This is a genomic window from Paenibacillus sp. MMS18-CY102, from assembly GCF_009789195.1.
GTDB lineage: Bacteria > Bacillota > Bacilli > Paenibacillales > Paenibacillaceae > Paenibacillus_T.
Genome location: NZ_WSTC01000006.1, coordinates 115,343 through 173,013, shown reverse-complemented (window position 1 = coordinate 173,013; position 57,671 = coordinate 115,343). Strand labels below are relative to the sequence as shown.

Here is a 57,671-nt window from a genome sequence, read left to right as displayed (position 1 = left end):
GGTCACTTCTGCGGACAAAACGGCCCCTTCAAGAATCGACCAGCTAATGACGAGCATCCCCGTTGTCACAATCGCTGTCACGCTAAGCTTGCCACCGTGCTTCTTCACGTCCTTCACGAACGGCAAGAGCAGGCTCGCCGTCATCGTCGCGATTGCCCAATCCGCATCGAATGCTACGCTGGATTCAAAGGTTTTGACAAACCCTGATTCTAATACAGGCAGCAGGTTTTTAATATCGAACTCATGAATGGAGCCCGCTAAGATGAGGCCGTTCAGCAAATAAATAAACATCACGCCGAACAATGCCGTTCGCGCCATCACTTCCAGCCCGTAATAGCACCCAATAGAACCGACAAACAGCGCCAAGATGATAAATAAAGACACAGGGGCATTTGGCAAGAAATACTCCTGCAAATGGTAGACGAATGTAATCATAATCGGCGCGAACGCCCCGAGGAAAAATACAAAGACGAGCACTGCCACGATTTTGCCAAACCATCGCCCTAATAGTAGTTCACCCGTAGCGATAAAATCGCGGTGGGACGTTCGACGTATGACCAAATAAGTGAGGTAAATCATGACAGCGCCTTGCAACGTCGCGAGAAGTGTGGCAATCCACATGTCCTGCCCGACATTTCGCGCAATAACGCCTTGCGTCACACCGATTGCTTTGGCGAACACGACATTAATGATCAGGGCTACATACATGCCATTTGAAATTTGAATCTTCATTTCATTTGACCCCTCTTCCCGCCGCTTTCAGCACGGTGCTCGTAATATCTGCCTTAACCGTGACATTCACCTTCGCATCAGCGTAAACTTGCTCCCACTTGGCGGACAGCTTATGCCACTCCCTCGGGTACTCATTCCGGAACACGTCCCCAAGCTTCAGGAAGTCAGAGCGATACGTATGCTGGGATTTATCAACGACGTCTTCCAGCCCCTTCTTCAAATGCTTCTCCAGCTGCTTCGTTAGATCCGAACGAATTTCACTAATCGGGATGTCGCAGCCGCTCTCCACGATGTCTGCGTCAGTCTTCACCTGCACATCAAAAGCCAGCTCCCCGTTGCGATAGATCGCTTTCACTTTCGTCTTCGCATGCCGAAATTCTGCCGTTACGTTCGCGTCACGGTTCGGGCATGACAGCACTTGAATGCCTGATTCGAGATTTTGAATAAAGAATAACAAGCCTCTCGCATCCTTCGGAGTGAGCCACCCGACCATTCGGTCTCTCTGGAACACAGCAGCCCCTGCCAAATCCACTTGCTTAATGGAGCCATGCTCGCCAGGCTTCTTGTTCGAAATGCCCCTAGGCTTCAACGAAACCTTCGCCAGTACCGATTGGATCGAGCGGCTGAGAAACGTTTCCTCCAAGCTCATCATATTGCTGCCCGGCGCTAGGCCAATAATTTCATTATCCCGGAACAGCCGATCGACGGCCTCGCCGGGGACGACCTCCAGCCCCGTAATTGTCGAAATCACCTCTGCCGGGCTATCCGGCGTTACCGCAACCCATGTGTTCATCCGCAATTCATGGTTACGGGTGAAGAAGTCCACCATGTCTGTAATGCCCTTCTTCGCATAATCCTCGTGCATGACAATTACAAAATTGTGCGCCCAATAAACACGCCTGGAAGTAAACTGCCCTAGATTGCGAATCGCTTCAAATATCGACTTCCCTTCTGCACTAACAGAATAGATCGGTTCGCCGGTTCCCCCGGACGGAGCGCCTGTCTGCCCCCGCGCATCAGCAGGGCGAATGATCTGAACGGACACTCGAATCGTATCCGGCTTCTCGCCTAAGTCCAGCCCGACAGCCGTTACAATGGCTAGCTCATTAATTTGGCGCAGCCCATAACAAGACGTCAAGGTAAGTAAGCACAGCAGGGCAAGCGATACGCCTATTGCTCGTTTCATTAACTTCATTCCTTTGACGGGTCCGGTTTTTGTTGATCGCCCATCCGCTGGATATCCTGGGCAAAGCTTGGCCGATCACTCATCATCCACATCGGCAATCGCAGCAGCATATCGCGTTGGTCACTCTGAAGGAACGGGCTTGCCGGCGCCAGATAAGGTTCCCCGAACGAACGGATGGACAGCGCATGCAGCATAAGAACAAAAAATACGGTAGCAAAGCCCGGCAGCCCAAGCGTCCCTGAAGCGATTAGAATCGGGAACCGAACAATGCGAATCGCCAGCGACGAGGAGTAGCTTGGAATCGCGAAGGAAGAAAGCCCCGTAATCGCCACGACGATGACCATGAAGGGCGAGATTAATCCAGCCTGTACCGCTGCTTGCCCGATAATGAGCGAGCCTACGATGCTGACCGCTTGTCCGATCGGCTTCGGCATCCGCAGCCCCGCTTCGCGCATAAGCTCGAACGCTAATTCCATGATGAGCGCCTCCAGCAATACGGGGAACGGCACGACTTCCCGCCCCGAAGCTATCGTCAGCGCGAGCGATGTCGGAATCATTTCCTGATGGAACGAAATCAGCATGACATACACGGAGGGCAGAATCAGGCTGATGAAAAAGGCGATATAGCGAACAAACCGGAAAAACGTGCCGACCCAATACCGGTTGTAATAATCGTCGGGCGCTTGTATGAACTGCCAGAAGTACGTCGGTACAATCAACACGACAGGCGTATTATCGATAAATATCGCGACCCTGCCTTCGAGCAGCGCCGACGCGACTTTATCCGGCCGCTCGGTGCTCTGCACCGTGTTGAACGGGGACAGGGGCGAATCTTCGATCAATTCCTCAATATAGCCGCTCTCCAAAATCGCATCGATGCTAATGCGGCCAAGCCGCTCCTTCACTTCCTCGACTAGCCCTACCTTCACCAAATCCGCGATGTACGCAATGTTTATGTCCGTCTGCGACCGTGTACCGACTACCATGGCATCGAACCGAAGCTGCGGGTCCTTGATTCGCCTGCGCACATGCGCCGTATTCGTTCGAATGCTTTCGCCGAAGCCATCTCGCGGGCCGCGAACGTTATTTTCAGAGGAAGGCTCCTCCACGCTCCGGTCCTTCCAGCCTCTGGAGCTCACAATCAGCCCCTGCTCGATTCCTTCGATGACAATTACGGTATCACCGGATACGATAGCCACTATCGCATCCTTTACACTGCTGCATGTCTTCACCGCCGCGTTAACGAGCAGCTGCGTACGAACCGCGTCTGCCGTCGGCATGGATTTGGGGTCCGTGCTCAAATCAAAGCCGTATAACAGCAGCGATTTTAAACTCTCATCTATAATTGTTGTATCTGCCATTCCGTCGGTGTAATAACAAATGCCGGGATGGTCTGCCTGTCCGCAGAACATAAAGTCGCGCTTCAGAATATCCACGCTTCCGCCCAAAAGCTTGTCGATGACGGATGCATTGTCCGTTAATTTCGCAGTAAGCCGGCTTTGCAGCATTGCCTGCTGTTCCGCCGCTGTTACAGTTGCCATCCGCCATTCCTCCGTTGTCGTGGATAAGATAAATATTCCATGTTTACAATAAGCAGCAATTGCATGCATAAGGAGCGTTCAACGTGGACCTGTACCATTCTTGGATCTATATGAAAGTCGTCAATACCAGTTGGTTTATGTGGTCCTTCGTCGGAGTTGTTCTGGGCTTAAATATGCTGACGCCGCTGATCATCTGGTATATCATCAATCGGAAGCGGGTGATCAAGCTCGTGCAGCAGGCGAGAGCACGGAAGAAGCCGGCGGCGCGGTAATATAAGGGCTAGAGCTGCACATATGGCCATTGCATTATGATCGCATTTCCATAAGCGGAAACATTAAACAACAGGAAAGCATGCTGTAGTTTTTCCTAGATGAAATGCTTTATACGAGTCGAAAATAAAAAGATGGCTCCTGCATGTGCAGGAACCATCTTTTTATTTGGATGTTATTGCGGCGTTACCGATTGCTCTTGCTCTCTGCGGGCATTCAGGCGGCCTGGAATTTGCCAAGCCGTCACGATTGCCAGCACAACGAACACGATATCCATGCCTTGGAAAAATTCGCTGAAGTTTTCACGGAACAGCGTAATAAGCTCACTGTTGAACATTCCGCTCATGCCATCGTTAATGACGTAGCTGAACAAGAAGTATTTGCCCAACACAATGCCAATTAGGCTCGCGATTACCGCGATGGCGCGATGCGCTTGAGTTGCAAGTCCTCCTGACAGATACGACACCGCATAACCCGCCATGCCTCCGATTACCCAAGCAATCAAACCAAGCTCGTAGTCAGTCCATACGGCAATGGCTGCCCAAAGCCCGCCTCCGATAATTGCTGCTGCTAACGCGCCTATCACTGGCAGTACGAATCCATTCTTGCCCATTGAAAAAAATCCCCCTGTTATGTTTGTTTATCGTTTAAAGAAAATCGATATTGTCGATTTTCTCTAATACTCTGTCTAGCAACAATATAGAAGCAGTATCTCTGTCCTCTAGCTGATTAAGGAAAGCCTCAACTGCCTTATTCAATTGATTGAAGAATGCTTGGTATTCTTCTGGCTTGCTCTGAATCATCTCGCCATTCGATTTCGGTTGGCCAGCCCCGAGCTTCGTCAGTTGCTTGCGAATTAACGCCACCTTCTCATCATACGTCTCATCTACCTTCGCTTGCGGCCTATTATCCAATTGCAACACGAGATTGGCATACCGGTAAATAGAAAATTTATTAGCCTCTTTTGCGTATGCACCGAAATGCGCAAACATCGATCCGCCACCATTCATAATGGCATCAAGCTCAGTTCCCGAAGAGGCGATATCATCGAGTAAGCTATCGAGGGCCTTCACTTTACTTGTAAGTTCTCGATTATTTTGAAGCAATACGAAAGTCTCTCTAGTGAAGCAAGCTCCGATCTGCTCAGACATGCGGTCACGGCCCCTGTCTGATAAGTCGAGTCCGTTCGCTTCATAGGCTTTCTCATAGCGGTCATCTACTGTGTTTAGATCAACGCTCGTCAGCGTCTTGCTATCGCAAAGCGATGCGTTAATCTGCTCTTCAGTAGCAGCAGGTTCAACAACTTCTGAATCTTCACTCGTTACATCCAACATGACGACTTGATTTAATAAATAAACAGCCGCTTGATCCTTCGTCTTTAATAGGCTGATCAATGATTCCAGTTCTTGCCCAAGACGGTCTAATGCTTCCTGATACGCTTCTTGGGAAATCGAGTTATCATACAGCTGCTGCTCCGACCTGTCCCGCGTTAACTTCTCAGCATAGTCCCGAAGTTCCTTCGTGATCTTGTCATAGCCCGCAGCATCCTTCTTATTGTTCCCGCTTGATAGAAGTGTCAGATAGCGATAGACATAGAACGGATTGAATGTTGCGAAATACTTACTTTCATCGAAATACATATACCCCCCGCCGCTTTTCACAAACGCGATCGTGGAGGATGTGCCGACAATGTGATTCATAAGCTCATTCAACTGATCTGCCCGGCCACTTCGTTCTTTATCCTTTGGTGTTAGCTCCGCTCTCGCCTCTCGGAAACAATCCGCTATCTTCTCATTGACTTCAGACTCATTCTGTACGCCGTGCTTTTCAAAAGCGGCCGTATACCGCTCTACCACATCATCCAGTTCATCACTGTCTGTCATCACTTCGCATATTCTTGCAGCTACCTTTTCCATTTGCTTCGGATCTTGGCTATCTGCTGCATTATCGTACTCAGTTGGCTCTAATTGATCTTCTTTCCAGGCATCATCCTCATACACATAAACACCATGAAATCCGTACCATGTATCCTCTGAATAATCCCATACTCGGAAATCAACCTCAGCCTTGCCGTCTTCCGCTTCAAAATGTATAATTTCCGCGGATGGCCAATCCTCCGCGTCTGTTCCTTCAAAAGGAGCGGCTGCCATTCGTCCATTTAATTCTGCAAGCGTCGCAGCGCCAATTTGGATCTGGATCATTTTCTCTGCTTGCGCTTTGGACATTGCTTTAGCCAGTTCTTTCACTAGCAGCTCATGTGTATGATATGGATCACACATATAATACAGGTCGAATTGCCCCTCTTCTTTCTTGGCCAGACTTTGCTTGCCGTTACAAGTAAACGCCTCGCCAGAATCGAAGATTGTATATTCTGCCTCATTTGCCTTCAATCTCAGAGGCAATACTTCCGACCGCTTCATCACATGTGCTGAACCTTTTGCAGCTGCTGTGCTCGGGGTGTCACTATTTTGAGTAAAATCCTCGTTTCTCTCATTTGTACATGCAGTTACAGTCAACAACAAGCTCAAGATAAGCATGAGCGCTACGGTTTTGTTCAACATCCCCCAATTACCTCTCTCTAAAACAAGTTAAATCACTATATGATTATCCAACCTTTATTTTCCTTAATAACGAGTATACAAGATGAATGCACAAAAATGATACTAAAATTTCCCTAAACTTCGCACTTCTAACTCATCAAAAAATAAATAAAGAACCCACCTATTTGTGAGTTCTCTATTTATTATATGTTTCCCGCTTTTCGCTATCTATTGACAACCGTCAATTTCCGTCCTATATTCTGGTAAAAAGTAACCACGCCATTAAAGGAGCTACCCTATGGAAATATCACTTCGGCCAGCCTCGCCATCCGAGCTCCCAACCGTGCATGCGATCATGCGCCAAGCTTTTGAAGAATACCGTGGTAAGTTAACGCCTCCTTCTGGCGCGCTGTCGGAAACGATCGAGGATATTTCGAGCAAAATCGAAGCTAATGGCGGCGCCATTCTTGCACAGGATGGGAACGCTGCTGTAGGCTCGGCCCAATTCTTCATTCACGAAGACTATGTGTATATTGGGAGAGTATCTGTGCTTCCTACCCACCGAGGAAGTGGCATTGCAAAACAAATGGTCGCTTATATCGAGAACCACGCTAGGCAGCTAGGGGTCGTACAAACGAGGCTTGAGGTTCGTCTGTCGATCCCGGCTAACGTAGCTTATTATAAAAAGCTAGATTATAACGTGTTGTCCTTACACGCCTACCCGGATGAAACGGACTACTGGTACGTAATGGGCAAAGTTCTGACTAACTAGCATTCCTGCCCCTCCACCTCGAAAATCGAATCAATAATGATGGGCAGGTTGTCCCTCACCGACACTGCCCCCAGCACCGATCTGGCATGAATCCCTCGTTCGCCAAATGCTTCAATCATCAAATCCGAACACCCATTAAGCACTTTATGATGTTCCTCAAAAGCTGGCTCCGCGTTTACGAAGCCTTGAATCTTCACCACTCGCTTGACTTTATCCAGTGACCCTAATGCATCCCTCACAACAGCGAGCACCTCAATGCCCGCCTGCCTTGCATAGTGATACCCTTCTTCCACCGTAAAATCGCTGCCTAGCTTGCCTTTCGGACTCCCTGCCGGCCCTTTGCCAGATACGAATAATAGGCTGTTCACCTGCACATAGTTGGCATATCGGGCGGCTGGACCGCTAGCCTCCGGCAATGTGATGCCCATTGCATTCAGCCGCTCCATTATTTCGGACATGTTATTCCCTCCTTCTTCCAATGACTATTTTTTTATATTGACCTGTTATTTAGATGCAGTCAACGGCCTGTTTTCCAAATTATAAGCACAACAAAGGGCGACCCCAGCCATCGATAGATGGCCGTTGGGATCGCCCTTTGTTCGTTCGTTCTCTTACACCATCACTTTACAAATATCGTTCGTGAACGCCACCGGATCTTGGATCGGCAAGCCCTCGATCAGCAAGGCTTGGTTGTACAGCAGGTTCGTGTACAGGCTCAGCTTGTCCGCGTCACCCGCTTGCGCGGCCTTCAGTGTCTGGTATACCTCATGGTTCACGTTAATTTCCAGCACCTTGTCGGCTTGCACGTCTTGGCCGTTCGGCATCGCCTTCAAGATTTTTTCCATCTCGATTGTGAGCTCGCCTTCCGTCGACAAGCAGACCGGATGCGACTTCAGGCGCTTGGATGCGCGAACGCTCTTCACTTTGCCGCTGAGAATCGAAGACATTTGCTCAAACAGCTCTTTGCTTTCATTCTGTTCAGCCTCTGTCTCCTTATCTTTCTCATCCGGCTCGATGCCCAGATCGCCGCTCGATACGGACTTGAACGACTTCTCCTTGTAGCTAATGAGCGACTTGATTGCGAATTCGTCGATATCGTCAGTGAAGTACAAGATCTCGTACCCTTTGTCCAATACCATCTCGGTCTGTGGCAGCTTCTCGATGCGGTCGATCGATTCGCCTGATGCATAGTAGATATACTTCTGGTCTTCTGGCATGCGCGATACGTACTCGTCGAGCGTGACCAGCTTTTTCTCTTTGGAGGAGGAGAACAAGAGCAGATCCTGCAGCACATCCTTGTTCGCGCCGAATTCGCCGTATACGCCGAACTTCAGCTGGCGGCCGAATGACTCGTAGAACTTCTCGTAGTTGTCACGCTCGTCCTTGAGCAAGCTTTGCAGTTGGCCTTTGATCTTGTTCTTGATGTTCTTCGCAATCAGCGTCAGCTGGCGGTCATGCTGCAGCAGCTCGCGCGAGATGTTCAGCGACAAGTCCTCGGAATCGACCATGCCCTTCACGAAGCTGAAGTAGTCCGGCAGCAGGTCAGCACACTTGTCCATAATGAGGACGCCGTTGGAGTAGAGCTCCAGGCCTTTCTCGTACTCCTTCGTGTAATAGTCGAACGGCGTACGTTCTGGAATGAATAGGATCGCATTGTAGACGACTGCGCCGTCAGCGCTAATATGAACATGCTTAAGCGGCTTGTCGAAGCCATAACGCTTCTCGAAGTAGAAATTCTCGTAATCCTCCGGCGTCAGCTCGCTTTTGTTTTTGCGCCAGATCGGCACCATGCTGTTGACCGTCTGCTCTTCGAGCACTTCCTCGAACTCGTTCTCGCTGCCTTCCAATGGGCGCTGCGTTTTGAAGTCCATGCGGATCGGATAACGGATGAAGTCGGAGTACTTCTTGATGATTGCTTTCAGGCGGTAAGGCTCCAAAAACTCATCGTATTGGTCGTCCTCCGTGTTCGGCTTGATGTGCATCACGATCTCAGTACCGACTGCGTCCTTCTCACAAGGCGTAATCGTATACCCATCTGCGCCTTCGGATTCCCATTGGAACGCCTCCGTGCTGCCCAGCGCGCGGCTGCGTACAATAATGCGGTCAGCGACCATGAAGGCGGAGTAGAAGCCTACGCCGAATTGGCCGATAATGTTGTGTCCATCTTGGCGCTCGTTCTCGTTCTTGAACGCAAGCGAGCCGCTCTTGGCGATGACGCCCAGATTGTTCTCCAGCTCTTCCTGCGTCATGCCGATGCCTGTATCGGTAAGCGTCAAGGTACGCGCAGATTGGTCCGCCGTCACTTTGATAAAGTAATCGTCTTGGTTAAAAACAAGCTGATCGTCCGTCAGCGCTTTGTAGTATATTTTATCGATGGCATCGCTAGCGTTCGAAATCAGCTCGCGGAGAAAAATTTCCCGCTGCGTGTAGATCGAGTTGATCATCATTTCGAGCAATCGTTTTGATTCGGCTTTGAACTGCATTTTGGTCATGGTTAATCCCCTTTCGAATAAGTAAAAGGCTTTCTTGTTAGCACTCCATCAAGTTGAGTGCCAACTCCCTACTTGATTATATAACATATCCCATTTTTCAATGTCAATATCAGCAGCTTTATTCTCGCATCAACCGAATCATATGGATATGCTGATCAACACTCCAAAACTCTAATTTTATTGCATTCTGCTTATCTGCATAGACATAAATCTCCGCACCTTGCTCATGCCTTTTGCCGGTTGGTGCCCCGTAGGACTGTGTAAGTGAAGATTTGGTTGCATTGATCTTGATGCCTTTTGCTGTAGACAGTTCTTTCCCTGCACCCGCGCTTAGCTCAACCCACTGAATTTCATTTCGGTTATCTACGCCTACTTTCAACCCATTGTTGCAGCGATACATGACCACCCCATCGATGCTTTGGCGTTTCTCTATATCTGTATCTGTATCTGCAAAACGGTCATCAAGCGAGATTCCCCCTAGTTTCTCTGAAGAAAGAACAACGCTTCTGTCCGGATGGCTGCAACCCACAACAAGCATAACGATTAGCTGCAAAATCATTAGATACCGTTTCTTCAACTATCCCCCTCCTTCCAATCTCAAAATGGTTGATAGACAGGGTACACTTGTATACTCGCAATTCGCGGTCAATTCATATAGTAGAGCATCAACCAATCAAGCGTTAAGAGAATGGGAGAGAGATTACGAATGGGCAAAGGCACCATCTACATTACGATCGTTCACGGCAACATCATTCACAACACGATTAACCAGCGGGCAGAGGGCGGCGGCCAGATTCTTAAGAATGTCGGCGCGAACGCCAACCAAGGCGGCCAAAACGCGATTAACGGCAGCCGCAGCTTCAATAAACAAGCGAACTTCGCTAATGGCAACGGCCGCAGCGGCATCGCGGGCAAGAAAAATGATGAGCAAGGCGGGCAATCGGCGGTTAAGAAAAATATTTCAAAGAGCGTGTACAAAAAGAGCAAAAAGAATCATGGCTGGAACAAAGGCATGTTCTATTAATAGCAAAACAAATAAGACTCGAGCCTCTCGTGATGGGGCTTGAGTCTTTTCGGTTGAACTGGCGGTGGTTATTGCGCTGCGAATTCCGAATTGGCTTTGCTGAGCATTGCTTTCCAATCCGTAAAATCCGTTTCACGCGCGACATGCCGATCCAGCAGCTCGTCGTGGATGTTGTTCATTTCATCGAGGGTATCGACTTGGAAGTTACCCTTCTCCAGAAACTCCTCCATGCTCTTGCAAGTGGAGTACTTGCCCATGAATCGGTCGTTGAACAGGTCTTTCAATGATATTTGACCTTCTTGCACCGTTTTCTGACCTTGCAGTTCCTTAAGCAGGTCGTCAAACGACATTGGCTTATGCTTTCTCAGATGACCACTTCCTTTGCTTTTTATCCGAATGAGATCGTGTTACATTACGTCGAAGGCTTGGTTGCCGTCGCATTTACTTTTTTGGTGCCTTTGCTCGTGTATGGCTTCGGAGCGTTCTGGGCTCGCTTGGCACTTGCCTGCCAACGATTCCAGCCTTTCTTATCCGTCCCTCTGCCTGTTCCGCCCTTGCCCTTCGCCATCCTTCACTCACCACTCCATTAATAACGAACCACCAATAAGGTAAAAGTCGTTCTTTATCCAAGTATGATGAACTATACAGCAGTCTATTCAATATGTACAGCAAATGGGACGTTATCCCGCGTATATTTGTGAAATTTTTCGTTAATCGCGCAAACGCTTACCGTTTGTCGACCTGCAGCAGCTTAATTTTCTTAACGGAGTAAGTGTCCTTAATCTTCTCTTCCGTGATGACATTCAGCTTAATGAGGCTCGCGATGCGCGCAGAATCCGGCTTTGACAGCATTCTCCACACTTCTAGATCAGGAAGCGCCTCTAATAGCTTGCTGTCTTCGTATTCCTTGCGTTCTTGCAAGACGACCTTCACTCGATAGTTGCCTGCCTCCCAATCAGACAAGCCCTGCTCATCGCAATAGCCAATAATTGCCGTGCGCAGCTCCGCCAGCTCCTGCTCGATTTCCCGCTGCTTCTGTTTTAATTGGTAATACCGTTTGACAGACGCATCCATATTACGATCACGCTCCTTCCTCTCACTATATGAAAGAAACATCGTGATTAGGACATATGGCGCGAGATTGATTCGCTTTTACAATACATTCAAGTCTACATAATGTGAACTTAACATTGTCCAAGTATAACTAGTAAAACAGCTACAGAGCCTAACGGCTCGAAGGGAGAATTCACGTTCATGATTAAGAAAAAATGGATGGTCACTGCAACCGCAGCACTTACACTTACAGCAGGGATCGGCATTGCATCGGCAGCAGCACTGAGCGGCACGCCTGCTGAAGGCATCACGTACTCGAATAACGGAGATTCGATTACGCCATCGTCCTCCGCCGTAAATATTGACGGGCATCTGTACATGCCAGTTCGCGCACTGGGCGAAACGACTGGCAAATACGTCGATTGGGACGACTTCCGCCGCAGCGTTGCAATGACGGACAAGCCTCAATTGACAGGCAAATATTCATTGAAAGCGGCCGACCTCGCACAAGGCATCAAAATGGGCGTCGGCTCCTCGTTGACGCATCTTCCAGGCGATCCGGACAACGTGTTCTACTCGACGGCTGACCGCGGGCCGAACGGCCAAGTGGACGTAAACGGCAAGCTGGTGCGCACGTTCCCGCTCGCAGGCTACACGCCTAGCATCTATAAAATCAAAATCGCAGACGGCGAGATTCAAATTCTCGACCAATTCCCGCTGCATGTGAACGGCGTTGACCCGGTGTCGGGCAAAGCGAACATTACGGGCTTGCCTAACATTAAGGGACGCGACGAAGCGCCATTTGACACGAAAGGCGAGAAAGAGCTGTCCTACGATCCATACGGCCTTGATATCGAAGGCTTGGCTTATAACGCGAAGGACGACACGTTCTGGATTTCGGATGAGTATGGCCCATCGATCGTTCACGTCAAACGTGACGGAACGCTCATCGAGCGCATTGTGCCAAGCGGCTGGGCATCCCAAGCCCAGTCCACGCTCGTGCCTGCACGCGAGACACTCCCAGCCGTCTACAACAAGCTGCGCCAAAACCGCGGTGCAGAAGCAGTTGGCATTACGCCGGACGGCAAATACATGTTCATGGCGATGCAAAATGCGCTGCGCAACCCGAACAAGGACATGGACAACTCCCGCCAAGTGCGCATTATTAAGTTCGACCTGTCGACGCTGAAGCCGGTAGCCGAGTTCGTCTACCAGCTCGAAGACGCTACACAATTTAAGGATCTCGTACAAGGCGACATCGTCGTATCCGATATGGTGGTCGTCAACGAAAACACGCTGCTCATTGACGAACGCGACAAGTTCTCCGGCGACAATGCGCAGTTGAAGCGTATCTACGCAATCAACCTGTCGGACGCGACGAACATTCTCGGCAAATACGATGATGAGAAGACAGCTGGCAAGACGCTAGAGCAAATGACGATTGGCGATCTCAAAGCAAACAACATCCTGCCAGCTTCCAAACGTACCGTTCTGGACGCAGTAGAATTCAAATTCCCGTATGAGAAAATCGAAGGCGTATCGCTCATCAACGGCAACACACTGGCGATCGTGAACGATAACGACTTCGGCGTAGACAGCAAGCTGGCGACGAACGGCACGGAGCTGTGGACGTTTAAGCTGCCTTATACGCTTGGAAAGTAATAGGCAGGCAGCGCGCTGCGCAAACGAATATTCGTCCGGGGAATGCTGGCCCGTTTGGCTGTCGAGAAAGTCTCGACAGCCTTTTTTGTGTTAGGGGGCAGCAATACCTGCCCTATTCGGGCGGATTGCCCGCCGACAGGGCGTTTAGGGCAGGTTTTTCTGCGCAATCAGACGGGCGACTAATGTCGGTCCGTCTTTATTTTGACTTCGTAAAGGCGATGATCTCCTTCGCGTCTTGCGTTAGCGGTTTTAGCGAATAGTTCGGATACGTTTGTGTTACGCCCCAATACTCGCCATCGCTCGGCTCGTCGGCAAGAATCCAGTAATCAAAATCCTGCAAGATTCGGTGCATATACAGGATCGATTGAACGTCTTGATGATCGCTCGCATGCTTCGCCAAAATCGCAAGCGTCGTCATATCATCCTCTGCGCCCTCCAGTTTGGCCAGCTCGTCGCCTAACTTCAAGTAAACCATAGGGTCGAGCAACCCTTCCTTCGCCATTGCGTCCCAGCCTTCACCGTCAAGCTTCTCCCACTCGCCATATCCAAGATGCGCATTGAACTGCTTATGAAGCTTAGTAATATGGCGATGCGTCGATTCCTCGATGCCTAAGTTTGCCAAGTTCACGATCTGCCCAACCGTTTGCCCGTCCGATGGCAGTATGTTCCCCCCGCCCGATTCAGGTTTCAAAATCCCGCTAACATATGCGATCACGGCGATAACTGCAAGGACAATAACGATTGCGATCATGTCACTAGCAGTACCTTTACGTGTTTTCCGTGATAGTGAGTTGAAACTCGCCGACATCCTATTCCTCCCAAACTATGTATCTACTTATTTTACACGAAAGATTCTTCTGAAATGTTTCAACACTAGAAAATATTGGCGATAAAACACATGAAAATGAGCGTTTCCCCAAGCAGCTCTATAGAGACAGTTTCTTTCTAACGGACCTCACAGCCGCTATATCCCTCTAAAAGTGCCTGTTCCAATTGTAACGGACTCCACAGCCGTTATTTCACCATTTTGCTGCTTTGTGAGAGCGATAAGGGCTAAATAACGGCTGCTCGGTCCGTTAGCATACAAATGCGGCTGATTTTGATCAAATAAGGTCCGCTCGTTCCGTTAAAATTTCAACAACACAAAAACACCTCCAAGATTGTCCTCCCCTTGCACGCGGGATCCTCTTGAAGGTGTTTTCATTGCTCTTACAAAACGCTACGCGTATTGCAACGCCTCTAACAATCGCCGCAGCATAACCGTCATCTCCGCCCGCGTTGCCGTATCCTGCGGGCGGAAGCTGCCGTTAGGATCGCCCTTGACGATGCCGAGGTCCAGCACTTGCTGAACAGCATCGGCCGCCCATGCAGAGATGCTATCCGCATCCACCAGCTTGCCGCCTTGTGCGCCTTGAGCCGCCTGTGCGTTAACGCCCGAATAGGCAATAGCTCTCGTAATCATAAGCGCCAACTCTTCACGCGTCACTTTCGCGTTCGGACGGAACGTACCATCCTCATAACCTGTTACCAAGCCTGCTTGCGCAGCCAAGGCAACGGCTTGCTCATACCATTTGCCCGAAATATCCGAGAATGTTGCGTCTGCTTCCATGCCTGAAATGCCGAGCGCACGAACAAGCAATGCGGCCGTCTCTGCACGCGTCAACCCGCTGTTCGGATCGAATTGGCCTGTGCTGCGCCCCTCAATAATGAAGCGGGAAGCCAACCACTCCGCATCTTCCTTCGCCCAATGCTGAACCAGATCGTTGAAGAGCACCGGACGGTTCACGAATAGGTAAACGCCTGTCTCATTGCTATTGAATGTTGCGATAAGTTTGCCATCAGCCAATTGGAACTGGGCTGGCACATAGCTGAACGCCTGTATTTTGTCATCCCACCGCACAACGACAGCGCTGGAATCTAAATTCGTTTTATCCGTAACAATGGAGCGCGTTACTTTTCCTTGGAATGCTTGTTTGTCGATCTTCAGTCCCTTGCTATTAACCGTTGCAAACTGGAATGCAACAGGTCCAGCCAGTACATTCACTTGCTGCTGGGCCAGTGCTGCCTGCATCGATTGGGATGCCGCCGTGCCTACATGAACGGTATAGCGCACGATAGCTTTCGAATCAAAGGCCGTAGCTGGAATCGTGATCGAGCCTGCTGGCGTCGTTACGAGCAGCTTGAACGCCCCATTGATTTTGCGCAGCTTGTCCACGACCTCGGCGCTCACTTCAATTCCGATATCTGCTTGGCCAGCATCGATGTGAATCGTTCCCGCTGTCGCGTCCGCTTGTGAGATGTTAATTCGCTTGCTGTTTCCTTGGCTGTCCACGATATCCAGATACAACCCCGACGGCTGATCGGGCTGAACGATTAACGACAGGTCATGAAGGACGGTTAATTGAAACACTTTCGTTTCCGTCACTGCGCCCCTTGTGATCGTTGCAGTAAGGGTTACCCGTTGGTCACCGCTCGTGTTCGATGGCTGCTGAACGGCACCTGTTTGTGGATTCACATAACCAGCCTCAGAGGATGCCCAAGTAATAACCGAACCGTTCACTCCAACTGCCGGCAGCGATACTTTGCTTCTGACATTCGATTCATTCTCAGTTGCTGCATAACCAATAGTGAGCAAGCCCTTATCCAGCGCTACAGCTTCCTCATCCGTCATTGCGGCAGCTTTAATTGTAAGCACATAGGACACCGAAACAGCCATATGGTTCACCGTCGCAGAAGCCTCTAACGTCACCTGTTTGTCGCCAACCGTGAAGGATGGGCGATGAATGCTGCCCGTTGCGGGGTCAAGCAAGCTATTGTCCGCCGATGTCCAGTTGAGCGTATTGCCTCCTTCATCGACTGCCGGAAGCTGGATATTCTTCGTTACGGATGCCACGCTGTCCCCTGCCGCGAAGGCTGGAGCTGGCTTAGCGTACACCGTCAATACAGCCGGCGTCGTTGTAACGTTATAGTTCGCTAACCGATGGTTAGGATCGTCTAGCTCCGGCGTGATCGGATAGGTCCCAACCGGGCTGTTTTGAACCGTTGAAGTTACGTATTGCACCGTTATGCCATCCGTCGCCAATGTGCCTGTGAGCGTCCCGGTTAAAGACGGATTTGGCTCGTTCAGCCAACGGGCGAAATCATCAGCTGTCACAGCCAAAGGCGCTTTCGTTACGGTTAACGTCGCTGGCGTCTCTGTAACCGTATAGTTGCCCAGTTTGCCTGAAGGGTCGGCTAATTGCGGTGCAATTGGATAGTCGCCTATCAGGCTGCTCGCATCCGCTGTTGTCGTATAGGAGGCAGTAATTGCATCCCCATTACGCAATCCCGACAATAAACCAGTGAAGAGTGGGTTGGCTGCGCCATATTGGCGTGAAGCATTCGATGCAGCTACGTTCAGCGGAGCTTGCGTCACCATCAACGTCGCTGGTGTTGCCGTTACATCATAGTTGCCTAGCTTGCTTGTTGGATCGTTTAACTGCGGCGTTATAGCATAACCGCCAACCGAGCTGCTCGCGTCAGCAGCTGTCGTATAGGAAGCCGTAATATTATCGCCGTTCACTACGCCCGTTAGCGTTCCTGCAAATGCCGGATTGGCTGCGCCATATTGGCGCGAAGCGTCCGATGCAGCTACGCTCAACGACGCCTTCGTCACTGTCAACGTTCCCGGTGTTGCCGTAACTGCATAGTTGCTCAAGCTGCCGCTCACAGGATTCAGGGAAGGCGTTACCGCATAACCGCCAACCGCACTGCTGACGTCCGCAGCGGTCGCGAACGATGCTGTCATGCTGTCGCTATTTTTCAACCCTGTAATCGAAGCAGTGAACGAAGGATTAGCTGTTCCATAAACACGGGAATCATTCTGTACGGTTACGCTCAGCGGCGCAGGCGTAATCTCCAACGTGCTAGGAACATACGTGACATTATAATTGCTCAGTGAGCTGCCAAGGGATGCCGTAATCGGATACGTGCCAACGCCGGTGGCGCTGCCCGCTCCAATCGTGAATACGGTTGCTCCTGTGATCGCAGGCAAGTCGCCTGTCACAGCTCCGGTATAGGTTGCCGTCGCAAGTGGCATGTTATCGCCATAAACTTTCGTTTTAGGCTGAACCGTTACGGTCAAGTCCGCTTTATTCACGGTTAGCGTGGTGGATGCACTAGCCGCGTAATAAGGGTAGGCTCCTGCATATGAAACATTCACCGTATGCGTTCCCGCCGATAAAAGAGCAAGGTAATTAACGTTAACCACGCCAGATGCGTTCGTACCAAAAGTGCCAACTGCATTTCCATCAACGGAAAATGTAACATACTTGTTCGCCAGCGGCTCGCCGTCCACCATTAAGGTTGCTGTAAACGGAGCCGCCTGGCCATATGTGCTCACAATCGGCGGCACAATAAGCGACGGAATATAGCTCCGATACGAATCGGAGACATAGGTCTGGAATGCCAGATCGTAGCTTGAATTGAATGTGCCGTAATAATAGCTCTGCCCGCCACTATACACATTTGTACCAAACATATGCATCGTTACTTGCCCCGTACCAGGAGACGAGTGAATCATAATCGTATACTTATTGCCTGCGGTAACGTTAATGCCATCTCGGAAAGTAACCGTAAACTTGCCGCCTGGCGAACCTGGCAAGGCTAGCACTTCGTTATAGGAGAGCGTTCTGGATCCCAACAACGTGCCGTTTGGATTTTCTCCATCATGAATTTCGATAATCAATGTAGTACCGGCTGGCGGACTAACCTGAGTGACAAACAAATCCAACTCATACATCGTGCCCGTCATGCCCGCGGTAAAGCTCTGCCCAATATAATTACTGCCTCCTATTGTGGACGGATGTGTCGGGCCCGTTCCTTGATCCAGCGTATTCGCGGCGGATGCCTTGCTTCCGTTCCAGCCTAGCACAATGGCCGCTGCTGCAATCGCAATGAACATCATCAAGCGGAAATGCCTTCTTCTTGATTGTAATGCTGTTTTGAGCTGTAAAATCATTACTTTTCTCCTCCTATATCATGTTGCATCCTATTACAATTACAATCTATCCATCCAAATCCGAAACTCGTATATTTCCGACTATTAATTTTCCTACTATTTTCATAAAAAAACAAGAAAAAATATGATTCAAGAACTATCTTCGTTTTCCATTTCAAACGGATATCAGAGCCGCTATAACGCACTAAATCTAGCAAAAACTTGTAATTCATCAATCTATTTCGTAAAATCTGCTTAAGAAGGAATCTGTGTGTTACTGGCGCGAACATGGTGAACCATGAGGGAGCACACAGCATAACAGCCGTACGCCTGGGCAAAGTATTCGGACTTCAAGTCTGAATACTTTTTTCATTTTCTGAGAGGAGTTTTGGAGATGAAAGAAGTTAATTTGCGGTATGGGATGAATCCACATCAAACGAAGGCTAGGCTTTTTTCCAACGAACAACTGCCCTTCACGATTTTAAATGGGGAGGCAAGCTACATTAACTTCTTGGATGCACTCCATGCATTCCAGCTTGTTCGCGAACTTCGGCAACGCATTGGCCAACCGGCAGCAGCCTCCTTTAAGCATGTAAGCCCAGCCGGAGCAGCTGTGTATTCCCCGCTTTCTGACTCGCTTATCCAATCTTATTTTGTTGAAGGCTTGACGCTTTCTCCATTGGCTGTCGCTTACGCAAGAGCCAGAGGGGCGGATCGGATGTCATCGTTCGGTGACTGTGCGGCTTTTAGTGACAACGTAGATGTGACAGTTGCAAATTTACTTATGAAAGAAGTTTCCGACATCATTGTCGCGCCAGGCTATAACGAGGATGCCCTTGCCCTTTTAAAAAGGAAAAAGAACGGAAACTATCTTATCTTGGCGATCGATCCTGATTATGAGCCACATCCTATTGAACAAAGAACCGTGTTCGGCATCACCTTGGAACAAGAAAGAAACCAAGCCGAGATTTCAGAGGAAATTTTCAATCACCTTGTAACGCAGCAACGGCACATTCCCGATAACGCCAAGAGGGATCTGCTAGTTGCGATGATTACCCTCAAATACACACAGTCCAACTCCGTTTGTTTCGCGCTTGATGGGCAAACGATCGGCATTGGCGCAGGGCAGCAATCGCGGATTCATTGCACGCGGCTTGCAGCTGGAAAAGCGGATAACTGGCGGTTAAGGCAGCATCCAATCGTGCAACAAATGGATTTCCGCGCTGGGCTGTCCCGTGCTGAAATCAATAATGCCATTGACGGCTGGACGAATGAGGATTTTACGCCTGCGGAAGAAAAGCAATGGAGACAATATTTTGGCGTGGTGCCTGCACGGCTTACGAAAGCGGAGAAACAGCATTGGCTGGCAGGGTTGAGCGAAGTGTCTTACGCTTCCGACGCGTTTCTGCCTTTCCGCGACAATATTGACCGGGCGGCTCAAAGTGGCGTGAGGTACGTCGTGCAAACGGGAAGCTCCCTGCGCGATGAACAAGTGATAGAAGCTGCCAACGAATACGGAATGGCCATGGCTTATTCGAATATCCGATTATTTCATCATTAAATAAAAGAAACAGCGGCTCGCCCAATGGCTTGAAACTGCACCATAGGCTGCCGCTGTTTTTGTTATGCTATCGTGTCCCGTTCGCTTCATGGAATTCGGCTTCCACTTCTTTGCTTGCAGCTGGCACTTCCATTCCTTCTTTCCAGACTAACACGTCCTCGCCAGACGTTCGGTAATAGATCGCTTTGAGGCCCTTGCCATATTTCTCTTTATAAAGATACTTCTCGTGTTCGATGTCCTGATGCCAATTTTGAAACCGGTCAACTATTGCCTTTGATTTTACGACTGGCCGAAGAGGGGTTAAATAAAAATTGCCATCTGCGTCCATATCATACTTTATGAAATTGATGTCATACTCATCCTTCACCTTCATTAGGTAGACAATTGTTCCATCCGATAATTTGCTCACCTCCGAAATTTCAATTCTCCCCGCAGGCAATTTCATAATCTTCCACTGAAACAAGCCCACATAAACGCCAAACAGCAGCGCAGCGCCGAGCAACCCAAGAGCAAACGCTTTTAATTTGGACCTTCTCCAAAAGCCTGCGATCCCTTTGATCGCTGCGGCTTCGTTCTCATGTTTTACAACAATCTCTTGGGGCAGGTGAATCGCCGCCTTGATTTTGTTCAGCTCCACTCGGCAGTTCTCGCATTGTGCCAGATGGCCTTCAACCAATCCCGCGCTTTCAGCGCTGCATACTTCATCCGCGTACAAAGGCAACAAATCTTTAATGATTTCGCATGGGACTGCTTCCATACTCCTCATCCTCCTCTAACAAGTCTTGTACCTTTCGTTTGGATCGATGGAATGTAACTCTTGACCAGCTTTCTGTTTTCCCGAAAATTTGGCTGATCTGCGCAAACGCCAGTTCACCAAACACCCTTAACGTAAACACTTCTTTATAAGGCTCCTCCAAACGATGCAAAGCCTTATGAATACGAAAAGCCTCTTCTTTGCTAAGCATTAGTTGCTCGATATTCAGCTCACTTGCCGTCTCCGTTGTTTCGTGAACCACGAACCGCTTTTGCTTCTCCGCATAGGAAAAGTATGTATGTTTAGCGATTTGGCACAGCCAAACGTTAATTTTACAATGGCCCTTGAATTGACCAATGCTGCTTAAAGCCTTATAAAACGTTTCCTGTGTTAACTCTTCGGCTACTGCCGGGTCTCTGCAAAGCGACAACACAAACCGGTAAACATCCTTGAAATATTGATTGTATACTTGCTCAAAATGCGTCACATTCTCACCTCCTCCAGACATAAGACTTGCTTAAGGGCGATTCGTTACAACTTTTTATAAAAAAGAAGCTTCCGAATCCCCTTGATCGGCGATACGGAAGCTTTTGCTAAACGCGAATTACCAGCCGAGATTTTGGAAGCGGATCTCTTGGTCCCACAGCTCTTGAAGCTGGCGCACTTGGTCTTGCGGCATCGGGGCATCGCTCGCTGCAACGTTCTCGTTAAGCTGCGCGATATTGCGCGTTCCCGGAATTACGGTCGCGATTTCAGGATATGCGAGAATGAAGCGGAGCGCCGCCGTCGTCATCGACGTCTGCTCGTCCGAGATGAAACGGATCTTGTCCACGAGCGCTGCACGCTTCGCAATCGTTTCCGGTGACCACCGTTTGCGTACGCCCTCGAATGTGCTTTGCGCGTTATATTTGCCAGACAGCCAGCCGGAGTCGAGCGGAATTTTTACGATCAGTGCAATGTTCTTCTCTTTCGCCAGTTGGAATGCTTCGGCAGTTTCTTGCGCGAAGATGTTGAACAACACTTCAATAACATTAACTTCTGTATGCTGAATCAGCTCTAGCATTTCTTTGCTGGAGTCTACCGAAGCGCCATAAGCGAGCAACTTGCCTTCCTGCTTCAGCTGGCTGAATATCTCAAAGTGGCCGAGTTTTCCATCGAGATGGTCAAACGGCGGGTTATGAATGAGAACGGAATCCACGTAGTCCGTACGCAGCCGGCGCAAGCTTTGTTCAACCGAAATGCGAATGCTGCTTGGATCATAGTTGGTTGTGCCGTCTGCTCCATGGCCGAATTTGGTGTTAATGACGGTTTTGCTGCGTTTGCCGGCAAGCGCGATGCCAAGCAGCGTTTCGCTGCGGCCAAGCCCATAATTCGGAGCAGTGTCGAAGAAATTCACGCCTCTCTCCAGTGCTTGATGGACGAGAGCGATGGCATCCTCATCCCCCATAGCCGCCCAGTCCTGCCGGTTGCCGAGCTGCCACGCGCCAAACCCAATCTCCGAAACCTGCTTGCCCGTATTGCCATATTGCCTTTGCTTCAACTGGATCACTCCTCATGCCCCAAAATCGCTGTATGGCTTGCCATACTCCCCAAATTATACGCTGATCACCGGGACATTTCGAGTTGTTGGCTCCACTGGGCGGCCGATAGGGCAGGTTTCTCTACCCTATTGAGCCGCTGGCGCCGCTGGGCAACCAATATCGCGCTCTAACGGACCCATCGGGCGTTATTTGGCGAAAAAGCGGCGGTTTGAGATTGTAACGGACTGAGGAGACGTTATTTTGCAACAAATGCCGATATTTCAGCTGAAATGGCGGCAATAACGCCTCTTGAGTCCATTAGAATAGCAGATGTGTCAAATTCGGAGCAATAGAGGCTGTGGAGTCCGTTAGAATCCTGATGCTTGTTCGAAACGGGAGCGATCGGCGCCGCCGCATCCACTTACTCCGTTTCGCCACGCACACGCTCATCCAGCACGCGAAAAGCGTCCCGCAGCTCCTCTTTCGGCAGCTCGGCATAGCGGTCTCCGATGCTCACCTCGAAGCAGCAGCCTCCGCCGTCCTTCTCCCGAAGCACATGCGTGAAGCCCACACCTGTCTCTTCGCTCACAGCGATGAGTATCGGTTCCAGCACCTCCTTCGCCAGCTCGCAATGGACGTGGAACATATTGGATACAGGAACCCTAGGGACCGTTGTAATTGCCGAGCAGCCGTTGTACAACGCTGCCAGCTCCTTTGCCTCCCCATAATATTGCGCCATGCGAGGCAACCGCCGCTCCATGTAATACTCCGCGCTAAGGATATATGGATAAAGGCTGATCAGATCGCCGCCATGCCGCCGTTTCCACACTTTAGACTCTTCCACAAAATCATACTCGCCCGCCAGCACCGCACCTGCAATGCCGCCGAGCCCTTTGTAAAACGAAATGTACACGCTGTCGAACAAGCCGCAAACCGCCTCTGCTGTGACGCCATAATATGGAAGAACCTCGAACAATCGCGCCCCATCGAGATGGAGCTTGATCCCCTTCCCGCGGCAGTACGCCGATATTTCCACCAGCTCTTCGTAGGGCGGCAACTGCCCGCCGATCTCCCGTTGAGGCAGCTCTAGCAATACACAAGCTACGGGCTCCTCCATGCTGGTGACATCCGCCAACCGTACTGGCCTCGTCATGTCCGCCAACAAAACTGGCTCAAGATGATGCAGTTCCTTCAAGCCGTCCTTCTCATGAATCTCAAGGTGGCAGAGCGGATGGTACGCCACCTTCTTGCTGCCCGCCCCATCCGACCAGATACGAAGGGCGATCTGCTGCGCCATCGTGCCGCTGGGGAAAAATACCGCCGCCGGCTTGCCGAGCAGCTTCGCCATCCGCTCTTGGAACGGCTCGATTACCGCGCCTAAGCCATACACATCGCTATCCAATTCGCCATCGTAATGCGCCAGCGCTTCCTTCAGCACCTGCACATTCCGCTTTCCATGGCCGGTAACGGGATACTTTGCTTGGTTGAACACCTCTAATAAAGTGGTCAATAATTTCATATGGACCGTCCTCTCTCTACGCGCGCCTGTTAGACGCCGCTGTTTGATCGGTCTTTAGAATGCTCCTAAATATGGTAAAATACTCAACTTTCGCTCGTTACAAGCCAAACGTTTCTTTAATCAAAGCCGCTGTTTCCTCTGGCTTCAAGTGGGTGTTATTGATGCGCAAATAATTTTTTCGCGTAATTTCCCCTTCCAGAGAATTCAACCGATACTGCTCCGTCGAGCTTAATAAATCTTGTTCAGACCACTCCAAATTTCGTTTGGAAGGCTTCTGTTCGAGGCGATACGGGGTTTTATTTCGTTCTAGCCTTTCATCCAAATCAGCTTCGAGCTCTACCAGATAAATTTCGCTGCCTTGCGACTCGAAGATTGCGCAAATTTTATCGATATACTCACTATCGCTCTGAACATTAAATGCCCATACATAGGTGAATATTAGTCCATCTAGACTGCTCCGGGATACCGCCTCAAAAACTTGCATGCGAATCGAATCCGTAAGCCGCCACGTCTCCGGCCCAAAATCAAAAATCGGGCTCAGCATCTCTATCGTCATATGATTGTGAAAAAGCTTCAAGCCAGTCGTTTCCGCGAGATGGCGGCCGACCGTCATTTTGCCAACCGCTTGTGGGCCAAACAGGATTACGAATTTCATAGCAGAATCCCCCTACATTAATTTCCAGAATTATAACGTAGATGCTGGAATCTATCAATATAATTAGTCCTCGGGAATAGCCTGAATAATATCACCATAATTGTTCATAGAAAAAGCAAACCATTTTCTATCGCCATCCTTGTCGATATAGGACGCTTCATTCTTACCGTTTGATTTGTGGCCAAAATACGTTCCATATAGCTCCGTTACGTCATAAGAAGGCTTGCTGCCTGCCAAGGTTACATCCGCGCTATGGGTTCTTAACAATTTGAATTGCCAAACTGCTCTAGCAACTCCATCTTTCACCTCAACAAGCGTTGTAGCGATAGGGGTAGCGTAGGTGTAACGGGAAGCATCCCCACTAGCAAAAGTGTAGGAGTACTCCTCGTATTGGTCACTCTCAGCCTTACTAGCTGGAATGAAAGAATAAGCAATCGGCAATGAAATCGCAGCTAGGCGAGCCTCTTTAAGGTCTGCTGAGGCCAACTTACTAGCATCCACTCGGTAATCTGCATCCTTTACAAACAAAATGCCACGCGTTTTCTCATACTTAACCTTAAAGCCAAACGCCTCGCTTACGAATCGGGCAGGGACCATGATTCGCCCACCGTAATTGTTCGCTGGAACATCCAACTCAGTCGCTTGTCCATTAATATAAGCAGTCGATAAGGCTTCCGTCACCTTCACCACATCATGGGATGCATTCGTAATTTCTGCGGTATGGCTTGCAGCATCCCATACATAAGTTAATCCAAGCGAAGCTAACGTACGGAGCGGAACCATCACTCGGCCAGAATCAATAAACGGGCTGCTATCGGTCGAAATAAACGCCCCATTAATGTTTACTGTAATTGTTCGAGCTACATGCGCCGACACCGATGCTGCCCCTTGTAAGGCAAACGTAGCAATTGCTGCTACCGACACGAGCATTTTCACTAGCACCCCGCTGCCCGCAACGCATAAAGCCGTTCTGCCACCTCATCCAACCGTTCCCGGATCAAAATCTTGCCGGCATACGCCTGCGGAATTTGGCCATAACCATAATATATGCCAGCTAACCCGCCGACAATGGCGCCGATTGTGTCGGAGTCGCCGCCTAGATTGGCTGCGCGTTGCACGGCATCACTGAAATCTGTGCTGGTGAGCAAGATGTGGGCAACCCAGCGAAACGTATGGACGACGAAGCCGCTCGGCTCGCAGTTCGGCTCATTCCCCAGCAGGTCCTCGTAATCCGTGCCGATCAGCTCCTGTTCGATAGCCGGCTGTAACGGCTCGCCCCCAAGCAGCCTGAACGCGATGCGGTTATAAATGACGCAAGCCTCATCACAGCGCTCATCATAGTGCGTCATCCGGGATTGCATACGTGTCACGCGCTCCGCTTCTTTCCAATTTGCGTAAGCGAGCGCCACCGGGAGACAGCGCATTAAGGAGCCATTGCCCCCGCTTTGGCCTATATCCTGATCGGTCAAAATTGCCGCTTCAAACCAGTTCCCATCATACTTCTGAAATACCGCGCGAATGATATTTCCGATGTCCTTCGGGTTCGTCTTGTACCACGCCAGAAACCGCTCGCCGATCGCCTCCACCGGATGCTCTGGCTGTTCCAAAATCCCCTCTGCCACGCACAGCGTCATCATCGTGTCATCCGTTACTTCGCCAGGCTCAAGCTGCCATACGCCGCCGCCTATCATTTCGGTCAAATAACCATAGGCCGCCTTCACTTCCTTCATGCTCATAAACTCCGTTGTGCCGCCCAGCGCGTCCCCTACCGCTACGCCATACAGCCCTCCTTTGATCCGGTCCTTCATCACGTTTGGATCGGTTTTCGCCATTATCATGATCTGCTCCCTTCAACCTCTTGGTTTTATATAGTCAAATTGATATTATCATTATGACATGTTTAATTTAAATGTAAAGGGCTTCCTGCTATTGAAATAAAAAAACAACCTCTTGGCAAGCAGGCTGTCTTGCTGGGACTATTCATTGGATGGCTGCCCATCAGGAAACAGCAGGCCTTCCAGATAAGCTTTGTTATACAGGACGGCTGCATCGTTTGGCCGAAAAGCTCGCGCTTGCTCGTTGTGCCGATACGCCTTCTGCAAATCGCCCAGCTTGTCATAACAGACGCATAGCTGCAGATGGGGAAGCCAGGTCTCGCAGGATAGGTTGCGGAGCGACCAAGCTTGCTCAGGGTTAGGCGCTTGAAGCGCTGCCTCATACCAATAGGCCGCAGTTGCATAAGCTCCCTTGTTCAAATGCCAGAACCCGATCCGGCAGCAAAACTCGGGCAGCGGGCTGCCATAACGGAACGACAACAACGCATAATCGAGCGTCAGCTCCGAGTTGCCGATTGCCGCGCAACAGTCGCTCAGCTTGCCGCAGGCAGCGATATTGTCCTCAACCCAGCCCTCTCCCGTACCGAGAAACTTCGCGTATTGCGCAATAGCTTCTTCATAACGGGCATGATCCTTTAGCTCATTCGCAAAATAATAAAGGTCTCTGGGGCCAAACGCCTCCCCCGCTGCCAGCCGGTTCTCATAAATGCGCAAATTCCGGTCATGGTCATGCCGCAAGCTCGCATGCGTTACAGCAATATCCGACGCTAGCGACACGCCGTATACTTCTAAATATTCGTGAACAGCGCCGACCCATTTGAAGCCTCTTGACCGTTTTACCAGCCGGTTTCGCCTAAGGGAGCGGGTCACCCGCCCATACTCGTCCTGCGATAAATGATAGTTCATCGAGACGGTGTCTACCTCTTCGCTCAGCGAGCTTTTCAGCTCCAACAGCTTCTTGCGGTCGGCTTCAAGGAAGATGTCATCCGCGTCCAGCCATAAGATATAAGCCGATGTCGCTTGGCTAAAGGCGAAGTTGCGTGCAGCAGCAAAATCTTCGATCCATTCAAAATCATAGATCGCCTCCGTATAGGCAGCGGCGATCGCCTTCGTTCGGTCCGTTGATCCCGTGTCGACGATGACGATCTCATCTGCAATGCCAGCTGCCGAATCAAGGCACCGCCGCAGGACATCCTCTTCATTTTTCACAATCAGGCATAAAGTAATGGTGATCATCGGGCAGCATCCCCCCCAAGGATGGTGTCATGGCACGAATATCACTAATTTATGGCACACGCCAACCAATATGCCTGCTCAAGCGAGCATTTCGTGTTCGTTCTAGCCCTCCATCAATGGCTAGCGATACATCCCCATAATAAAAAGAGGCAAGGGATGCCTCCCTCGCCTCTTTGGCCGCCATTACTTTCGTTTGCTTGGCTTGCAGCCTCCAGCCACATACTCGCCGAGCGTCTCGCCCGCTTCATAGATGTCCGTAGCAGCTTCCACACCGACATACCGATAATGCCAAGGCTCGTAGCTGTATCCCGTTACGGCCTCTTTGTCTTCTGGATAACTCATAATGAATCCATATTCATGCGCATGCTCTCGCAGCCAGATCCCTTCCGGGTCTTTGCCGAAGTCTTTCACTAACGGGCTTTTATCTTTGTTCTTGCTATAGATGTCCATCAGCGCCTTGGAGGTAATGTCCATCGTCAGCCCTGTCTGATGCTCGCTATGCCCGGGGATTGCGCTCACCCGGTCTGCTTCTTCTTTCCCCAGCCTCTTCACATTGCGCTGATAGACAAGCTCCTGCGTCGCATAGCTGCGATAACCGGAATAAGCATACAGCTCCATCTTATCCTTCTTCGCCGCTGCGAACAGCTTCTCAAGCGCATCCGCTGCTTCCGCATCCATCAGCTTCTCGTTGTACAGCGAATTCTGGTCATCTTTGCTGAGCTTCTCCACATGCTCGCCCTTGATGTCATAGGCGGTCGGAACATTCACTTCCACAAGATTGTCCGGCACGAACGTATCCTTCAGCGCTGTAGCCGGGTCCTTGCTCACATACAATAAGCATGTCTCCGTTTGCTCGGCATCGCTATCGCCCGAAGCAGCTGCGTCCGGTTGCTGCTCGCCATCGCTCTTGCCTTCCGGCTGACCGGGTTGATCGGGCTGCTCCCCGTCTTGCTTCGCCGCCTCTAAATCGCCGTCTGCATTCGTTTCCGCATCCGTGCCAGCGCCTGAACCTTTGCCCGTATCCATATCTGGGGACGTGCCTTCCTGAACAGAAGGCTGCCCGGCCTCAGCCGAACCCGCTTCCGGATCCGGCGTCACGCCCGCTGTCCCCTCCACCTTCGGGCTGCCTGATGCTGGCTCATCATGCTTCGTAAACATATTAATCGCAGCGGCGATGATGATAACTGCTCCAATGAATAAGAATAAATGATATCTTCTCATGATTCATGACCTCGTTTGCTTTTTACCGTTCGTTAGACGCTGCACCAGGGCAGTTGCCGCTCGTCTTGGATGATTTGCGATCATCGCGAACGTATTTCTCTTGATAGGAAGCGTCCACGTAACATACCGGCACCGCTTCATCATCCTCAACCGTCGATACCTTCCATGCTCCATTGCTCTTAACGACATTGTAGGTGTACGCCGTTTCTTTGAATGTGGTCAACGGATCATACAAGCCGAGCGCAGCTTGGTTATGGTTAACTAACAGCAACGCATCACGGCGAACACGCTTCTCGACGCGCAGCTGGTAACGGTCATCGGAAATCTTCTTCGCGCTAACTAGCTTATAGTCTGGAATCGCATAGTTGACGTACTCCCCATACTCCGTACGCAAATTAACCAATCCACCAGTGCGCGTGCCGCCAGGCTGAATATCCCCGTTAATCTGTACGTCGACGATGTTGAAGACGGAGGACTTGTCCTTCGTATTGGTTGTCGTCGTAATGTACGGCAGCAATGGATCCATCGAATGGGCATTCATTGCCTGCGACCATGCGATTTGATAGTTTTGCATCGCCTCGGACACTTGGCGGTTGTCCAGCAGCTTCGGCGTAACCATGGCTGAGGCTTTCGAATATAGGTTTGCACCGTTCATCTTAATATCGACTTGGCGCGGCGATTTGTCCGCTACAGAAGAGTCATACGTAATAACATACTGCTTCTTCTTGTTAGCATAAATATCACTGTAAATCGCATTAAGATCGGTAAAATCATTGCCCAGCACATGGTACTTGCCGTTCGTCTGCTCCGCAATTTGCTGCAGGTCCGCATCCTCTTCGACGCCAATCGCGTAGATCGGAACGCCCCATTGCAACGCATTGTTAATTACCGTGCTCGGGCTTACCCAGTTGGTTCCATCACAGATCGTGTTCTTGCCGTCCGTGAATACGACCACGTACTTGGAGCCCTCGACTGCGTTATAAGCCGTGTTGCTGACTGCTTGGTTCAGCGCTTCATACAATGCCGTACAGCCGCTTGTCTGCATGCCCGCAATGGTATTCTTAATCGATTCAATCTCTGTTGTAAACTCGGATTGGCGAATGTTGCTCGCATCCGAGAAGGACATCAGGCCAACCACGTCATTGCTAGCAAAGGATGCATGGGACAAAAATTGGGTAGCCGCATCTTTAACTTTCGCCAGCTTGTTATCCTCGCTCATGCTGTCGCTTACGTCAATGACGAGATTCGTGCTGATCGCTTGCGGCTTCTCCGTCAGCTTCGAGAAGGTCGCGTTGCTCGTCGCCTTATCGCCTTCACTAACGGTGAATGCTGTCTTCACCGTATTCATGTCTTCTACTAATTGGTTGTTCTCATCATAGAGCGAGAAGTAGACATTCACCTTCGGGTACTGGTCCGTGTTGTAGCTGACATCATCGATGTGCAGCTTCTTCTGGCTAGGGGACTTGTAAGACTCCGATAGCTTGTTGTCGCCAATGGCCAGGTCAACGACACGCTGCTCGCCATTGGGCGGATTGCTGTTCGATACGGTCGTGTCATACACGACTTCGAACGTCTTGTCCGCTGTATTGGCAGTCACTTCCGCCGTCTTCTGGTCGACCGTGTTTTCTTTAATGGCGACTTGGCCGCTCGTTAGATCGGCATCGCCGGATCCCTCTTCAACTGCAAGCTTCACCTTAATCGTTGGGTAGCTCGATGCATCGATTGCGTCGATAGAGAGCTTCAAGCCCTTAGGCGCTGGCGCTTCATCTGCTTTCTGTTCGCCGGAAGCAGCAGCGGACGCTTGTTCGTCCTTGACGACAGGCGAACTGTCTTTGGAGGTGAACAGGTAAGCACCCAAGCCAATGATGACAACGGCTGCCGCAGCCGTAGCGATCCACATCCATAGCTTGTTCTTCTTCACCCCAGACTGTGAGGGCGATGCCTGGGCTGGTACTGTAGCAGACGAATCCGCGGCAGCCTCTGGCTCGGCAGGCGTTTCTGGCGTGGCAGGCGTTTCTGATAGCTCTGGCCCCTTCGAGAGTGAAGGTAAAGGTTGCGCTGGCGCCTTCGATAACGAAGGCACAGATGGCGCATCGGGTCCTGCGGCAGGCGCAGTATTTGCGTCACCGGGCGCTGGTGCAGCTGTTTCCGGTAGCGTTGCCGCAGGCGGAATAACGGCAGCCGGCGGGACCGCCGCATTGCCGCTTGGCTCGGCAGGGCTAGCCGCCTGGCGCGGGGTGCCGCAGCTTCCGCAGAAGGCACTGTCGGCTTTCATGCCTGATCCGCATTGCTGGCAGTTGATTTGCTGCAAATTATTGCCGCATTGCTTACAAAAATGGTTGGAGCTTTCGTTCGTCACGCCACATTGTGAGCATTTCATAATAGTTGCGACTCTCCTAGATTAGATTATATTGCTATACACGTGCAATGTTTGCTAGAGGAAGAAATTGACTTGATCGTCAATCAGCTTCTTGTCTTTCGCCTTGCGAAGCTCCCATAGGTCGCCATAATTGTTCCTGCTGCTATAATCCGAGATGTAGTAGATAAGATCAGCATTCACGTAACGATAGTCATAAACATCGTCGGCAAGCTTCTTGGACTTGCCGCCCTCGTACAGATTAAGCGAACCCGACATGCTCTTCTCGCTGTAGTCCGTGTAGTAGATTAGCGTGTTGGCGTTCTCCAGCATTTGGGTGTAACCAACTTGCACATCGGAGGCGATCTTTTTGTTGGTGCCGTCAATGGTAGTGTTTAGATCACCTACGTTATCTGTAACATTCGAGTAGAAGAGCAGATTGTTGCCCGATACAGCATACTTGGCAACGTCCTTCGCAACCGTCTTCTTGTCCTGCGCTCCGCTTGCAGTAACCGTATAGGATTTCAGTTCTCCCGCTTCTTCCCCATCCTTGCTTTCGAGCACGTAGAGCTTCGTTCCATCTTCGCTTATGTTCACATCGGCCGTATAATCGGGCTTGTCCCAGAACATTGCTTCTTTGCCGCCCTTAACGGAAATGTACAGTTTCGGATCCGACAGGTCTTGGTCCCTGTAAGCCGATTCTACGTCTGATGTGTTATAAATCGTCGAGATCGCGATTTTTTTCATTTTGGAAGCTGCAATTTTGTTATATACGACGATTCCATTGCTCACATCCGAGAGCGAAGTGTGATCGACGTCTTTGGCAATAAGCTGTTCTTTCTTCCCATCGAACAGATACAAGGACGACTTCGTATCCTCCAGCTTCGCAGCCTTCAGCTCATCGCGCAGCTGATCCCGCTCCACCTTCGCATTATATTTGTCATTAGCGATAGAATAACTTTCGTAAGCCTTGCGGTATTTGTCATAAGCCTCGTTGTACGCATCATAATCCGTCACGGTGTCATAGTAGATATCGCCCCAGTACCCGGTTTGGGCAACCTGCCGCTGGAAGCTTGTCTCGGATGGCTCGATTGGCTCGGTCGGCTCGGCCGTTTTCTGGTCTTCCTTGAGCATGTCATCATTGACGAAATCGTATAGATGCGCCATCGAGGCATCCTGCTTCATATAGTAGAAGCTGCCCTCGCTGCTGGACGAAACGATCGAATCGAAGCCGGACACAAGCTTCACCTTGTCCTTGCCCGCTTCTTTAACATATAATGTGCCAGCGTTGTGGTCTTCGCTATCGTCGTTTTTTTGGTAATAAACTTTGCTGAAATCTGCCGTATACGTCACGATATGATGGAGATCCGAATCGATCTTCGTCTTCGTGCCGTCTTCCTTCAGGGGCCTTGCATATAACGTTTCAGAATGGTCCTCATCCGTCACCACGTACATTAATTGCTTGCCGTCATCTGATACATAGTAGGACGTAACATCGCGGTCAACGAGCACTTCCTGCTTCATATCGTTGAAGTAGAGCTTGCTCTCGTCGTTGGTGCCTTTCAGATAAGCGACAACCTCCCCATCGTTCGCCAGCTTAAAGCTGGAAACATTCGAGGAGATGCTCGTCCCCTTATCCTCTTTCTTGTCGCTAACGTCGCCTAGCTCCTTCATGAAGAGGCTGCCTGTCTCTTCCTCTTGATCGATCTCGTCGAGGAAAAATAGCTTGTCGCGGCTGTCGTTGACTTGGACATAGGATGGCATGCCAAAGTCTGTTTCGAAATCATCGCTGTCCGCGTCATCCAGAAGCTCTTTCGTGATCGCCACGCTCTTCTTCATGCTTTCCGATTTGAAAAATATCGAATTGTCTTTCACATAAAACAGCTGCGCCTCACTATCCGATTTCAATAGCCATGCATACGCGAAAAACGCAATAACGGCGGCAACAACGATGCCAGCCGACCATACGAGCACTCGGCGCTTGCCGGCCAACGTTTCGCCTAGCCGTTTCACCCGCTCAGCTAATGGCGATGGATTCGCCGCCGGTTGTGGCGTTGGTGCAGCAGCCTTTGCTGGCACGGCCGATGGTGCTGCCGTCGGTTGTGCTGCCACCGCTCCCGGCGATTGTGCCATTGGCGGCGATGGTGCCACCGACATTGCTGCCGCCGTTTCGCGGCTTGCCTGCGTAATTTCTGTTTGTGCAGCTTGTATATTCCCCGTTGGCTGCGCTTGCGCGCTACCCCCTGCATTAGAAACTGTTGGCGATGATGCAGGCGCGCCACAGCTTGTGCAGAACTTCGTATTCTCCTCTAGTTTGACCCCGCATTTCGTACAAAACATGGTTGAACCTGCCTTTACAATAGTAGAATGAGTTGACCAAAAGTTGGATATCAGTCTCGCATTCCCTATTATCACCAAATCTATGACAAGATTCAACACAGAATATGGGAAAACAATACTAGAGAATCAGATTTTAAGATAATTTTAGTAGGACCAAAGATTCACGATTGACGCATAGCCTGTACGCAAAATGAACCAGGAACGAATGGCCACGACGTCCCGACAAGTGGAATATCCGGGAATATGCGCTCATAACATGACAATGAACAACCAACGCCTACCGGCATTGGCGCAAGGCATAATGGCATAACCTTAGGGAGGGGCATCCGAATGAAGACGCTTAATGTCGTCAGTCTGCTTCTTGTTATCCTCGGAGGATTGAATTGGCTTTCAGTTGGGGTATTCGAGTACGATGTCGTCAGCGAGATTTTTGGAGGGAGCGACGAGGTCGGGTCAAAGATCGTGTATATCGTAGTAGGAGCTGCGGCGCTTTATTCACTTGCCTTATTCGGGAAGGTCGTTAAAGAAGAGTAAGAACCAGAATCAAACTACGGGTGTCCCGAAGCAATCCGGCTTCAGGGGCACCTCTTTTCTAACGGACCTCGCAGCCGCTATCCCCCACTAAACGTCCATGTTGCAAATTGTAACGGACTCCACAGCCGTTATTTCATCAGTTTGCTGCCTCGTGAGGACGATTTGGGCCAAATAGCGGCTACTCGGTCCATTAGAACACAAATGCGGCTGATTTTGCTCAAACAAGGGCCGCTCGGTCCGTTAGAGTGTCCAATGGAAAAAGGGTGTCCCTAAGCTTACGCTTGGGGACACCCTTTTTGGCATGCGTTTAGCTGAAACTCGGATTCGCTTACAGCGTGATCATGCCCTCAGCGTTAAACCCGACAGCCGCTGCTATTTCCCCGCTTTCTTCGCCCGCTTGCTCGCAGCCTTCTCCAGATTCGCCGCCACCCGATGCTTCACGATTCTGGTGATCAGCTCGTATGGCATCGGCTGGCCTAACGGGATTTGAACAGTTCCCTTGGACACCTTATAGGCTTCCAACTCATGCTGGAATGCGGCGATTCCGCTCGACGTGGGATAGAAACCGATATGCTTCTTATATGCTGCAAAATAAACAAGATTGCCCTCCAGCGCAAACGTCGGCATCTGGTAGCTGATCTTCTCCGTCGCTTCCGGCGCCGCTTCCTTAATAACCCGCCTTAACGCCTGGAGAACGTCCTGCACCTCCGGCGGAAAGCTGGCAATATACGCGTCGATCGATTCGTAGGCGGGTTTGTTTGCTTCCATAGCTGCTCCTTTGGCCGTTGGGCTTTGTCTTATTAACAGTTCGCCAGGTTCAGATGCATGACTGGCAATTTCATTTCTGGCCTGGCTGAATCCGCTGGTCCAGACGCTAGCCGATAAAAGGCGTAAACGCCTCCGCATACTTCACAGGGTTGAACTTAATAAACTCGAACCCAAGACAATATACATCGTTGACCGCCTCCACGCTATTTATAACCAATCGCTGGTTGACCAGTGCTGAATTCGGCTATTGATTTCCCGTTCTTTACTGCATAATGCGAGCCGATAATCCGAGTCCAGATCAAATTGCCTGATCGCATAATCATCATCGCCATTATCAGCTTTCAGCCCGTAAGTGCCTTCATCCGACTGGAAACGGAACGAGAAGGAATTAAGCGGGATCGACAGCCCTTTGCCCACGGCTTTGATATAGCTTTCCTTCAACGTCCACAGCTCGTAAAACCGTATCTGCTGCTGCTCCGGCGTCAGCTCCGCCAGCTGGCCACACTCAACCGGGGAGAAGAATCGGTGCGCAACCGCCATATCGATCGGCTTGATCGCTTCTACGTCAATGCCGACGGACTGGCCGCTAATCGCCCCAACAATCCATGAGCCCGCATGCGAAACGTTATACTGCTGCTCGATCGGGCCCACAATTGTTGGCTTCCCGTACTTATTAAATGAAAATACGATATCATCGTTGTCGATGTTATATTTTTCACGCAAGACTCTTCTGATTAACAACTCAGAGAACAAGCTTCTGATGGCGTCATCCTGAAACCGGTAACGCTTAATCTGCGCCTGGCGCGCAGCCGATACTTGTTCGATCAGGGAAGTTAAATCGACCTCTCTAATCCTCTGTTCGATTCGAACTGCGAATAGTTCAACCATCATTTTCCTCCAGCAACCCTATCATCTAGGTAATATGGGCAATGACTTCCGCTAAGCTCATGTCGCGCATCGAGTTGATCCGCAGATGGAACTTCTCAAATGCAATATCCTTCGTCACTTCGTTCGGAACGATAACGCAATGCAAGCCCGCCGCGATTGCCGCATTCGCACCATGCGCCGAATCTTCAAATGCAATCGCTTCGTTCGCGTTGACGCCAAGCGCTTCAATCGCTTGCAAATACAGCGCAGGATCAGGCTTCACTTTCTCGACATCATCACTCGTCTTAAGGACCTCAAAATAATCCCGGATGCCAAGCTTCTTTAGAAACATTTCCGGCCATACCCTTCGGGAGCTTGTAGCAAGGCCGATGCGCAGCCCCAGCTCCTTCGCTTCCGCCAAATATTCTTTTACGCCCTCACGAATATCGACCGTTTCCATCCTCTTGGTGTGAAGTTCCCTGCCGAGATTACAGATGGCCTCGACATTTTCCTTGCCAGCTTGCTCCCCAATGAATGCCTCTAATCTTCCGTCAACCGTGCCGATGCATGTCACGAAAAACTCGAATGGAAACGCTGCGCCATACTGCTCCATCGCTTCTTGGAACGCATAGAACCATTCCGTCTCCGTATCAATAATGAGCCCGTCAAAATCAAATACGATTGCTTTAATCAAGTGAAATCCTCCTATGCAGCCCCATACATAACCTACGTTAGGCTGCTATTGTCGTCTAGTTGCCCCACCCATACATCTCCAACCTTTACCGCATACACGGTATCCGTTTTGCCGTTTATCTCCATAGTCTGGCTGCTGTACGCTTTGCTTTGAATGCATTCAATATCCCTTGCAGTCCTAAGCCCCAACATAACATCGCCCTCCAAATCCGACAGGAGATAATGAGCCGCATCCACATACAGCTTCCATTGAAACGGCTCAAGCAGTTGGCGATTGCCGTTCATAAATGGGTTAGCCATCAATCCTCCGGCAAAGAAGTGCAAAATTATATCCTTTTTCTCTATTGGGAAACGGTCGCTCTTGAAGTATCTTTGATCTATTATCTTACAAAAACGAGAGCGGTGCGTGATTCGATGAACATTTTTGACCGTGAAATTGAGTTAGAAAATGCGTGTGTAAAGCTCGTTCCATTCAGCGATTGCTATGAAGAAGGCCTTCGTACGATCATCTTTGATAAAGAGATCACCCAATTTACCGGAAACCATATCGTTAATGACCATGATTTAGGCAAGTATATTCGCGCTGCGTTAACCAGCCGGCAGGAGAAGCAAACATATCCTTTCATCGTTATTGATAAGCTCACCAATCAAGTTGCTGGAGTGACCCGATTCGGCAATATTATTTTCCATAGCAAAAGGCTCGAAATCGGCTGGACGTGGTACGGCAAACCTTACCGAGGAACACATGTCAACCATGCCGCTAAATTTGAATTGCTGCGTTATGCCTTCGAAGAGATGGATTTTAACCGTGTCCAATTTAGTGTGGATGCTGAAAACCTTCGCTCGCAAAAGGCCGTTCTCAAGCTAGGGGCTAAGCAGGAAGGCTACTTTAGATGTAACTACACCGATGCAAGCGGCAATTGCCGTGATGATATTTATTACAGCATTATCAAATCAGAATGGCCGGAGCTTAAAAACACAGTGTTCAGCCAAATAAGCAACCGCGCTGCCGAACCATCGAAACGAACTTAAAACGTGCCCAATGATCCAGCTACTCTACCGCCCCATGCTGGCGCAGCAGCTCCGCTACGTTCGGATTCCCTTGCTGGATCGCAAGCGACAACGCCGTTTCGCCTCCTTCAACACGCGCATTTACGTCAGCGCCATGCTCGATCAGCAATCGGATCATCTCGACATTATCGTCGTGGAACGCTGCGCTGTGCAAGCAAGTGTGTCCATTGCTATCAAAAATCGTTGTGTTCGCTTGGTGGGCTAGCAGCAGCCGAATGACGTCAAGCTCCCGTTCTCCCGCAATGGCCGCGTGCAACGCGGTGTTGGAAGGAATATAGGAAACCTTGGAGTGGGAAACAGCATCCACTGATGCCCCGTAATCCAGCAGGATTTGCACGGCGTCTTTGTTCCCAAAATGAGCAGCATACCCTAGCGGAGTAAGCCCGTCCGCATTTTCCGTATTCGCAAGCACCCGATGCGCCTCTAGAATAGCTTGCAAGCGAAGCGCATCCCCCGATTGGGCCGCTTGAAAAAGCTCATGGATTATTTCATTTAGCTCCATTGGTTATTCCTCCCTATCAATTCATGTTATTATTGGAGTATTGCTTCTGGATGAATTACCCATTCTCCTGCAACGACGACTCTAATATTGGAAGGTGACCTCGTTTGCACACAACCATCTATTTCGTACGCCATGCACATAGTACGTATTCAGCCGATGAACGCAACCGCCCGCTATCTGATCATGGACAGCAGGATGCCCAGCGAGTAACCGCTCTTCTGCAAAATGAGAACATCAACATCTTGCTCGCAAGCCCCTACAAACGTGCGATCCAAACGATCGAGGGCTTGTCGGATCAGCTCGGCATTCCGATTACGATCGTGGAAGACTTCAAGGAAAGAAAGCTAGCGGAGAACCCCGTCGACAATTTCGACGCTGCTATAGCCCGAGTGTGGGAAGACTATTCATTCAGTTGGGAGGGCGGCGAATCAAACTTCGTTGCACAGCGCCGAGGCATTCAAGCGCTCAACCAAGTACTTCAACAATATGAAGGCCAACGCGTCGCGATCGGTACACACGGCAATATTATGGCGCTGATCATGAACCGCCTGGATCCACGTTACGACTTCTTGTTTTGGAAGAAGATGGATATACCTGACATTTACAAGCTAACCTTTACTGGGCTTAAGCTTACAGATGCAGCCCGGGTTTGGAGCAGAAGTTAATGGATCCCTTTATAAAAATGCACCGCGCCTGACCTTGCCTGGTTTGTCCGAACGCTCAGTTTGGCAAAACCTTCCACTGCTGCCCACTGTTCGCACGCCTTCACCAACCGCTTGCCGATGCCTTCCCCGCGATTGGCGCGGATTTATTTAATTATCTCCTTATCTGGGATTTGAAGCAATTGATAATAGGAAAAAGCGGCAGCCCAATGCCGGGCCTGCCGCTTCAAATAGCTTAATCCTTATACGGGTCGAACTCATCCGCACCCGCCATGCATACCCCTATCGGCTTCAGCACATGCAGCACTTCAATCGTTTCGGCATGTGCGTCGAGCACATCCTGCAGCTTCCGGTATACAAACGGGCTCTCATCCGTGCCCGCACCACGGAGCTCGACACCGAATGCACGGATCGCGTCCTGCATTTGGCGCGCGGTGACTTGCCCACCGCTGCGTGTGCGCGTCTTCCAATTCATTTTGCCCGCAGCTTGCGTCCGGCTCATAATGCGCCCTGCGCCGTGAACGGTGCTGTAATAGGAGTCGCGATTTTCTGCCGTATCCTTGCCTCGTACAATGACGGAGATATCGCCCATGCTGCCGCCGATAAAACCTAATTGCCCCGGTGCGGAAGGGGTTGCCCCTTTGCGGACAACGACGGCTTCCTTCTCGTTATGCGTTTCTTTCCACGCGTAGTTATGATGATTATGCACTTCCATATCCGCACACGCACCCAAGAGCGAAAGCACCTCTTCCATCACATAATCCCGTCCCGCGTAGGCATAGCGCCCAGCAAGCTTCATCGCACGGTAATACATATCCCCCAGCTCACTGCTGAGATCGAGCAAAATCGGCGGCTGATCCATCTTCTCGCCTGGCGCTTTGCCGAGAAACGCTCTGCCTGCCGCGAGATTCATGAACCCGCTCGCTGTCTTATGGCCAAATCCTCTGCTGCCAAAATGATTGCCGATCCATACCCGTCCCGTAGCCGGTTCCTCAAATAAATCGACATAATGGTTGCCGCTGCCGACCGTACCGAGCTGCTCACGGGCTAGCGTTTTGAGCTTATCATGCTCTTGCTTTCCTATTGCCGCATACACCGCCCAATCTGGATCATCGAATAGCGCATGATCAACCTTCTCTTGATTGGTACGCCCCATGCCGAACGAAACACGCCGTGCGATCTCATCCATAATTGCCGGCAACCGATGCTTTATATCTGCTGCATGCAAATTCGTCCGCACAGCTTTGTTGCCGCAGCCGATATCGTAGCCTACGCCGGAGGGGGAAATTTGCCCTTCATAAACGATTACGCCGCCGATTGGCTGGCTATAGCCTTTGTGATGGTCCGCCATAAGCAGCGCCTGAACGACATTGCCGGTTTCTGCACAGGTTATTGCTTGCGATAATGCGCCTTCGTCTGGCGTTCCCCAGACGCGTACGCCATTTATATTTTGATAAGCCATCTCGTATGTTTCACTCCTGTATGCGATAAATAAGTTATAATGGACACAAGTGAATAAATGGGAAACCCCCTATAAAGAGGAGGCTGCAAATTTGTCGGATAACAACATTCGTGCGGTAGGCATACACCTGTTTGTTCTAGTGTTGAGCGCCTTGTTATTTGCACTGCAAACGGCACCAATTGTCATATTCCCCTTCACCATCGTAGCCTATATTGCGCTGGGCTATTTTTTCCTTCATCCATTGAAGTCAGTACTGGCTAATATTCTTTCTGTAACGGCTGTCAGCACGATTGGATTGCTTATTGGGCTGTATGTGCTGACGTTTCCAAGCCAAATGGGGTTCAATTGGTTCTTCTTTCTATTCTACAATCTGCACATTCTTTCCCTTTCAGAAGCATTCAATCTCGGCGTTGATCCAAAGATCACATTCTGGCAGTTCGTGATTCCTTCTATACTGTTATGGATCGGTTTACAACTGAAACATGCCGTAACGCGGCTTTCTAGCAACAGGCTGAAACAATCAGGCGTCACGCCATCCTCCAAGCTTCCGTAAGCGCTGCCCGAAACAATGCATCCAGGTCATCATTCTGTTCGGACATGGAAGCGCTCACGCCAGGCGCTATACGTTCATAATAATCCAGCCGTTCTTCCACATAATCGTTAATCGGTTCGATTCTAGGCCCGTAATCGAGCTCATCGCCTGCCATCTTCCGCGCTAGCAAATGATCGATTGCCGCTGAAAGCTCACTGCCCGCTAGCATAAATTCGCCCACTAATGATTGGAATGCAATCGGCGGCATGGTGTTATATTTCCCAATCCACTCGCAGGCAAGGATCGGGCGCAGCACGTAAAAGTATTTTTTGATTTTCACTTGTTCATCTTTCAGATAGGCCCGATAGTTCCCTCTCGCCATATGCAAATAGTGATACATGCATGATCGCGGCGAGAACGACAGCGGCGATAGGCTGCGGATCTGCTCCGCTACGGAATAGCTCTCCATATAAGGAATCGGGGATTGCAGCCACTCCAGCAGCGGCGGGTTCGATTTACGCAATAACAGCAATGCCTTCTTCAAATCCCACCCGCTAATATCCAGCAAATCGCTAATCGGACGCTCGATGACGTCACGTTTGTCGTAGATGGAGAGATACGATTCCATCGTCCGGACATAAATAAACCTAACGTCGTAGTCGCTATCCTTGGATGGAAAGCCCCATGCGCGGCTGCCTGATTCGCAAGCGTATAGGATGCGCACGTTCTCCTCTTGCTCGATTCGTTGCAACTCTTCTACAATTTGCCCCTTAATCTTGTTGTGTTCTGTCATGAAGGCCCTCTCCTTTCCTATAAGCGTTTAATCCAAATGGTTGAGTGCAATCGAAGAGACCCGCTCCACCAACGTCGTGTAACCTTGTACAGCCTGTGCAATGTAGGAGAGCACCGTGTCGCTCCAGCCATAAATGTAAAAGGTCTGCGGATCAGAATCCGGCACCATCGCATGCCGGTATGGCGCGATATCGACGATGAATGCTTTCACGTTCCGGTTGATCTTCGCGCGGTACCGGCGCAGCTCCTCATAGAATGGGCTGCCGCTGTTCTGCTGCTCATCCGTAATGATAATGATCTGGTCCACTTTCTTGCGCTCTTCAATCAGCTTGCGGACAGGCGCTCCCGTATCAGTGCCGCCGCGTGTGCGTATTCGTGCTGCCTGCGTAAGGATCGTGTCGTAACGGGAAGGCTTCGCATCCTCCACATTCGTATCGAACAACCAGAACAGCGAGTTGCCCTGCGTCTTCTTATACAAAGCTAATGCGAATACCGAACCGATCTCTAGGTATTGGCCGCTCATAGAGCCGGATATATCGAGGAAAATGGCCGTATTCTCGCCAAGCTCCGGCAAATTGCCGAAGGTCAGCTCGACCGCTTCACGAAGCGCATCCTGAAGCGCGGGATGATCCGTTTGGCGGAACGCCGTGACGAACCGGAAGGGCAATATCCTCGCTTTCCGCAACGCCTGTGCATCAGCAAAACGGCTTATTACGTAGTCCAGATTTCTTTTATCATCCAGCACGCCTGCCCGTTGCAACGTGTTCAAATGGCGAAGCAGCGCGAACGTCGGCATTTGGTGCAGCAGCGCTTCCCAAACTGCCTTCGACGGCCGAATCGCTCCGGTTACCGTCTCATACGGCAGCTTGCCCTGCTCAATCCAAGCAATCTGCTCTGCCTCGGATGCCGCCAGCTTCAAATTCTCCAGCGCCTCTACTTGCGGCAGCAGGCTTAGGTTCGCCTCATGGCCACGCAAATAACGGAACAATGCTTGGTGCTTCATATCTATAGGCTTAGGATGCGCCGTTGCGATCGCATCGCCCAGGTTATATCCGCGTCCGCGGCCGTTATATTTGATCGCCCAATATTCCGTAATGCCGGCTAAGAAGCGGTTCACCTGGCGCTTCACCGCACGGCCGCCTTCGCCCCGTCCGAGCCCTTGCATAATGGTTAGAAAATCGGAGAGATCCGACGGAATTCGTACGGTTTGCAAGAAAATCTGGGCGAACAGGTCCGGGCGGTATAACGATAAAATCGCTAACCCAAACAATGGCTGCAGCCGCATAAAGCCTTCCGTTCGAGCGAACACAATCGCTTGTGCCATGAACGTTGGATTCGCTTCCGCCATCTCATGATGCAACTGGGCGGCTTCGCCCATCAGCTCCTGCTGGTCCGCATAGAACGTGTTGCCCATCGTATTCGTTAGCAGCGCCTGCACGTACTGCTCCTCGGCAGATCGCGTGAATGCTGGATAGTTATGTTTATTGGCGGCGCTTGGCCGCAATGAGCCGAACAGTTTTTTGGCAATACTCATGTGGGGTAACCCTCCTAGCAAAAACACCGGTGAGGAAAAAACGGGATAGGCTCAATTGCAGGAGTCGAACCTACCATATTGCCGAGGCAATGCCATTCGAATTGGAGTCGAAGAAACCCATCCCTGCGCCTCACCAGCTATTCGCTTCATAGATGAAACATCGAGGAAAAGGAGTCGGAAAGGTACATGCTGCTGCTCCACCCCTGAGCTATCCTGCGTGAAGGAGTTGGACTCGAACCAACGGCCGGCAGCTGGTAGAAGTAACCCTTCCTGTCGCCTCGATGACTTTGATTAGAAACCGCTGCGTTGCCGCGCTGGCTTCTGTATCTATAATCGCTTATTTCGCGGGTAGCGAACATGGCGAAAGTATTACGACGCAGAGAAAGTTTTCCAACCTATCCAGATCGATTCCTAGCCTGCTACAATGAATAGATGTAGAACTGGGGGGGATAACGGTTGGCTAAGGAAAGCTTCGATAAAGAGATCCAGTTTCTGCGCATGCTCGTGCTGACGAGCGGTGCATTCAGCAGGCAGCAGTTCGCCGAGCGGCTCGGCATTTCCGTCCATACCTTCGACAAAACGATAAAGCGGCTCAAGGGGATCGTGAACACGATGCAACAGCAGCTCCCCCAGGAGCAAGGCAAGGAATTCGCCGAAGCGATCCGCTACAGCTATTACGGCTCGGCTGACCCGATGCTCTTATTCCTCTTCCGTGCCAAATCGGTCAAGGAGTCCGAAACCGAGCGCCTCTCGCTGCTGCTCGGTGCGATGAAGGAGCAAGCGCTGACGGCGATGGAACTGTTGGACATCTGCTATAGCGGGCTGCCTGCCGGCTTGCCGCTCCCTGACGAGAAGACGATTCGATCCGACCTGAAATACTTAGAAGAGGTTGGCGCCATTAAGCGCGAGCCTGGCGTTCGACCGTTTCGCTATCGTATTGCGCATGATCTCGTACAAGAGCTGTCCAATGACGAGCTTATCGATCTCTACGACTTCGTTGATGTGATGGCCAACACACAAGTCCCCTCGGTGCAAGGTTATCTGCTGCGGGATGGGCTGAAGAAGCATCTCTTGCGAAGCGATGGCGAGCGGCTCGCGACGGAGCCTTTTTTATACAAATACCACTATTACTCACGCATTCTGGACGAAGCGCATCTGTTCACGCTGCTGCATGCGATCCGGCATCGCCGAACGGTGCAGTTCCGCTATTTTTCACCAAAGTCTGAGAAAGCCTACACGTCCCAAAATACGAACCCGCTGTTCGAGCGGGAATCCGAAGGCAAAGTGCATCAGCAGCTGCCGATTAAGGTCGTCTACGATCACCAATACGGCAGGTGGTATTTGCTCACCAATGGCCGGGAGGGCATTCGGAAGTATCGGATGGAAGGCATGACGCAGATTGAAGAGGGCGAGCCGGTGGCGGAGCACGTTTTTGAGTCACGGAAGAAGGCGTTGGAGGATAAAATCCGCTCCAGTTGGCTTATCGATACGGGCTGGCCGGTGACGGTACGCGCTAGATTTTATAACCCAGATCCCGTGGAGCCCCGCTTCAACTTCGTCAAAGACCGGGTGCTGCTGCAGGGACAATGGGGGCAGATCGTGGCGGAGGACGAACAATCCTTCGTCTATGAAATTACCGTCAACGGACTAACGGAGATTAAGCCGTGGCTTAGGAGCTTCGGCTCTAGCTGCGAAGTGCTAGAACCCGCACAGCTCCGCGCCGAGATGATTGCCGAGTGGAAGGAGATTCAGTCCTACTATGAACCTGTTCGAGAAAATCTTTAACTATCAGATCCTCTCAAGGCTTGAAGGTTCCGGCACGTTTGTCGTCACATCGCATGAACGTGCATGGCTGAAGACGATGCTGCAGCATCCAGCGGCTGAAGACGCTTTTACAGCAGAGACGCTGGAGAAGCTTCGGGAAATTCTTGGTGAGGATCAGGTGATGGACACGTCCGAGCACCTGATCGAGAAAGCCCGCAGCATGGAAAAGCAGGTGTACCATCCGCTTCTTCGCCCATTACGGCGGTACATCATGGAGCGGGCCTTCATCCGGCTAGCCTACGGCACGAAGAGCGGGAGTTCCAATGAAGCGCAATTGGGATTTCCCTATCGATTGGAATATTCCATGATCAAACGCGAGTGGTACCTGCTCTGGTACAACGTCCGCAGCCGGACATTCATGCAGACGAAGCTGGACAAGATTTATGCTGCAGAGCCTGTTGAATTAACCGAAACCGAACAGGTTCCGGCACCGGACGCGGATACGATTTTGCATAAAATCAACCAGTTTCTCGAATCGCGGAAAACCGAGGTGCTCATCGAGGTCGTTCCTGCCTACAACCGGGAACTGTCCCGTATCCTCTATGCCCTTTCCAGCTTCGAGAAGGATGTCGAGTACGATGCTGAGCAGGATCGTTATCGCGTTCGGGTATGTTTGCAGTCGGATGAACGGGAGTATTTGTTATCCAAAATCCGTTTTCTGGGCATGCGCGTTCGTGTCGTGGAAGGCGATTATTTGAAGCGGCGAATGCTGGAGGCGGCGACGAAGGCGTTGGCGCGTTATGGGGTGGAGTAACATTCGGCGAACCCGATGTCCGCCGCTAACGGACCGTACAGCCGTTATTTGGCGAAAATACAGCAATTTGAAATTCTAACGGACCTCAGCGACGTTATTCGCCCATCAATACCCCGTTTTCGCGCAAAATGAGGCAAATAACGTCGCTGGAGTCCGTTACGTTTTAAAAGTAACCTTTTTTCATCGAATAACGGCGCTGAGGTCCGTTAGCGGATTTCGACAGATAAAACAAATAACCCCTCTCCAGAAGGAGAGGGGTTATTTGTAATTACGTATACCAGTCGGTGGAATGTTCGCCTTAAGCTGGCGGCACGATTGTTGTGCCTTCACCGACGTGATCAGTATCAAATGCCAGGTTGTAAACATAGTAGCCGATTGGCTGCTTTTGCTCGTCATAGAAGTAGACATATACAATCTGGTCATACACTTTACCTAAGCTATAGACAAAACTAGCGTATTCGCTGTCTATGGATGTATGGGACCATACTTGTTTGTCTTGGCTACTCTTAAGATCCTCGTACTTCCACCCCTCTTGTTGCATACTCGTAGAGGTTTTACCTATAAACTGTACCTCCATATACTTCGCATTTTGCAGTGCCGGGTTGGCGCTCTTGTCTACCTTAACATGAATGCCATAATCGAATCCGATACCATAGTTGTTAACTTTTTGCTCCTGCAATTCTGCTTTAGTGGCAGCAGTCACCTTGATTCCTGTACCGTCCGTAAATACTGGAACTGGCGTTAAATCATACTGGTAATTCCCATTCATAATCTCTTGCCCCGCGCGCGTAACAACAATATGAATGCTGCCCTTTAAGTTTGCAGGCTGAAACTTATTATTGTTCGTGAGGTCGAGGAGGAGACAACTTAAACTATTGAAACTGTTATAACTGGGGCCGACATCACTGTTAACCGTCAATGTAGTGCCCAATGTCGTATCCGCGGCAGGTACTGTTACCGTTACATGGTCGCCATTTTTAAGCGCATTGGAATTAAGATAAAATCTATTCAACTGAAATGCTTCTTGCAGTTCACGTTCATAATAGAAACTGACTGAATAAAGCTTTTCATAAATTCCATATCCATTTTTAACCTTCAAATACAGAGTAACATCCTGCTTCGGCTTCAAGACAATATTGAATCTGCCCGATGAGTCCACGTTTTGATCAATGTGGGTTCCATCGCCATACGATAGCCCATAGGTAACTTTTGCGTACGTAGCAGCAGAAACAGTAATAGTCGCATTCATTTCTGAGACAAGTTTCGGGACATCTACTACGTAACTTAACGCACTACTATCGAAACCGATTACTGGCGGAGCATTTATTCTACCCGCCTGTGCCAGTTCCATGTACACGCTACCCGTTACCGAAAGTGAATGCAAAGAATCATCTGAACAATTCGATGTGCACTTCGGTGGAGTGCTGCCACCGTTGTCACCTCCATTGTTTCCGCCTGTGTTTCCCCCGTTGTCTCCACCTGTATCGCCACCACTGTTATTTCCGCCAGTATTACCACCTAAGTTACCGCCACCGCCGCCACCAGTTACAGCCGTTGTGCCTGGTACCGTGATGCTGTCTTTAGCCGATCCATCAACTTGACCAGGCTTCGTTTCGAACGACGAGCCTTTCGCGCCATCATTCACCGTCGCTTGGTCAACCTTGCCCTCACCGACCAGCTTCGCAACTGCGTCGAGGATGAGCTTCAACACTTGCGCTTCTTTGCTAACGTTAATCGTATTACCCGTTGCGCCGCCAGCAACATCTAGGTTATCAACCGTGCCGCTTGGAATGTTAAGCTGAATGTTCGCAGCCATGATGCCGACACTTTCAAAGTGCCCGACCAGCTCGACGTTAGAGTCTTTCGGCAGTGCTTTGGAGATCTCAATGTTCTTAAACCCGCTGTCCGTTACATGCGATTCTTCGATTTTGACCGGTGATTGGATGATGACATCCTGTACCATCGTTGCACCGATAGCAACGATCCTCACACGGCCCGTTGCTTTGTCTACGATAATGCGAAGCAGTACCGAGTCTTCCAGATGAATCGAATTCGGGCCGCCGCCGTTCACCGTCGTCGTGCCTTTGACCGTCACTTTCTTTAACGTCACATCGCCTTCGGCTACTTCCTTCGCGATGGTCAGGTTGCCCGCGATGACCACGTTCTGGAGTGTTACGCCTGCTGCCGAGATGACGACATTACCGTTGATCGTTTCTGTTTTGTCCGCCGAGCCATAGACGCCAGCTTTATCAAACGTCTTTGCTACACTATTGTTATTTTGAAGTGCTAATGCTGCATCAAGGACAACGACTGCTTCCGCGCGCGTAATCGATGCTTTCGGGCGGAAGTTGCCTGCCTCGTCGCCTTTGACAATCTTATTGGAAGCGAGCGCTGCGACAGCGCCTTTGCTCCATTCCGCGATTTGCGCTGCGTCTTTGAACTGCGATACATCCGTGTTCGTTTTCGTATCGAGGTGCAAGACGTTCGCCACCATGACGGAAGCTTCTTGGCGAGCCGCTGCTTGCGCAGGAGATACCTTGCCGCCGCCTGTGCCTTGCAGATAGCCAGCTTGTACCGCGACTGCGATATCATGATAAGCCCAGTTTGTTGTTGGCAAATCGTTGAAGGATACGCCAGAAGCCTCATCCTTCAGTCCAAATGCGCGATTCAACAACGCCGCGAATTCCCCGCGCGTCACTGGCGCATCCGGTTTTACCGTACCGTCCGGATAGCCTTGAATGAGCCCGGCAGCCAGCCATTTCTTAAGCGTGCCCACTGCCCAATGCTTGTCTACATTTTCAGGTGATGCCGCTGATACCGAAGCAAGCAATGTGCCGAACACAAGGCTTACCGCAAGCAAAGCGGATAATACACTTCTAAACTTTTTCATTCTTCTCCTCCACTACCTCATGATAAATAAAACCATTAATTTGAATAATTCTATTACTTCTAACATAAAGGAAATATTAACATGTAAGTACATATTGAACAATCCAAGATTTCTTAAAGAAATGAAATAGAAAAAATTCTTTTACAAAAAAATCCCCCTTAAGAGAGACTACTGCAATAGTCTGTTCAAGAAGGGGGATTAAACCTATTATTTAACGACTGGCGGCACGATTGTTACACCTTCGCCTACGTGGTCTGCATCAAAGTGTAATTCTTGCACATAGCAGCCGATCAGTTTCTTATGCTCATCATACAAGAAGATATAAGCAAACTGATCGTGCACTTCCGTATATCCTTGAGGGACTACGTTGTAAGGATAATCATCAGACACTGGAATTGGGCCTCTGAAACCATATTTCACTTGGCTTTTTTTACGGTCCTCGTAGGTCCACGCATACTTCTCTGAATTCGTATAAAGCTTGTCACCATAAGCAACTTCAATATATTTCACGTTTTGAAGAGCTGGATTGGCGACCTTATCGAAGCTGATATCAATTCCGTAAGATGCTCGATTCACAGAGTAGCTAGTTGCATCCTTTTGTTTCAATTGTTCTTTGGTCCACAAAGTTACATTGATGCCCGTTCCGTCCGTAATAAGCGGTACAGGGGTCAAATCATACTGGTAATCACCATTCATAATTTCTTGGCCCGCACGCGTCACTACTACATGAATGGTACCTATTAAATTTGCCGGTTTGAAAACATTATTTTTAGAGTAATCAGCTAAGCTTACTCCGAACGCGCTGCTGCCATTTTGGCCGCTTACTCCACTTACAGTTAATTCCAAACCTTTGCTCGTATCCGCAGCAGGCACAGTTGCGGTTACGCTGTCACCCGCCATAAGAGCTTCTGATTGAAGTATGTTATACGTTTGGGTTGGGCTCATGACCAGATGATCGATACGGAAAGCTTCTTGAATTCCTCGATCATACACAAACTTAACGTAGTAGTACTTTGATTGGTTATCGTTTGCATTCGTAACAGTAACCATTACAGTCGCATCATGCTTTTCTCTCAAATGAATATTGAAAGATCCTTGATCGCCCACAGCAACATCTTTAATCTCATTACCATCGTCATAATCTACGCTGTAGCTAATCGTAGCATATGCCGCCGCAGTGACCGTGAAAGCAACATCGGATTCCGCGAAATTGCTCGGAAGATCAACGGAATAATCCTGCATCATACTCTCGAACCCAACACCTACCTTAGCAGTGCCAAAGTTCCGTTGTGCCAGTTCCATATACACGCTGCCCGCTACCGAAAGCGAATGCAGGTTTGCATCATCGCAATTTACCGTGCATTTCGGCGGAGTGCTGCCACCGTTGTCTCCGCCATTGTTGCCGCCTGTGTTACCGCCGTTATTATTACCGCCGTTGTTTCCACCCGTGCTTCCGCCGCCACCGCCGCCAGTTACAACTGTCGCACCTGGTGCCGTGATGCTATCTTTCGCCGCACCGTCCACTTGACCAGGCTTCGTTTCGAACGACGAGCCTTTCGCACCGTCATTCACTGTTGCTTGATCGACTTTACCTTCACCGATCAGCTTCGCAACTGCATCGAGAACAAGCTTCAATACTTGTGCTTCTTTGCTAACGTTGATCACGTTGCCTGCTGCATCTTTGGCTACATCTAGGTTATCAACCTTGCCGCTTGGGATGTTGAGCTGAATGTTCGCAGCATTGACCCCTACACTCTCAAAATGCCCGACCAGCTCCACATTCGAGTCTTTCGGCAACGCTTTGGAGATCTCGATGTTCTTGAACCCGCTATCCGTCACATGCGATTCTTCGATTTTGACCGGTGATTGGATGATGACATCCTGTACCGTCGTTGCACCGATAGCGACGATCCGCACACGGCCCGTTGCTTTGTCTACGATAATGCGAAGCAGTACCGAGTCTTCCAAATGAATCGAATTCGGGCCGCCGCCGTTCACCGTCGTCGTGCCTTTGACCGTCACTTTCTTTAACGTCACATCGCCTTCGGCTACTTCCTTCGCGATGGTCAGGTTGCCCGTGATGACCACGTTCTGGAGTGTTACGCCTGCTGCCGAGATGACGACATTGCCGTTGATCGTTTCTGTTTTGTCCGCCGAGCCATAGACGCCAGCTTTATCAAACGTCTTTGCTACACTATTGTTATTTTGAAGTGCTAATGCTGCATCGAGGACAACGACTGCTTCCGCGCGCGTAATCGATGCTTTCGGGCGGAAGTTGCCTTGTTCGTCGCCCTTAACGATCTTATTGGAAGCGAGCGCTGCGACAGAGCCTTTGCTCCAGTCCGCGATTTGCGCCGCGTCTTTGAACTGCGATACATCCGTGTTCGTTTTCGTATCGAGATGCAATATGTTCGCCACCATAACGGAAGCTTCTTGGCGAGCTGCTGCTTGCGCAGGAGATACGTTGCCGCCGCCTGTACCTTGCAAATAGCCTGCTTGTACCGCGACTGCAATATCATGATATGCCCAGTTTGCCTTAGGCAAATCGTTAAAGGATACGCCAGCAGCCTCATCCTTCAATCCAAATGCACGGTTCAACAGCGCTGCGAATTCCCCACGCGTCACTGGTGCATCCGGTTTTAGCGTGCCATCTGGATAGCCTTGAATGAGCCCGGCAGCCAGCCATTTCTTGAGCGTGCCTGCCGCCCAGTGCTTCTCTACATTTTCAGGCGATGACGCTGCTGATACCGAAGCAAGCAATGTGCCGAACACAAGGCTTACTGCGAGCAAAGCGGATAATACGCTTCTAAACTTTTTCATTGTTCTCCTCCACTACAACATGATGAATAAAACCATTAATTTGAATAACGCTATTACTTCTAGCATAAAGAAAATATTAACATCTAAGTGTATATTGAACAACCTAAGACTTCTTAAGAAATGGAATAAAAAGATTATAATTTTATAAAAAAACCTTAAGAGAGGCGCCATACAGCATACTGTATGTACTCACTTAAGCTTGTTGCACTCATCCAGCATATATTTCATATACTTGATTGCCTCTTTTTTCAACACGACTCTTGATCGATAAAGGGATTTCTTCACGCCACGCCTCGTGTTAATGCATTCTTGAATGACGCGATGCCACTGAGGAGGCACAACCTCTAATGCATATTCACCCGCCCCAGCTTTAGTGGTGATCTTGCGCTCCCGGAACGTATAGTACAATCTCGTAATGCCCAAAACGCCCCATTCGATATCGGCTCTTCTAAAGTAAAGTGCCAGTGCTGCAAACGATAACCGTTTATTCGATTTGTGAATCCAGTTGCGCCAATAATCATTTAGATTATGGTGCATCCTCAATAACAATTGTTCAAAATCAACCTCGATCCCTAATGCCGCCACTTCCGGACCGATAACCCGAATGCCGTGTGCCTTCAGTTCGTACCAAGTGACTAGGTTTAACTCAAAATAGCCCGATTCATGCATCCTCCCATCGCAATAATACGGGAATGGCTTCGTGTTCTCAGGCAATTTGCCCAAATCGTTCCACGTTAAATAAATGCCATTCAAGTTCGGCTTCTTGTATTTCAGTTCGATCTCACGATGCACCTGTGTTAGCGCCGCGATTTCTGATTCCCGCAATCTCTCTTTCGTTATCGCAATAAAATCAATATCACTTAGTTCCAAAGAGTAATCGCCCAATGCGATGGAGCCATATATATATAGGCCTTCGAGCAAATGCGGAAGGCTCCGATTCATGCTGTCTGCATAGAGAGAGATAATCTCATCGATTGGAGAAAAAATTTTGGATTGCAACATGGTCAAATAAAACGCCTCACTTTGCGAAAATAGCGGGATTCAAGCAGCCCGGCATTGATGCCGTTAATTTGTTCTAACTTCCCCGAAAATCTCGAACTTGATCTCAAACTAAGAATTCCGCACGCTCTTCACCCTTTCGGAATAACACGTTTTACCTCGTACCTATTACCATATATGGGTTTAATCAAAACAAAAAATCCGAAAACCCCGCCCACAGGCGAAGCTTTCGGATTCTATATATTTCAAAATACGCTTAGCCCTTACGGCTCATTTCATTCCACACGCTTTCCATGTCCTCAAGCGATTTGCCCTTCGTCTCCGGAATGAACTTCCACGTGAAGATCACCGTTACGAGCGACAACGCCCCGAAGATCCAGTACGTCACTGCTGGTCCCGCGGATTCCAGCAACGGCGGGAACGACTGGGATACAACATAATCCGCTACCCATAATGACATCGATGCGATAGCAATCGCAATGCCGCGTACGCGGTTCGGGAAAATCTCGGCAAGCAGCACCCAGACAACTGGTCCGAGCGAGACGGCGAATGCCGCAACATAAACGAGCAGCAGCACTAGTACCCACGGGCCTGTAGCATGTCCACTATGGAACACGATGCCGATAAACAGCAGGCTGAGCGCCATGACCGACGAACCGACGAGCAGCAGCGCTTTGCGCCCCACCTTGTCAATCAGCCAGATCGACAGAATCGTGAAGGCGAAGTTGATGAAGCCGACGAGAATCGTTTGGATTAGCGCAGCATTCGTGCCTGCACCTGTTGATTTCAAAATCTCTGGCGCATAATACATGATCGCGTTAATGCCCGTAATCTGCTGCAGGACAGCTATGCCGACGCCCGCTATAAGGGCGAAACGCAAGCCCGGCTTAAACAGCTCGCGAATCGAGCCTTGCTTTTCGTTGAACGACGCTTTGATCTCCAATACTTCCTTGCGCGCAGCATCCTCTCCGTGAATGCGAAGCAAGATGTTGAGGGCTTCCTCTGGCCGCCCTTGCTTAATCAGCCAACGCGGGCTCTCTGGCACGAAGAACAGCATCACCAGGAACAAAATGCCCGGAATCGCGCCAACGCCGAACATCCAGCGCCAAGCGGTCGAGATGTCCCAAGCGTCATCGCCAGCGCCAGCAATGCCGGAGTTGATGAAGTACGTAAGGAAAATGCCTGTAACGACTGCGAACTGGTTAAACGCAACCAACCGTCCCCGGTATCGAGCAGGCGCAATCTCTGCGTTATACAACGGGCATAACGTAGAGGTAATGCCGATGCCCAGCCCACCGATCATCCGGGCGATGATATACCCTGTGAACGTATCTGGTATGGCGGAGAAAATCGAGCCGAGCGTGAACAGCAGCGCCGCGGCGATTAGCACCTTTTTGCGGCCAAACCGGTCACTTAACCAGCCCGACGCGGCAGCGCCGACGATACAGCCAATAATCAAGCTCGATACTGCCCAGCCGGTCTGAATGCCGTTTAGTTCAAACTTGTCCTGCATGAAGCCAATAGCGCCCGATACGACAGCCGTGTCGAAACCAAACAACAGCCCGCCCAGCGCAGCAATGATGGACACCAGCGTGACGTAGCGCATATTCGGCTCGGAAGCTGGCGTTTTTATCGTTTGTGCCATAATATATGCATTCCTTTCTGTTTTCAAAATCGTGCTCGTAACGCATATCCTTTTCCTCCGTTCATGCCGAAGGACAACCTTGTTTGGAAAGCGATTTTTAGTATAGCATCGATTCGAAAGCAGCCGTGGCTCGATCATCTTCACTAATTTGTGCTGTTCCCGCACAGCTATTCATGCATCGTGAATAACGGGCAATCGCCGTAGGCGACCCGCATTATTCTGTCCTTCATGCACAAAAAAGTCCATGTCGCGAGAACATGGACTCTCATTAACTGCCTACCGAGGCAAGGCACGGTATTCGGACGGCGTAACGCCAGTTACCTTCTTAAACACGCGGCTAAAATAATTCGGGTCCTTATAGCCGACTTGATAACAAACTTCCTTCAGAATGAGCTGCTTGTCCGCGATCAGCCGCTTCGCCTTGTCGATGCGCAGCCCGGTTAAGTAGTCGATGAAATTTTCCCCGACATGCTGCTTGAACACTTTACTGAAGTAAAAAGGATTCAGATGAACGTATTCCGCGACATCCTCCAGTGACAATTCCTCCGTAAATCGTTCTAACATATAAGCAATCGCCCGATCCATAACGGTCGCCGTCTGCTCCTCGCGAAGCTCGCGGATACGGTTCAAGGCTGACAGCACGTAGCTGCGCTGGCGTTCCTCGGGCAGCTCCGCACCCTCAGCCATCACCGCCTCTTGCTTGCCTTGCTTTAGATCGTCGAACAAGCACACTTGCCCTTCCCGACCCGGATAAGTGGAAGCGAACACCGCTTCAAAATACGAATGGCGCAGCCCTTCCGCCCCGCTGCGCAACGATCCAATGCCGATCGATGGCGCCGCCAGAAGCTGCGCCCGAGCCGCCTCAGCCAGCTTCTCCGCGAAGCGGATCAGCCCCTCCTCGCCATCTTCCGCACCCTGCGGCGGCTGGTGGACGAACAGGGCAATGTGATGCTCCAGAATAGAGCTCACAATGCAGCTAGCTTGCGATTTTGCCAATCGGCGAATCGTCTCATAGAGCTGCCCGCGATCCAACGATGAATCATGGCCAGGGAACGCGATGACGAGGCTGCGCCCGTGCTCCAAACCAAAATCCAGCCACTCCGCCAACGTGTCCGGGCTTGTGCCCATCGCCTGATCAACCATCAGAATAAGCGCCAGCTCGTTCTCGATGAGCGGCTGGATGGAGGACATCCTGCTTTTCAGCTCCAGTTGCTCGCCCCGCTTCTCCTTCTCCCGCTGCAGTTCATCCACCAATCGCGTGAGCAGCTTCGTGATTTGATCCCGGCTAGCTGGCTTCACGATATACTCAGAGATGCCGAGCGTTATCGCCTCCTGCGCGTAAGCAAAAGAATCATACGCTGTCACCAATACCAGCTTGACGTCCGGCAGCATGCTGCGAATCTCCCTTAGCGCCTCCAGCCCTTGAATGCCCGGCATCTGGACATCCATTAGCACGATATGTGGCCGGCGTTCCTCCGCCTGTTCGATGGCCCTTCTCCCGTTCTCGGCGTGAATGATCTCGAACTGGCCAGGCAGCATCCGATTGACGATCCACTCCAGCCCTTCTCTCTCTAACGCTTCATCATCCGCGATCAGTAAGCGATACATCGCCTTTATCCCCCTCATCTAACCAAGGAATTCGGATTGTAACCGTCGTCCCTTCTCCGCGCTTGCTCCTTATATCCACGGTATCGCCGCGCCCACTAAACAGCTGAAGCCGCCGAAAAACATTACGCGTCCCAATTCCAGCTGACCGCTGATGTTGTGCCTTAGGTTCCTCGGGCTGAGCCAATGGCCCCGAAACGCTTGGCGCATTTGGCCCATAGCTTAATTGGAGCAGCGCCTCCCTCGTTGGTTCATCCATGCCAGCGCCATTATCACTAACGGCAATAACAGCGTCCTGGCCGTCACGACGTACGGACAGCCGAATCGTCGCACCGGACTCCAGTTGCTCAATCCCATGCACGAACGCATTTTCGACGAGCGGTTGGACGGTTAGCGCTGGAATCTGGACAGCTAACGCATCCTCATCGATATCCGTCTCGAACGATACCCGATTCTGAAACCGCGCACGCTGGATCGTCACGTACTCCATCACATGCCCCAGCTCCTCGCGAAGCGTGACAGGCTCGTCCGATTGGCGCAGCCGGTAACGGATCAGCTTGGACATGGAGACGATCAGGTCCGATGTTTTCTCTGCGCCTTCCAATAAGGCGAGCTTAGACAGCACATTAAGCGAATTGAACAGAAAATGCGGCTGAATCTGGCTTTGAAGCGCCTGCAGCTCCAGCTCCTTCACCAGCCGTTCCTGCTCCAGCCTGCCCTTGTCCCGATCTGCCGCTTCTTGCAATGACGTGATCATTTGCAGAAAAGTGCCCGTCATGACGCCCAACTCATCCTTCGTCACGGGTGGCAGCGGCTCCAGCTCTTGCTGCGATCGCCCTTCCGAAATCCCCTTCGCCATGCGAACCAACCGCCCTACGGGTTCCGTTACACTGCGGGACACCCAGAACGCGAGACCAGCCCCGAGCAGCGTCTGGATCGCGATAATCGCGGCGCCAAGCCGATTCATTCGAATATTTGCTAGTTGAATGTCGCGAAAAATAGGTTGATCGTTGCTCAATTCCAGATCGATGAGCCGCTGCCCATCCTCCCGAACGAATCGTTCTGTCTTCTCCGCATCGGTGTACAACGACAATGCAACGCTCGGTGATTCGGAAGCTGACTCCGCATCGCGCTGTTGCCGCTGCAAGGCATCTAGCAAATGAATGAAGCCAGCGGCAGCGGAGGCGAGTGCGGCGTCTTGCCCAAGTGAGCCGATTTGCTCCCGGCTCTGTTGCAAGGCATCACGCAGGCGATGCGCTTCCGCTTTCGTTTGCGGATTCGGGTCCAATAAATAACTGTAGAGCGATTGCGTGGAGCGCTCCGCATTTTGCACAGATTCCCGATAAGCCAGTACCCGATCCATCATCCGGTCATAACCCCGCTGTACGACAGTTGAGCTCTGGAACAGGAACAACGTCACCATATTCGCCAGCAGCACTAGCAGCGGAATAATGATAAGCAGCTTCGTCCGGATCGTCATCGGCAGCCGTCCGCCCTGTCCAACACATTCGTCGTCGTAAAATGAAACGCCGCCGCAACAGCGCCATCTTGCAAATACGTGTGAAGCAAATTTACTGCCTCCTGCCCCATTCGGCCAGGCTGCTGCACGAGGGCAGCGGCAATTCGGCATTCCCTGATCGCTTGGCGCGTATTCTCCAAATCGTCAAACGCAAACACCGGGAGATCGCCAGCCTTCACCCGCTTTGCCGCCTCTACAATCCCGACGCCGTCCAATGCACTGAACCCAACGACAGCCAGCAAGCCCGGATGCTTCCGCAGCATGCCCTCTGCTTGCTCGGTTGCTTGCAGGCGCGAGATGTTCGAGATGCGCACATCCTCAATAGAAAGTCCCTTCGTTTGTTTTACCACGTTTCGAAAACCAGCCAGCCGTAGCTTCATATTCATCGCTTCACTGCCGAGCAGCACGCCGATACGCCCCTTCGCGCCCGCCATGCGAATCACAAGCCTCCCCATCTCTTCGCCCGCTTGCCAATTATCCGTTCCGACATACGCCACTCGCGCGCTCCCCGGTTCATCCGCATCAATCGTAATCGCCGGAATGCCGCGCTCGAACGCCTTTCCGATCAATTGAGCGTACGCAGGATCATTCAACCCTTGGATGAGCAGCCCGTCGAACCCTTGCGCAATCGCCTTCTCCAGCAGCCGTGCCTGCTCTTCCGGATTAATCCGCAGCGGTCCTAGATAAGTTAAATCCATCCCATATTCTGCTGCGGCCGCACGTGCGCCCTCCTCTACCGAACGCCAGAACGGGTTGTCCAGCTCCTGCGAGATGAGGGCAATCCGTGTTCGTTCAGCAGCTACAGCAGACTTATCTCCCTGCTCAAGCTGTTCCGCCAGTTCTCGGGTATGTAAAATCGTAATGACGAATGCTGCCAGCAATCCCACGAATACGGCCGTCAGCACAATCAGGCCAACATTCCAAACTCGGTTTAACATCCGTGAGGGACCT

At 50.6% G+C, this 57,671-nt stretch carries 51 protein-coding genes and 1 riboswitch (1 of these 52 cut by a window edge); of the genes, 11 read left to right on the top strand and 40 right to left on the bottom strand.

The window, feature by feature from the left end; translation table 11 throughout:
* The 3 genes in view from GON22_RS06530 to GON22_RS06520 are tightly spaced (at most 5 nt apart) and all read right to left on the bottom strand, a layout consistent with a single transcriptional unit that may run on beyond the window.
* Positions 1–732: the 5' portion of a GerAB/ArcD/ProY family transporter gene (locus GON22_RS06530; RefSeq protein ID WP_160395298.1), read on the bottom strand. It extends 384 nt beyond the left edge of the window; 732 of the gene's 1,116 nt are visible here — the first part of the coding sequence; its start codon is at positions 730–732; the stop codon falls past the left edge of the window.
* A gap of 1 nt (position 733) precedes the next feature.
* Complete coding sequence (locus tag GON22_RS06525; protein WP_160395297.1) at positions 734–1,918, bottom strand: Ger(x)C family spore germination protein; 1,185 nt, start codon at positions 1,916–1,918, stop codon at positions 734–736.
* Positions 1,919–1,923: 5 nt separating this feature from the next.
* A complete protein-coding gene (locus tag GON22_RS06520) occupies positions 1,924–3,459 on the bottom strand; it encodes a spore germination protein (RefSeq protein WP_160395296.1) in 1,536 nt (511 codons plus the stop codon).
* Positions 3,460–3,542: 83 nt separating this feature from the next.
* Between GON22_RS06520 and GON22_RS06515 the strand changes: the two genes are divergently transcribed.
* Positions 3,543–3,731 carry a hypothetical protein gene (locus GON22_RS06515; protein WP_160395295.1) on the top strand — a complete coding sequence of 63 codons (189 nt, stop codon included), beginning with the start codon at positions 3,543–3,545 and terminating at the stop codon, positions 3,729–3,731.
* 173 nt (positions 3,732–3,904) lie between these two features.
* On the opposite strand, the gene GON22_RS06510 is transcribed toward GON22_RS06515, so the two are convergent.
* Together GON22_RS06510 and GON22_RS06505 are read right to left on the bottom strand one after the other, a co-directional pair.
* Positions 3,905–4,342 carry a hypothetical protein gene (locus GON22_RS06510; RefSeq protein WP_160395294.1) on the bottom strand — a complete coding sequence of 146 codons (438 nt, stop codon included), beginning with the start codon at positions 4,340–4,342 and terminating at the stop codon, positions 3,905–3,907.
* Between the two features lie 34 nt (positions 4,343–4,376).
* On the bottom strand, positions 4,377–6,290 hold the full coding sequence (locus GON22_RS06505; RefSeq protein WP_160395293.1) for a hypothetical protein: 1,914 nt from the start codon (positions 6,288–6,290) through the stop codon (positions 4,377–4,379).
* Positions 6,291–6,567: 277 nt separating this feature from the next.
* Between GON22_RS06505 and GON22_RS06500 the strand changes: the two genes are divergently transcribed.
* Positions 6,568–7,041, top strand: a complete 474-nt coding sequence (locus GON22_RS06500) for a GNAT family N-acetyltransferase (RefSeq protein WP_160395292.1) — start codon at positions 6,568–6,570, stop codon at positions 7,039–7,041.
* Here GON22_RS06500 and GON22_RS06495 read toward each other — a convergent pair.
* From GON22_RS06495 to GON22_RS06485, 3 genes are all read right to left on the bottom strand, one after another.
* A complete protein-coding gene (locus GON22_RS06495) occupies positions 7,038–7,499 on the bottom strand; it encodes a RidA family protein (protein ID WP_160395291.1) in 462 nt (153 codons plus the stop codon). The two genes, GON22_RS06500 and GON22_RS06495, sit on opposite strands and share 4 nt — an antisense overlap.
* Before the next feature lie 153 nt (positions 7,500–7,652).
* Positions 7,653–9,533, bottom strand: a complete 1,881-nt coding sequence (gene htpG / locus GON22_RS06490) for a molecular chaperone HtpG (RefSeq protein ID WP_160395290.1) — start codon at positions 9,531–9,533, stop codon at positions 7,653–7,655.
* A gap of 118 nt (positions 9,534–9,651) precedes the next feature.
* Positions 9,652–10,110 (bottom strand): hypothetical protein, encoded by a 459-nt coding sequence (locus tag GON22_RS06485; RefSeq protein WP_160395289.1) that lies wholly within the window; start codon positions 10,108–10,110, stop codon positions 9,652–9,654.
* A 129-nt stretch (positions 10,111–10,239) separates the two neighbouring features.
* On the opposite strand from GON22_RS06485, the gene GON22_RS06480 reads away from it, so the two are divergent.
* Entirely contained in the window at positions 10,240–10,557 is a 318-nt protein-coding gene (locus tag GON22_RS06480; protein WP_160395288.1) for a hypothetical protein, read from the top strand.
* Positions 10,558–10,625: 68 nt separating this feature from the next.
* Here GON22_RS06480 and GON22_RS06475 read toward each other — a convergent pair whose 3' ends face one another.
* The 3 genes from GON22_RS06475 to GON22_RS06465 form a co-directional block, all read right to left on the bottom strand.
* The gene (locus GON22_RS06475) at positions 10,626–10,907 is read right to left on the bottom strand and encodes a hypothetical protein (RefSeq protein ID WP_160395287.1); all 282 of its coding nucleotides are present in this window, start codon (positions 10,905–10,907) and stop codon (positions 10,626–10,628) included.
* A gap of 62 nt (positions 10,908–10,969) precedes the next feature.
* Positions 10,970–11,125, bottom strand: a complete 156-nt coding sequence (locus GON22_RS06470) for a DUF3934 family protein (RefSeq protein WP_083814148.1) — start codon at positions 11,123–11,125, stop codon at positions 10,970–10,972.
* A gap of 158 nt (positions 11,126–11,283) precedes the next feature.
* Positions 11,284–11,631 carry a hypothetical protein gene (locus tag GON22_RS06465; protein ID WP_160395286.1) on the bottom strand — a complete coding sequence of 116 codons (348 nt, stop codon included), beginning with the start codon at positions 11,629–11,631 and terminating at the stop codon, positions 11,284–11,286.
* Positions 11,632–11,811: 180 nt separating this feature from the next.
* Here GON22_RS06465 and GON22_RS06460 point away from each other — a divergent pair, with 180 nt between their 5' ends.
* On the top strand, positions 11,812–13,272 hold the full coding sequence (locus GON22_RS06460) for an esterase-like activity of phytase family protein (RefSeq protein WP_202113115.1): 1,461 nt from the start codon (positions 11,812–11,814) through the stop codon (positions 13,270–13,272).
* A gap of 196 nt (positions 13,273–13,468) precedes the next feature.
* Here the strand turns inward: GON22_RS06460 and GON22_RS06455 are convergent, their stop codons facing one another.
* Both GON22_RS06455 and GON22_RS06450 read right to left on the bottom strand, forming a co-directional pair.
* Entirely contained in the window at positions 13,469–14,080 is a 612-nt protein-coding gene (locus GON22_RS06455) for a hypothetical protein (RefSeq protein ID WP_160395285.1), read from the bottom strand.
* A gap of 411 nt (positions 14,081–14,491) precedes the next feature.
* Entirely contained in the window at positions 14,492–18,271 is a 3,780-nt protein-coding gene (locus GON22_RS06450; protein WP_160395284.1) for an MBG domain-containing protein, read from the bottom strand.
* Between the two features lie 242 nt (positions 18,272–18,513).
* Positions 18,514–18,593: riboswitch (ZMP/ZTP riboswitch) on the top strand.
* 51 nt (positions 18,594–18,644) lie between these two features.
* Between GON22_RS06450 and GON22_RS06445 the strand changes: the two genes are divergently transcribed.
* Positions 18,645–19,811 carry a phosphoribosylaminoimidazolecarboxamide formyltransferase gene (locus tag GON22_RS06445; RefSeq protein WP_237179045.1) on the top strand — a complete coding sequence of 389 codons (1,167 nt, stop codon included), beginning with the start codon at positions 18,645–18,647 and terminating at the stop codon, positions 19,809–19,811.
* A 67-nt stretch (positions 19,812–19,878) separates the two neighbouring features.
* Here GON22_RS06445 and GON22_RS06440 read toward each other — a convergent pair whose 3' ends face one another.
* From GON22_RS06440 to GON22_RS06390, 11 genes are all read right to left on the bottom strand, one after another.
* Positions 19,879–20,568: a zf-HC2 domain-containing protein gene (locus GON22_RS06440; protein WP_160395283.1), complete on the bottom strand. Its 690-nt coding sequence runs from the start codon at positions 20,566–20,568 to the stop codon at positions 19,879–19,881.
* Positions 20,540–21,052 carry a sigma-70 family RNA polymerase sigma factor gene (locus tag GON22_RS06435; protein ID WP_160395282.1) on the bottom strand — a complete coding sequence of 171 codons (513 nt, stop codon included), beginning with the start codon at positions 21,050–21,052 and terminating at the stop codon, positions 20,540–20,542. The genes GON22_RS06440 and GON22_RS06435 overlap by 29 nt, the downstream gene beginning before the upstream one ends.
* 117 nt (positions 21,053–21,169) lie before the next feature.
* A complete protein-coding gene (locus GON22_RS06430; RefSeq protein WP_336604269.1) occupies positions 21,170–22,114 on the bottom strand; it encodes an aldo/keto reductase in 945 nt (314 codons plus the stop codon).
* Between the two features lie 392 nt (positions 22,115–22,506).
* On the bottom strand, positions 22,507–23,604 hold the full coding sequence (locus GON22_RS06425; RefSeq protein ID WP_160395280.1) for a threonine aldolase family protein: 1,098 nt from the start codon (positions 23,602–23,604) through the stop codon (positions 22,507–22,509).
* 97 nt (positions 23,605–23,701) lie between these two features.
* Positions 23,702–24,259 (bottom strand): AAA family ATPase, encoded by a 558-nt coding sequence (locus GON22_RS06420; protein ID WP_160395279.1) that lies wholly within the window; start codon positions 24,257–24,259, stop codon positions 23,702–23,704.
* A 63-nt stretch (positions 24,260–24,322) separates the two neighbouring features.
* Entirely contained in the window at positions 24,323–25,189 is an 867-nt protein-coding gene (locus GON22_RS06415) for a copper amine oxidase N-terminal domain-containing protein (RefSeq protein WP_237179052.1), read from the bottom strand.
* Between the two features lie 5 nt (positions 25,190–25,194).
* On the bottom strand, positions 25,195–26,097 hold the full coding sequence (locus tag GON22_RS06410) for an ADP-ribosylglycohydrolase family protein (RefSeq protein WP_237179044.1): 903 nt from the start codon (positions 26,095–26,097) through the stop codon (positions 25,195–25,197).
* Between the two features lie 138 nt (positions 26,098–26,235).
* Positions 26,236–27,330 carry a glycosyltransferase family 2 protein gene (locus GON22_RS06405; RefSeq protein WP_160395277.1) on the bottom strand — a complete coding sequence of 365 codons (1,095 nt, stop codon included), beginning with the start codon at positions 27,328–27,330 and terminating at the stop codon, positions 26,236–26,238.
* Between the two features lie 183 nt (positions 27,331–27,513).
* The gene (locus tag GON22_RS06400) at positions 27,514–28,551 is read right to left on the bottom strand and encodes a M15 family metallopeptidase (RefSeq protein WP_160395276.1); all 1,038 of its coding nucleotides are present in this window, start codon (positions 28,549–28,551) and stop codon (positions 27,514–27,516) included.
* Between the two features lie 22 nt (positions 28,552–28,573).
* Complete coding sequence (locus GON22_RS06395) at positions 28,574–30,931, bottom strand: VWA domain-containing protein (protein WP_160395275.1); 2,358 nt, start codon at positions 30,929–30,931, stop codon at positions 28,574–28,576.
* Between the two features lie 54 nt (positions 30,932–30,985).
* Positions 30,986–33,247 (bottom strand): zinc ribbon domain-containing protein, encoded by a 2,262-nt coding sequence (locus tag GON22_RS06390; RefSeq protein ID WP_160395274.1) that lies wholly within the window; start codon positions 33,245–33,247, stop codon positions 30,986–30,988.
* 330 nt (positions 33,248–33,577) lie between these two features.
* On the opposite strand from GON22_RS06390, the gene GON22_RS06385 reads away from it, so the two are divergent.
* The gene (locus GON22_RS06385) at positions 33,578–33,781 is read left to right on the top strand and encodes a DUF378 domain-containing protein (protein WP_160395273.1); all 204 of its coding nucleotides are present in this window, start codon (positions 33,578–33,580) and stop codon (positions 33,779–33,781) included.
* 372 nt (positions 33,782–34,153) lie between these two features.
* On the opposite strand, the gene GON22_RS06380 is transcribed toward GON22_RS06385, so the two are convergent.
* The 4 genes from GON22_RS06380 to GON22_RS06365 all read right to left on the bottom strand — a co-directional run bounded on the left by GON22_RS06380 (position 34,154) and on the right by GON22_RS06365 (position 36,409).
* Positions 34,154–34,549, bottom strand: a complete 396-nt coding sequence (locus GON22_RS06380; RefSeq protein WP_160395272.1) for an iron chaperone — start codon at positions 34,547–34,549, stop codon at positions 34,154–34,156.
* A 207-nt stretch (positions 34,550–34,756) separates the two neighbouring features.
* The gene (locus GON22_RS06375) at positions 34,757–35,437 is read right to left on the bottom strand and encodes a 4'-phosphopantetheinyl transferase family protein (RefSeq protein ID WP_160395271.1); all 681 of its coding nucleotides are present in this window, start codon (positions 35,435–35,437) and stop codon (positions 34,757–34,759) included.
* Between the two features lie 25 nt (positions 35,438–35,462).
* Positions 35,463–36,107 (bottom strand): HAD-IA family hydrolase, encoded by a 645-nt coding sequence (locus GON22_RS06370; RefSeq protein ID WP_160395320.1) that lies wholly within the window; start codon positions 36,105–36,107, stop codon positions 35,463–35,465.
* 35 nt (positions 36,108–36,142) lie between these two features.
* A complete protein-coding gene (locus GON22_RS06365) occupies positions 36,143–36,409 on the bottom strand; it encodes a hypothetical protein (RefSeq protein ID WP_160395270.1) in 267 nt (88 codons plus the stop codon).
* A 114-nt stretch (positions 36,410–36,523) separates the two neighbouring features.
* On the opposite strand from GON22_RS06365, the gene GON22_RS06360 reads away from it, so the two are divergent.
* Entirely contained in the window at positions 36,524–37,141 is a 618-nt protein-coding gene (locus GON22_RS06360; protein WP_160395269.1) for a GNAT family N-acetyltransferase, read from the top strand.
* A 19-nt stretch (positions 37,142–37,160) separates the two neighbouring features.
* Here the strand turns inward: GON22_RS06360 and GON22_RS06355 are convergent, their stop codons facing one another.
* Complete coding sequence (locus tag GON22_RS06355) at positions 37,161–37,682, bottom strand: ankyrin repeat domain-containing protein (protein ID WP_160395268.1); 522 nt, start codon at positions 37,680–37,682, stop codon at positions 37,161–37,163.
* A 104-nt stretch (positions 37,683–37,786) separates the two neighbouring features.
* Between GON22_RS06355 and GON22_RS06350 the strand changes: the two genes are divergently transcribed.
* Entirely contained in the window at positions 37,787–38,347 is a 561-nt protein-coding gene (locus GON22_RS06350) for a histidine phosphatase family protein (protein WP_160395267.1), read from the top strand.
* Here the strand turns inward: GON22_RS06350 and GON22_RS26705 are convergent.
* Both GON22_RS26705 and GON22_RS06340 read right to left on the bottom strand, forming a co-directional pair.
* Positions 38,344–38,466 (bottom strand): GNAT family N-acetyltransferase, encoded by a 123-nt coding sequence (locus tag GON22_RS26705; RefSeq protein ID WP_442954358.1) that lies wholly within the window; start codon positions 38,464–38,466, stop codon positions 38,344–38,346. The two genes, GON22_RS06350 and GON22_RS26705, sit on opposite strands and share 4 nt — an antisense overlap.
* Before the next feature lie 113 nt (positions 38,467–38,579).
* Entirely contained in the window at positions 38,580–39,806 is a 1,227-nt protein-coding gene (locus GON22_RS06340) for an RtcB family protein (protein WP_160395265.1), read from the bottom strand.
* Positions 39,807–39,897: 91 nt separating this feature from the next.
* Between GON22_RS06340 and GON22_RS06335 the strand changes: the two genes are divergently transcribed.
* A complete protein-coding gene (locus tag GON22_RS06335; protein WP_160395264.1) occupies positions 39,898–40,359 on the top strand; it encodes a hypothetical protein in 462 nt (153 codons plus the stop codon).
* On the opposite strand, the gene GON22_RS06330 is transcribed toward GON22_RS06335, so the two are convergent.
* Both GON22_RS06330 and GON22_RS06325 read right to left on the bottom strand, forming a co-directional pair.
* Positions 40,334–41,131, bottom strand: a complete 798-nt coding sequence (locus GON22_RS06330) for a nucleotidyltransferase domain-containing protein (protein WP_160395263.1) — start codon at positions 41,129–41,131, stop codon at positions 40,334–40,336. The genes GON22_RS06335 and GON22_RS06330 overlap by 26 nt on opposite strands.
* A gap of 27 nt (positions 41,132–41,158) precedes the next feature.
* Positions 41,159–42,664, bottom strand: a complete 1,506-nt coding sequence (locus tag GON22_RS06325) for a TROVE domain-containing protein (protein WP_160395262.1) — start codon at positions 42,662–42,664, stop codon at positions 41,159–41,161.
* 456 nt (positions 42,665–43,120) lie between these two features.
* Between GON22_RS06325 and GON22_RS06320 the strand changes: the two genes are divergently transcribed.
* Together GON22_RS06320 and GON22_RS06315 are read left to right on the top strand one after the other, a co-directional pair.
* Entirely contained in the window at positions 43,121–44,449 is a 1,329-nt protein-coding gene (locus GON22_RS06320; RefSeq protein ID WP_160395261.1) for a helix-turn-helix transcriptional regulator, read from the top strand.
* The gene (locus tag GON22_RS06315) at positions 44,424–45,242 is read left to right on the top strand and encodes a WYL domain-containing protein (RefSeq protein WP_160395260.1); all 819 of its coding nucleotides are present in this window, start codon (positions 44,424–44,426) and stop codon (positions 45,240–45,242) included. The genes GON22_RS06320 and GON22_RS06315 overlap by 26 nt, the downstream gene beginning before the upstream one ends.
* A gap of 298 nt (positions 45,243–45,540) precedes the next feature.
* Here GON22_RS06315 and GON22_RS06310 read toward each other — a convergent pair whose 3' ends face one another.
* The 7 genes from GON22_RS06310 to GON22_RS06280 all read right to left on the bottom strand — a co-directional run bounded on the left by GON22_RS06310 (position 45,541) and on the right by GON22_RS06280 (position 57,658).
* Positions 45,541–48,132, bottom strand: a complete 2,592-nt coding sequence (locus GON22_RS06310; RefSeq protein ID WP_160395259.1) for an S-layer homology domain-containing protein — start codon at positions 48,130–48,132, stop codon at positions 45,541–45,543.
* A 207-nt stretch (positions 48,133–48,339) separates the two neighbouring features.
* A complete protein-coding gene (locus tag GON22_RS06305; RefSeq protein ID WP_160395258.1) occupies positions 48,340–50,952 on the bottom strand; it encodes an S-layer homology domain-containing protein in 2,613 nt (870 codons plus the stop codon).
* A 189-nt stretch (positions 50,953–51,141) separates the two neighbouring features.
* Positions 51,142–51,954, bottom strand: a complete 813-nt coding sequence (locus tag GON22_RS06300) for a nucleotidyltransferase domain-containing protein (protein ID WP_160395319.1) — start codon at positions 51,952–51,954, stop codon at positions 51,142–51,144.
* 253 nt (positions 51,955–52,207) lie between these two features.
* Positions 52,208–53,596, bottom strand: a complete 1,389-nt coding sequence (locus GON22_RS06295) for a sugar porter family MFS transporter (protein ID WP_160395257.1) — start codon at positions 53,594–53,596, stop codon at positions 52,208–52,210.
* Positions 53,597–53,872: 276 nt separating this feature from the next.
* Positions 53,873–55,204: a response regulator gene (locus tag GON22_RS06290; protein ID WP_160395256.1), complete on the bottom strand. Its 1,332-nt coding sequence runs from the start codon at positions 55,202–55,204 to the stop codon at positions 53,873–53,875.
* Positions 55,179–56,681: a sensor histidine kinase gene (locus tag GON22_RS06285; RefSeq protein WP_160395255.1), complete on the bottom strand. Its 1,503-nt coding sequence runs from the start codon at positions 56,679–56,681 to the stop codon at positions 55,179–55,181. The genes GON22_RS06290 and GON22_RS06285 overlap by 26 nt, the downstream gene beginning before the upstream one ends.
* Positions 56,678–57,658, bottom strand: a complete 981-nt coding sequence (locus GON22_RS06280) for a substrate-binding domain-containing protein (protein ID WP_160395254.1) — start codon at positions 57,656–57,658, stop codon at positions 56,678–56,680. Before GON22_RS06280 ends, GON22_RS06285 begins: the two co-directional genes overlap by 4 nt.
* Positions 57,659–57,671 lie beyond the last annotated feature (13 nt).

What these genes read in the sequence shown, in the direction of transcription:
- GON22_RS06525 (WP_160395297.1), bottom strand. Translation starts at nt 1,918, where the DNA reads ATGAAACGAGCAATAGGCGTATCGCTTGCCCTGCTGTGCTTACTTACC.
- GON22_RS06520 (WP_160395296.1), bottom strand. Translation starts at nt 3,459, where the DNA reads ATGGCAACTGTAACAGCGGCGGAACAGCAGGCAATGCTGCAAAGCCGG.
- GON22_RS06510 (WP_160395294.1), bottom strand. Translation starts at nt 4,342, where the DNA reads ATGGGCAAGAATGGATTCGTACTGCCAGTGATAGGCGCGTTAGCAGCA.
- GON22_RS06505 (WP_160395293.1), bottom strand. Translation starts at nt 6,290, where the DNA reads ATGTTGAACAAAACCGTAGCGCTCATGCTTATCTTGAGCTTGTTGTTG.
- GON22_RS06500 (WP_160395292.1), top strand. Translation starts at nt 6,568, where the DNA reads ATGGAAATATCACTTCGGCCAGCCTCGCCATCCGAGCTCCCAACCGTG.
- GON22_RS06495 (WP_160395291.1), bottom strand. Translation starts at nt 7,499, where the DNA reads ATGTCCGAAATAATGGAGCGGCTGAATGCAATGGGCATCACATTGCCG.
- htpG (WP_160395290.1), bottom strand. Translation starts at nt 9,533, where the DNA reads ATGACCAAAATGCAGTTCAAAGCCGAATCAAAACGATTGCTCGAAATG.
- GON22_RS06480 (WP_160395288.1), top strand. Translation starts at nt 10,240, where the DNA reads ATGGGCAAAGGCACCATCTACATTACGATCGTTCACGGCAACATCATT.
- GON22_RS06475 (WP_160395287.1), bottom strand. Translation starts at nt 10,907, where the DNA reads ATGTCGTTTGACGACCTGCTTAAGGAACTGCAAGGTCAGAAAACGGTG.
- GON22_RS06470 (WP_083814148.1), bottom strand. Translation starts at nt 11,125, where the DNA reads ATGGCGAAGGGCAAGGGCGGAACAGGCAGAGGGACGGATAAGAAAGGC.
- GON22_RS06465 (WP_160395286.1), bottom strand. Translation starts at nt 11,631, where the DNA reads ATGGATGCGTCTGTCAAACGGTATTACCAATTAAAACAGAAGCAGCGG.
- GON22_RS06460 (WP_202113115.1), top strand. Translation starts at nt 11,812, where the DNA reads ATGATTAAGAAAAAATGGATGGTCACTGCAACCGCAGCACTTACACTT.
- GON22_RS06455 (WP_160395285.1), bottom strand. Translation starts at nt 14,080, where the DNA reads ATGTCGGCGAGTTTCAACTCACTATCACGGAAAACACGTAAAGGTACT.
- GON22_RS06450 (WP_160395284.1), bottom strand. Translation starts at nt 18,271, where the DNA reads ATGATTTTACAGCTCAAAACAGCATTACAATCAAGAAGAAGGCATTTC.
- GON22_RS06445 (WP_237179045.1), top strand. Translation starts at nt 18,645, where the DNA reads ATGAAAGAAGTTAATTTGCGGTATGGGATGAATCCACATCAAACGAAG.
- GON22_RS06440 (WP_160395283.1), bottom strand. Translation starts at nt 20,568, where the DNA reads ATGGAAGCAGTCCCATGCGAAATCATTAAAGATTTGTTGCCTTTGTAC.
- GON22_RS06425 (WP_160395280.1), bottom strand. Translation starts at nt 23,604, where the DNA reads ATGAAATTATTGACCACTTTATTAGAGGTGTTCAACCAAGCAAAGTAT.
- GON22_RS06420 (WP_160395279.1), bottom strand. Translation starts at nt 24,259, where the DNA reads ATGAAATTCGTAATCCTGTTTGGCCCACAAGCGGTTGGCAAAATGACG.
- GON22_RS06415 (WP_237179052.1), bottom strand. Translation starts at nt 25,189, where the DNA reads ATGCTCGTGTCGGTAGCAGCAATTGCTACGTTTGCCTTACAAGGGGCA.
- GON22_RS06410 (WP_237179044.1), bottom strand. Translation starts at nt 26,097, where the DNA reads ATGATAATGGCGAAAACCGATCCAAACGTGATGAAGGACCGGATCAAA.
- GON22_RS06405 (WP_160395277.1), bottom strand. Translation starts at nt 27,330, where the DNA reads ATGATCACCATTACTTTATGCCTGATTGTGAAAAATGAAGAGGATGTC.
- GON22_RS06400 (WP_160395276.1), bottom strand. Translation starts at nt 28,551, where the DNA reads ATGAGAAGATATCATTTATTCTTATTCATTGGAGCAGTTATCATCATC.
- GON22_RS06395 (WP_160395275.1), bottom strand. Translation starts at nt 30,931, where the DNA reads ATGAAATGCTCACAATGTGGCGTGACGAACGAAAGCTCCAACCATTTT.
- GON22_RS06390 (WP_160395274.1), bottom strand. Translation starts at nt 33,247, where the DNA reads ATGTTTTGTACGAAATGCGGGGTCAAACTAGAGGAGAATACGAAGTTC.
- GON22_RS06385 (WP_160395273.1), top strand. Translation starts at nt 33,578, where the DNA reads ATGAAGACGCTTAATGTCGTCAGTCTGCTTCTTGTTATCCTCGGAGGA.
- GON22_RS06380 (WP_160395272.1), bottom strand. Translation starts at nt 34,549, where the DNA reads ATGGAAGCAAACAAACCCGCCTACGAATCGATCGACGCGTATATTGCC.
- GON22_RS06375 (WP_160395271.1), bottom strand. Translation starts at nt 35,437, where the DNA reads ATGGTTGAACTATTCGCAGTTCGAATCGAACAGAGGATTAGAGAGGTC.
- GON22_RS06365 (WP_160395270.1), bottom strand. Translation starts at nt 36,409, where the DNA reads ATGGCTAACCCATTTATGAACGGCAATCGCCAACTGCTTGAGCCGTTT.
- GON22_RS06360 (WP_160395269.1), top strand. Translation starts at nt 36,524, where the DNA reads ATGAACATTTTTGACCGTGAAATTGAGTTAGAAAATGCGTGTGTAAAG.
- GON22_RS06355 (WP_160395268.1), bottom strand. Translation starts at nt 37,682, where the DNA reads ATGGAGCTAAATGAAATAATCCATGAGCTTTTTCAAGCGGCCCAATCG.
- GON22_RS06340 (WP_160395265.1), bottom strand. Translation starts at nt 39,806, where the DNA reads ATGGCTTATCAAAATATAAATGGCGTACGCGTCTGGGGAACGCCAGAC.
- GON22_RS06330 (WP_160395263.1), bottom strand. Translation starts at nt 41,131, where the DNA reads ATGACAGAACACAACAAGATTAAGGGGCAAATTGTAGAAGAGTTGCAA.
- GON22_RS06325 (WP_160395262.1), bottom strand. Translation starts at nt 42,664, where the DNA reads ATGAGTATTGCCAAAAAACTGTTCGGCTCATTGCGGCCAAGCGCCGCC.
- GON22_RS06315 (WP_160395260.1), top strand. Translation starts at nt 44,424, where the DNA reads ATGAACCTGTTCGAGAAAATCTTTAACTATCAGATCCTCTCAAGGCTT.
- GON22_RS06310 (WP_160395259.1), bottom strand. Translation starts at nt 48,132, where the DNA reads ATGAAAAAGTTTAGAAGTGTATTATCCGCTTTGCTTGCGGTAAGCCTT.
- GON22_RS06305 (WP_160395258.1), bottom strand. Translation starts at nt 50,952, where the DNA reads ATGAAAAAGTTTAGAAGCGTATTATCCGCTTTGCTCGCAGTAAGCCTT.
- GON22_RS06300 (WP_160395319.1), bottom strand. Translation starts at nt 51,954, where the DNA reads ATGTTGCAATCCAAAATTTTTTCTCCAATCGATGAGATTATCTCTCTC.
- GON22_RS06295 (WP_160395257.1), bottom strand. Translation starts at nt 53,596, where the DNA reads ATGGCACAAACGATAAAAACGCCAGCTTCCGAGCCGAATATGCGCTAC.
- GON22_RS06290 (WP_160395256.1), bottom strand. Translation starts at nt 55,204, where the DNA reads ATGTATCGCTTACTGATCGCGGATGATGAAGCGTTAGAGAGAGAAGGG.
- GON22_RS06285 (WP_160395255.1), bottom strand. Translation starts at nt 56,681, where the DNA reads ATGACGATCCGGACGAAGCTGCTTATCATTATTCCGCTGCTAGTGCTG.
- GON22_RS06280 (WP_160395254.1), bottom strand. Translation starts at nt 57,658, where the DNA reads ATGTTAAACCGAGTTTGGAATGTTGGCCTGATTGTGCTGACGGCCGTA.